A 57,671-nucleotide genomic window follows, 5' to 3' on the forward strand; every position below is an offset into this window, starting at 1 on the left:
ACTTGTTTAAACGTTGAAAATGAACAAAATCCATTAGCATTAATAGGACAATTTTCCATTTCTAATACGACTTTATGCGGTGGGTTTTGACGGTTTAATTGTACTAAGTCACGGATCTGGTCGGTGGATTGATAAAAATATTCAATTTTCATCAATGCTTCGCCATTGTGATTATTACGCCATTTTTGAAAGACAATTTTCCCACCAATAGGGGTGGTTTCAAACTGCTCTGGTAACGTGTAATGCTTAATTTTAATTGTTGAAAGTAGGGAGGCTACATTGGAATCATGTCCCACTAACAGCGTAAATTTAGGATGTGCTTCATTCTCTGAAAAAGCGTGATTAATATAATTAACTAATTTTGCTGACACCTGTTTTGCCACAACGGGCGATCCAAATAAAACGCTATTGTAGTGCTCTTTGATCGCAACTAACTGTTCAAATTGTTGCTTATCTTTTATTTGCCCCCAAGCAATATCATGTAAAGGCGAGCCTTCATAATATTGTAAGATAAAAGCATCAGCAATAGAGGTTCCAGTACGAAGAGCGCCTGTTATGCCAGGTTCTTTGCCTTTTTCAATAATAAGCTCGGTGGGTAAATGCGCAAAATCACACTGTTTATGTGTAATACAATTGGTTGAATTAGGGTAATTTAGGATAGTCGACATGTCTTGATATGCTTTACCCAGTTTTTCATTCAGCCCTTCAATGCCTTTGGTATCGGCAGTTTGGTTAATTGAATTAATTGCAGCTTGTTTAAAGGCTGAACTATTATCATCAATGACAGGAAAAAATAGCGGATCCATGCTACCAAGCTTTTCTTTATGGATAATTGGCACAAGACAACCCGGAAAAGCACCAACTGCAAAAAACTGTCCGGTGGCAATTGTGCGTTGCAAACTATTGGTATAAATATAAACATCTTGATCGTTTGGACAACGATCTTGATTTAATAATTTGTTATCGACTAACCATTCACTGAAATAGTGACCAAAATAGCTTTCTAATGCTCCACCACGAGTCGTTAAATAACTCGCTGGGGTATCCCATTGCGGCCATTGATTGGGCGTGACTTTTCCCAACGTACTATTAGGGCTAGCTAATGGTGCTCGCAAACCATGGCGACTAAAAACAACAACTTGTTCTAATGTATAATCGTTCACTGTTTCGATAGCTGGTACATTGAAAGATAAAACAGTTGTTAATGCTATGATTCCCTTTAATATTATCTTTTTCATCTGATCTCCTAATTTGCTTAAATCAAAACTCAACTGCTATTAATGATGAGTTATTATTCAGGCATTTTCCATATTTATTAAACTTGTTTGGGGTGAGTGATATATTGTTCGTTGAATTGATTAGATTGATAAACGATATTGCCTTTGACTAAAGTTGCAATCAATTGATTTTGTTCGTTAAGAACAACCAAATTAGCGATTTTATCTGGCGCAATGCTACCCAATGTGTTGTCTATGCCTAATGCTTTGGCTGGGTAATAACTACCATGTAGCCAAGCCTTATCAAAAGAAGTATTAGTAAAGTTTGCCAAATTATTAACTGCACAATCAAGAGTTAATGTGCTACCTGCCAAGTTTCCATCATCGGTGCGAACAACATTATCTTTCATATGCACTCGCAACTGACCTAAATAATAGTCACCATTAGGCATACCCGTTGCGCGCATAGCATCGGTGATTAAAAGTAAATTTTCACCACAACACTTATGGGCAATTGCAACTGCGGCAGGGTGTACATGGTGACCATCAACAATGATTTCGGTTTGGCAATGATCTATGCTGAGAGCTGCACCAACTACACCTGGGTTACGATGATGTAATCCTGACATGCCATTATAGCAATGCACTACGCCACTTGCGCCTGCTAAAAGTGCAGCTTTTGTTATTTGATAATCTGCATTAGTATGCCCAATCATGACCCGAATATTTTGATGACGTAACCATTTGATAATGGCTAAAGCATTGGGATACTCGGGCGCTAAAGCGATACACTTTAATGTTCCTTCGGCTAAGGTTAGCCATTTTTCAATTGTAGTGCGATCGGGGGCTTGCAGTAATGCTTCTGGGTGGGCACCTTTATGAACAGCATTAAAAAAAGGGCCTTCCAGATAAGAACCTAACAAGGTTGCGCCTGTTACGCCTTGCTGAATGCTGTTTTTAACTTGTCGTAGTGCGGCTTCGATTTTGTCATGGCTTTCTGTCACCGTCGTTGCCAAAAAAGCACCTACCCCATGTTGGGCTAAAAAATTGCTCATGGTATTGAGTGATTCATGGGTCGCATCCATGGTATCGGCGCCCATGACACCATGAATATGCGTATCAATCAGTGCCGGTAATAGTTTGATTTGATTAGGACACGGTTTATCACTCGGTGTGATATCCGTGATGATTCCGTTTTGAATGGTGACAATGACATTATCAAGCCAGCCAACCGGTGTTAACACTTGTTTGGCGTGGATTTGCTTAAATTCCATCAGAACACTCCTCATTTTTAGGTGATTTTTTTTGGTGCTCGTGCCATAAGCTCGTTATCGCTCTTTGCCCATTTTCAATGGTTTCTTGACGAATTGTTGCTAAGTCCAGATCCTCTCGCTGTAATAATATTTCAAGTAATAATGGCAGATTAGTCCCACTTATCACTTCAATATTATTATATTGATAACTCAACATGGCGGCTAGTCGAAAAGGCGAACCACCAACAATATCTGTCAAACATATCACACCTTGACCACGATCACACTGTTTTAATGCCGTATTTAACTGTTCTGCTAATTGTTCGCTACTCATGCCATCAGGAAAATTAACGGCATTAAATTGTGTTTGTTCACCAATGATTTGTGTTGCTGCTTCAAAAAGTCCGGTAGCAAAGCTACCATGACCTGTTAATATTACGCCTAACATAAATTTCCTCTATAAAATTCCCACTAATTTGCCGACTACACCAATAATCACCGTTAACCCAATTAATTTAACAGGTGAAAAATTACGTTTCATCAAGTAATAAATAGTTAATGTAAATCCAAGCGGTAACAAATTCGGCATGAGTTTATCGAGCACATCCGCTTGTAACGCAATATGCGCTTGACCCGCATTAATTTCTAACGGCGTTGAAAAATGCACGTAAGAGGCAACCAGTGCACCAATAACGGTCATACCGACAATGGAGGCTGCGTGTGAAATACGCTTAGTATGGGATTTTAATAAAGGTAACGCACTGGTTCCTGCATGATAACCGTAATGAGCAAGTCCAAAACGTAGACCGAAATGGACTAAATTGAACATTAACAAAAAAATGATCGGACCAAACAGACTTCCTTCTAAAGCTAATGAGGCGCCAATCCCTGCGCAGATTGGTAATAAGGTGAGCCAAAATAGTGCATCACCGATTCCGCCTAATGGCCCCATTAAGGCAACTTTTACCGCCCGAATAGTCGATATGTTTTCTTTTCCTTTTTCCATGGCTAAGACTAATCCAGATAAAAAGGTCGCATCGAAAGGATGAACATTGATAAATTCCATATGCATGTGCATAGAATTTTTTAGATCATCCTTATTTTTATGAATTTTACGCAATGCAGGTAATACGGTAAAAAGCCAACCGCCAGCTTGCATCCGTTCGTAATTAAATGATGCTTGCAACGCCAATGAGCGAAACGCCATTCGGTTTATATCACCTTTAGTTAGTGTGACATCTTGGCTTTGGTCGGTAAACGTATCTGCCGAGACTTTACTTGTGGCGAGTGCTTGTGCCATACGTTTTTCTTCTTTATCTGCCATTTTTTTGTCATGATCATCATTAAATTCCATCTTCTACCTCCACTGAAGTTGCGCTTACAGACTTGATACTGTCATTGTTATCACGGCTATAATTATAGAAATCAATCATTGCAATGGCTAAAGCACCTAACGCAATGGCTAAAATAGGTAAATTAAGATAGGTCACCCCCAGAAAACCTAAGATAAAGTAAGCAACATACGTTTTCTTCATCATAATCTTCATTAGCATTGCAAAACCAATTGCTGGCATCATTCCGCCCGCGACACTAAGTCCATCTAATAACCATTTAGGTGATTTTTCAACTAACGCGGTTGCTGCATCAGCACCAAAATAGATAGGTAAAAATGCGACAATGAAATAGAAACAAAATAGAATTATCATCCCCAGATAGTTCACCCACTCAATACCTTTAAAATTGAGCTGATCAACATAGCGATCACATTTGTGCATCATTGGCGAATAGAATGTAAATAAAAGGGTAATACAACCTTGTACCGCTATGGCAAAGGGAACAGCTATCCCAATGGCAACTTTAGGCTCGGTGTGCGTTAAAATTGCAAAACTGGTACCAATCACGCCGCCTATAACAACATTTGGAGGTTGTGCGCCGGCGAGTGGAACCATGCCCATCCAGACCAGTTCTAATGAACCACCCACATATAAACCTGTTTTTACATCACCCAAAATCAACCCAACTAACGGTCCAATTACGATTGGTCTGTGTAAATGCGTAAGTCCGTCAAATAAGTCTACGCCAGCAATACCGGCTAGTAGTCCTATCAATAAAGCATCCATTAACATAATTTGCCCCTCTTGCTATGATGATAGATTGAGTAAATCTGCTATTTTTTCGCCAGATTCGTCCGGTACACGGCGAACTTCGCAAGTGACGCCTAACTTTTCCAGCTCTTTAAAAGCAGCGATATCATTGTCATCAACGGATACCGTTTTATGGATCTGTTTTTTCCCTTCAGAAAAGTGCATATTACCAACATTGACAAATTTAATGGGTACGCCACCCTTAACTAGAGTTAGAACATCTTGTGGTGTTTTACAAACAATAAAGATTTTTTGACGTTCAGCGGCTTTGCCAATAATGTCGATAGTTTTTTGCAAGGTGAAATAACGCGTTTGAATTCCTTCTGCAATAACCATATCCATCAGATTTTGTTGTACCGGATCTTGCGCAGCGCTGTCATTGGCAACTAATAAAAGATTAGCGCCAAGCGCATTCACCCAAGTCACACCGACTTGACCATGCACTAAGCGGTTATCAATACGTGTCATAAGAATATTGGGAGTACTCATATTTTTATATCCTTTTATTTAAAGGTTTAATCGGATTGATGACTTAAATTTGATGAAACGGATAAATGGTCACACCTTTTACAACTCGATTCACTTCACCGGTAGGACAAGGATTGTCAGGGGTTAATCCAACACTCAGTGATTTTTCAAACGCTAACATTTGAGCAAAAACTAAGTAAGGAAAAATCAACCAACAATCGGAAAGATGACAATCAACCGACAATATTTGTTTATGCGTGCTCTGCTGACCGCTCAAAGCAAGTACATCTGTTGCGATACGATCGTGTTCTAACTCATTAAATAAATCGATATCGTATTGGTGGATATAAGCATCGTTAGAAAAGAAACATACCACTAGACTTTTTTCATTAATCATAAATTTAGGGCCATGGCGTAAACCTAATATTGAATCAAATCGGGTTGCAATTTTACCGGCAGTGAGTTCTAAAATTTTTAATGCGGCTTCTTGAGCGGTGCCAGTGAAACAACTACTACCAACATAAATTACTCGTTCATGATTTTTTTGGGCTAATTGTTTTGTGATGGTTTGCCAATTTAAAAGTTGTTGCTCACAAATAGTGGCAATTTTCATGACTGCATCATTTGCATCATGAGTATCGATACCGCCTAAAAGCAGCAGTGTGGCTAATATCATGCTACTAATACTCGATGTCATCGCAAACCCAAGATCATGCGTTCCTTCTGGCAGGACTAATTGAAATATACGCTGAGCATTATTTTTATGGTTAGCATAATCGGTTAATGCACAATTGGGATTACAGGTTAAAAATAGGTGATAGCAATCTGAAACGATTTGATCGGCTAATTTTACGGTTGCAACGCTTTCAGGGCTGTTGCCAGAACGAGCAAACGAGACAATTAATGTTTTTTTATGGGCAGATAAATATTGTAATGGATCAGCAACAATTTCAGTAGTGCCATAAGCATAAACATTACGTTTAGTCTGTTCTCTTAGCCATGGTGCAAGGGCGACACCGCCAAAAGCGGAAGATCCCGCACCGGTAAGGATAATAACTAAATTCGGATCAGCCAGTAAAGGGGTTAGAAAGGTTTCTATTTGAGGTTGTCTTTGGGAAAGTAATTGAAGCAAATCACGCCAAATTTTAGGTTGTTGACAAATTTCTTTAGCCGTATGAATTGCGCCGTGTTGTTCTAACCACTCTTTCGAATAATTTAAGTATTGTTGCATAATTGTGATCCTGTTCGTTAAGTCATAAAAATAAAAAAAGAGAAAAGTTTATAGATTGGCAATAACCACATTAATGCCTAATGTGTGTAATTGCGTTAAATATTCTTTTGGAATGTTTGAATCTGTAATCAGCGTTTCAATAGGATTGATTTTTTCAATCATACAAAAGCTTTTACGTCCAAATTTACTTGAATCCGTTATCGCAATGATTTGACCTGAAACTTGACACATGACTCGATTAACCGATGCTTCGCCAAAATTGGGTGTTGTGATACCTGCGCTAAGGTCAAAGCCATCAACACCTAAAAAAAGTTTATTAAAATGATACATTTTAAGTTGTTGTTCTACGGTTGGTCCCGAAATAGAAAAGGCTTTTTTTCGAATATTACCACCAGCAATGATGACTTCAATGTCAGTATTGATTGATAAATCGTAGGCAATATTAATTGCATTGGTAAAAACAATGAGATTTTGTTTTTCACGCAGATAAGGCACCATGGCTGCAGTTGTTGATCCTGAATCGAGAATAATGCGATCACCATCTTTAACCATTTCTGCCGCTTTTTGGGCTATCTTATTTTTAATGGTAGAGTTAATACGACTTTTATCTTGTAAAGGTCTATCAAAAGCGAAAGCTTTATTTAGCATAGCACCGCCATAGGAACGCAATACACAACCTTTTTGTTCTAAATGGCGAAGATCATTACGAATGGTGACAGTTGAAACTTTAAAAAGCTTACTTAATTTATTGACTGAAACGGTATTTTCTTTACCGAGTAAATAAATAATTTTTTCTCGACGTTGTAATGTATTCATTATTAAATCATTCATAACATAATTACTTGTTTTGCTTTCATTCTGTTATTCAATTTAAACATATGCAAAGGATCGAAAAATGATAGGTGAGTCACAAAACCGATTTTGGTTGTAAAAACGTGAAAACCTTTTCATTTGAAAGGAAGTGAAAGAAAGGGTAAGAGGAGTAATAATAACTTAAAAATAATATTGTATTGTTATTCAGTTAATTAGCAAACTTGAATGGATAATGAAAAATACTTAAATCATCAAAAAAATAACGTGTATTTCGTTTAATGAAGTGATGAAGATCACAAATTGGATAATTTGACCAAGATATTTAGAAATTTTATCAATAAAAAAGAGATGACGTTGAGTCCAAAGTTTAATATAGTGAAAGTCGTTATTGAAACCCAATGAGAGTTTCAATAACTTTATTAACGATTTAGCTTAGGTCGGTTTTGGGTTGTGCAATGGATTTTTGCGTTCGTTCAAAAACGATCATCACCACAAACGCAATGACAGTTAAATAAATAATGAAAATGCCATAGGTAGATAGCATATCAATCAGTGATCTTCCTCGCATGGCGATATCTCGGAAGAATCGAAATAGCCAGACTAAAGGAAATGCATGACTAACATAGTAAGTCCAAAGTGGCATAATCCCGACCGCCATGGTTGATCCACCCATAATAAATCCCGGTGGCACTAAGAAAATCATTTTGCTTGCACCTTCACCTGGATTATTGGTTTTCCAGGAAAGTAAAAAACCTAACCAACCAAACGCAAGTCCGGTCATGAAAATGCTGGGTATAAAAATAAAATAGTTACCATCAAAACGTAATTGTCCAAAGATCACTAATACGGCGGTTATTAATGTTAATCCGGTCGTATAAAATAATGCATAAGGGACTGTTCTTGCTAATAGTGCAACAAAGCCTCTTTCTAAAACTGTATTCCACATGCCAGTGACTTTTAAACGTCCGACAATCATTAAAGAAGTTAATCCATACGTCAGTGACGAAAAGAAGTAAACAAAATAGATAATTGTCGATATAGTGGAAGAGCTAGCTGGATTGAACATATATCGCGTTTTAAGTTGCATTGGCGATAAGGTGGCTTCAGTCCCTTCATGTCCTAAACCTAATGCAGACACTTTACCAACGCTAAGTTCAGCCCCTAACTCAGGAATATATTCATTTAAGCTTTGTAACACTTTGGCATTTTGTGCATCATTGGTATCATCGGCAAAATACCCTAAACGAACAGTTTGGTCACCTTTTTTAAGACTTTTCTCTAATCCTTTAGGAATATAAAGTACCCCTAAATTGCGATCGTGCGAAACTAAAGTGATAGGATTCACCGGTGATCGGATGACTTCGGATACTTCGATATAAGGCGAAGTATTGACTTTACTGATTAATTCCGTTGAATAATGTGAACCATCAAGATCAATAACCGCAATCTTACCTTCAAAAACGGCACCATGACTTAACACAATGGAAAAGATTAGCGCAACAATGGCTGCTAATCCTATTGCAACTTTATAATATGGAATGAAGTGACCTGACAACATTGCGTCAAGTTCTTCAAGCATAGATTTAATGATGTTTTGCATCATTGATCAACCTCGATTGTCATACCGGTTAAAAGTTTTGGAATAGATTCCATATATATTCTGACCTGATAAGAGGTTAAATCAGCTTGACCACGTTCACGTGTCATACGTAAGTCCGCAAAAGAAGGTGCTGCGGTTGCAAAACGAACTTTACCTTTTATCTCTTTATCAAGCGCGATGACATTGGCTTTAACCGTTGTGCCCGGTTGGTAGTCATTAACCATTTTTTCGTTTACATAAATATCAATGTATTTACGATCGGTCTCTAATAACACTGCTGGTGCGCCTGTCGGAGCTAATTCACCATCTTCGAACATGATTTTTAATACTTTGCCATCTTCAGGTGCCGTTAATGTTAATCGTTGATAATTGATATGTAGTTGTTTTAAGTCTGCTTCAGCTTGTGCAAGTTGTGCTTGGAGCTGAGCTAACTGATTTTGTCGGTTTTGAAGTTTTTGTCGGGCAATAGCAACAGATTGTATTGTCATACCTGTTGCATTTCGAGTTTGCTCAAATTGATTAATTTGTTCGGGTGTTGCACCAATCATTAAGGTGGATAATTGGCTTTGAATCTGAACAACTTGCATTTTCGCAACCGTAAAGGCATTACGGGCGGTATCAAGTTGCGATTGCGAGTTTCCCCCTGTTTTACGTAATTGGGTTTGACGATCAAACTCCATTTGAGCTAAATTTTGAGCTGATTTAGCGGCTTCTAAATTTGCTTTCACTTCTTCAATTTTACGCCAAGTGGATAATTCGGTTAAATTTGTTTCGTTTTCGGTGATCGCAATGGCAGCTTGTTCTTGAGCAACTGCCGCTTTTTGGCTGTCAACCTGCGCTTGTAGACGATCGATAGCTAACTTAGTATCGACATCTTCTAATTGCATTAACGGATCCCCTTTTTTTACAAATTGTGATTCTTCGACAAATCGTTTGATGACTTTTCCGCTCACATTTTGAAAGGCAATATTAATCTCATCTGCGGTTAATACGCCAGATTTAATGCTTTTAGCCACGGTGACGGCATCATTTCGAGAACCTAAAAAGATTAAAAAAGAGGCAACTGTTAGGATAATTAAAAATATAACAGGGATTTTGATATTTTTTTTCATATATAGCTTATTTTCCATTTAATTAGTCAGCTAAGTATTTAGATAAATAAAATAGACTTTAAGTAAGCTCAAAGTCAGTTATTTTCGTAAAAGTTTACGTAACATCAATATTAAAGACTCTTGTTCTTGCGAGTTTAAAACTTCGGCAAAAGCACGAATCGATTTTAGGTGATTGGGTAATGCTTCTTGAATTAATTTTTCGCCAACTTCAGTCAATGAGATAAGTCGAGAGCGACCATCTTCACCACTTTTAGACATGGTGATTAATGGTGGAGTTGCAGCTAGCATTCGCTTAACCATAACTGACACGGTAGCAGGGGTAACACCTATGCGTAATGCCAAATCACTGGCACAGGTTTCACCTTCCGAAAAGAGTGACATTAATAATGCAAACTTACCTTCCGAAACATCATAATCTTTAGTCAGTTGTGCGTAAATGTTTGAACGGATTAAGTCAGCCGTGGTGATCAAGCTTAAGACCAGATCAACGCCTGAAACATCAACAATATCATCATTAAATCTTTGTGCTCGTGCTAACGTTTCACGAGACGGAAGCTTTCTTGACTTGTAATTCAATTATCATTACTCAATTTATTTAGTCGGCTAATTATACTATTTAAATTTTGATTAGCAACATTATTTAACCAAGGGTGATTGGATATTAAAGGTTAAAGCCTATCAGGGTAGGGATCCTAAATTTAATTGACGTTAAATATTTTATAATGCTTTGTTTTAAAAATAGTTATCCTTATTACTACTAAAGTGGTAATCCTTGAGGATAATTATAATCTGAGCAAAGTAACATAAAATGGAGCACAGCTATAAATTAAATAATTGAATTAAAATAAAATTGGAGCTTTATTATGAGTAAAACCAATCTCGTTATCATCGGTAATGGGATGGTTGGACATCGTTTTATTGAAGAAGTTATCGATAAAATGCAGTCTGATCTGTTCAATATTACCATCTTTTGTGAAGAACCTCGCCTTGCATATGATCGTGTTCACCTTTCTTCCTATTTTTCTGACCACACTGCTGAAGCGCTTTCTTTAGTTCGTGAAGGGCTATATGAAGAAAATAACATTCAAGTATTATTGAATGAGCGAGCAATATTGATTAATCGTCAACGTAAAGAAATTCACTCACACACAGGGCGAATTGTTCACTATGATAAATTGATTATTGCTACTGGATCTTATGCGTGGGTACCACCTATTAAAGGTTCAGATGGTGCAGATTGTTTTGTTTACCGAACCATTGAAGATCTTGATGCCATTCGTGAATGCGCAAAACAGTGTAAATCAGGTGCTGTTGTCGGTGGGGGGTTGTTAGGGCTTGAAGCTGCCGGTGCGCTGAAAAACTTAGGAATACAAACGCATGTCGTCGAATTTGCGCCAGTATTGATGGCTGAACAACTTGATGCCATGGGGGGTGATCAGTTACGCCGAAAAATTGAAGAGATGGGCGTTGGTGTTCATACCAGTAAAAATACCCAAGAAATTATTCATACGCCGTTAGGTAAGAAGATGCAATTTGCTGATGGTTCGTCGCTGGAAGTTGATTTTATCGTATTTTCAACAGGTATTCGCCCGAATGATCAACTTGCTAAAGCATGTCAACTTGAGATTGGTCAACGTGGTGGCATTGTGGTGAATAACCATTGTCAGACATCTGATCCTGATATTTACGCTATTGGTGAGTGTGCGTGTTGGCAAGGTAAAGTATTTGGTTTGGTTGCTCCGGGCTATAAGATGGCACAAGTTGCCTTAGCGCACTTAATGGGTGAGCCAATGCAATTTGAAGGCGCTGATATGAGCGCTAAATTAAAGTTAATGGGCGTTGATGTCGGTAGTATAGGGGATGCCAAAGGAAAAACACCCGCTAGCCGTAGCTATGTCTATTTAGATGAAAATGTACCGGTTTATAAAAAATTGGTCGTTTCGTCAGATAATAAAAAATTATTAGGCGCTGTATTGGTGGGTGATACGGCTGATTACAGTAATTTATTACAATTGATGTTAAATGAGATGGATCTTCCTGAGCATCCGGACACCTTAATTTTACCAGCTCATGCTGGGGCTAAACCCACAATGGGCGTCGAAGCTTTACCGGATACTGCACAAATTTGCTCATGTTTCGATGTGACAAAAGCAAAAATCATTAATGCGATTCACGCAGGTTGTCATACTGTAGCGGCAATCAAGGCAGAAACCAAAGCCGGTACAGGTTGTGGTGGTTGTATTCCATTGGTGACTCAGCTCTTAAACTCAGAATTAGCTAAACAAGGTATCGAAGTCAGCCATGCTTTATGTGAACATTTTAAATATTCACGCCAAGAATTATATCATTTAATTCGTGTTGAAGGATTAACTTCCTTTAATGAAGTGATCAAAAAACATGGTACGGGTTATGGATGTGAGGTGTGTAAACCGACGATCGCCTCTTTATTGGCTTCATGTTGGAACGATTATATTCTCAAACAAGATTTAGTTCCGTTGCAAGATAGTAACGATATCTTTCTTGGTAATATCCAAAAAAATGGAACATATTCGGTTATTCCGCGTAGTGCCGGAGGTGAAATTACGCCAGAAGGCTTGATTGCGGTGGGGCAAATTGCTAAAAAATATCAACTTTATTCAAAAATTACCGGTTCACAACGTATCGGTCTTTTCGGTGCGCAAAAAGATGATCTACCCGCTATTTGGAAAGAGTTAATTGATGCTGGCTTTGAGAGTGGCTATGCGTATGCAAAAGCCTTACGAATGGCTAAAACCTGTGTGGGAAGTACGTGGTGTCGTTTTGGTGTTGGGGATAGTGTTGGCCTGGGTGTTGAACTGGAAAATCGTTATAAAGGGATTCGGGCTCCACATAAATTCAAATTAGGTGTATCGGGTTGTACACGTGAATGTGCGGAAGCACAAGGTAAAGATATTGGCGTTATTGCAACTGAAAAAGGTTGGAATCTTTACGTATGTGGTAATGGCGGGATGAAACCTCGTCATGCTGATTTGCTTGCTGCTGATCTCGATAGACAGACATTAATTCAATATCTTGATCGCTTTATTATGTTTTATATCCGTACCGCTGATAAATTACAACGCACTTCGGTATGGCTTGAAAATTTGGAAGGCGGGATTGACTATTTGCGTAGTGTAATTATCGACAATAAGTTAGGTATTAATGATGAGCTGGAAAGTGAAATGACTCGTCTGCGTAAATTGGTGGTGTGTGAGTGGAAAGAAACGGTTGAACATCCTGAAAACCAACAACGATTTACTCACTTTATTAACAGTAATTTGCGTGATGAAAATGTCAAATTTATTCCTGAACGTGATCAGCATCGACCTGCGACAGCCGAAGAACGTCAAGCAATGTTAGGAGAGCAATAATATGAGTCAATGGATAACAGTTTGTCAACTCGATGACATTTTACCGGAAACAGGCGTGTGTGCACTTGTCGGTCATGAACATGTTGCAGTATTTCGTCCTTATAATTCCGATGAAATTTATGCAATCAGTAATATCGATCCTTTTGCACAAGCCAGTGTCTTATCTCGAGGTATTATTGGACAGCATGAAAATGACTTGTATGTTGCAAGCCCATTAAAAAAACAGCGTTTTCGTTTAAAAGATGGTTATTGCATTGATGATGCCGACTATTCAATTGCGCATTATGAAGTAAGAGTCAATACAGATGGTTTTGTTGAAGTTAAATCATCGAGTTAAAACAATTTTAAAGGTTTAGATAGTTATGTATACCGATACAATTAATAAATGTGCTGCCAATGCAGCACGTATTGTACGTTTAGCCAAAACTAACCCGATAGGGTTTTGGTTAAGTTCTGCTATGGCCGGCGCTTATGTTGGTCTTGGTATTATTTTGATCTTCACTTTAGGTAATTTACTTGATCCATTCTTAAGACCTTTAGTTATGGGGGCGACATTTGGTATTGCCTTAACGTTAGTTGTGATTGCAGGATCTGAGCTTTTTACTGGTCACACAATGTTTTTAACATTTGGCGTAAAATGTAAGAAAATTACGCATACACAGATGTGGCTAGTATTACCTCAAACGTGGTTAGCCAATTTATTGGGGTCTATTTTTGTCGCTGCTTTATATTTTTATGCTGCTACCCCATTATTATCAACCGATACCAGTTTAGTGCATAGTGCAGCATTAGCCAAAACGACCGCATCGGCTAGTGCGCTGTTTTTTCGTGGTATTTTATGTAACTGGCTAGTTTGTTTAGCTATTTGGATGGCAAATCGTGTTGAAGGTTCAGCTAAATTTATTGCGATTTGGTGGTGTTTGCTAGCATTTATTGCCTGTGGTTATGAGCATTCGGTGGCGAATATGACGTTATTTTCACTTTCATGGTTTGGTCATCATAGTGATGCTTATACCCTATGTGGAATTGGTCATAATTTACTTTGGGTATCGTTAGGTAACCTTGTTTCTGGCGTTGTTTTTATGGGCTTAGGATACTGGTATTCGACACCAAAAACTGAACGACCATAATCTTGGCTGAAATAAAAAAGGATATATATTGAGGTTTTATGGATTATTTTCCACTATTTTGTAAGTTAGAAAATCGGGATTGTCTGTTAGTCGGGGGTGGTGAAATCGCTGAGCGAAAAGCTCGGCTATTACTCGAAGCAGGTGCAAAGTTAACGGTTAACGCACTTGAATTCAATGAGCAATTTTTATGTTGGCAAGCGCAAAACCAGTTGATATTACAGCAAGGGGAATTTAATGCACAACTGCTTGATAATAAATGGTTAGTCATTGCAGCGACCGATTGTCCTAAAACCAATCAAACCGTCAGTCTCGAGGCTGAAAATCGCCGTATCTTTTGCAATGTTGTCGATTCGCCGAAAGATGCTAGTTTTATTATGCCTTCGATTATTGATCGTTCACCAATTATGGTTGCTGTGTCATCAGCAGGGCATGCGCCGGTTTTAGCTCGTCTATTACGAGAAAAACTAGAATCAATATTGCCTCAGCACTTAGGTAAATTAGCGCAATATGCGGGTTATTTACGAAATAAAGCTAAGCAAACCTATAAAACGCTCACAGAACGCCGTCGATTTTGGGAAAAGCTTTTTACTCATGATAGATTGGCACAAGCCATTGCCAATAATGATTCTGAACAAGTTGAAACACTAACCAACGAGTTATTTAATTTATCACTGGATCATCGTGGTGAAGTGGTTTTAGTGGGCGCAGGTCCCGGTGATGCAGGCTTACTGACTTTGAAAGGATTACAGCAAATCCAACAAGCCGATATTATTGTGTATGATCGATTGGTTTCGGATGAAATTATGAATCTTGTCAGGCGGGATGCTCAGCGTATATTTGTTGGCAAACGGGCAGGGTATCACTGCGTGCCACAGGAACAGATTAATCAAATTTTGTTAGAACAAGCGCAAAAAGGGTTACGAGTTGTCCGTCTAAAAGGGGGCGATCCGTTTATTTTTGGGCGAGGGGGTGAAGAGCTGGAAACGTTGTATAATGCTGATATTCCATTTTCAGTTGTACCGGGAATCACTGCTGCATCGGGGTGTTCTGCATACAGTGGTATCCCTTTAACACATCGAGATTATGCGCATAGTATTCGTTTAATTACCGGGCATTTGAAAGATGGTAGTCATCTTGATTGGCAAAGTTTAGCGGCTGAAAAGCAGACCTTAGTGTTCTATATGGGGCTGTCTCAAGCTGAAAATATTAGTCAACAATTAATCAAACACGGTATGAATGCTAATACGCCCGTCGCTATTGTTGAGGAAGGTACCAGTACCAAACAAAAAGTGGTAACAGGTTTGCTTGGTGAGTTAGCTAAAATCGCTTTGCAAGCATGTAGTCCAAGTTTGATTATCATCGGGCCTGTTGTTGCATTACGAGAAAAACTCAATTGGTTTTCAAATCATTAATTTAAACAGGCAAGTCTATTACTTTACAGCATAATGGTCTTGCCTGTTATCTAAACGTATACTGCCTTATATCATCATAATTTAAGGGATGACAGCTTTTAAACTTTTCGATCGAGTTAAGTATAATCAATTATCTTTAATTAATGCATTACTCTTTGCTCTGTAAATACCATACGGTCATTTCCATGCGTGATTTAAAATTTAATTTTTTAAAGATACTTTTTACATGTACTTTTACGGTACTTTCAACAATATCCAGATCTTTGGCAATGCGTTTATTCGAAAGCCCTTGCACTAGCAGATTAAATATTTCATGTTCTCGAGGCGTTAATAAGTTTATATCGTGAATTTGTTTGGTTGTTGGTTCGCCGCTGTGTCGCATATAGTGAAGGATAATATGCGAAATTGCTTCATCCATAATGATTTTACCTTCCGCAATATCTTTTAGCGCTTTAATAAAATCTTCTGGCTCCATATCCTTTAACAGGTAACCATCCGCTCCACTTTTGAGTGCGGTAATGATATCTTCTTTGGCATCCGATACCGTGAACATAATGATGCGACTGGAGATATTTTTTTCCCGTAAATAGCGTAGTATTTCTAACCCACTAACATTTTGAATATTGATATCCAGTAAGATCATATCGGGATCGAGCTTTTCAGCGAGTTTTATCCCTTCCGTTCCAGACCCCGTTTCGCCAATCACTTCAAAATGGCTAACGGTATTGATTAATTGTTTTACACCATTTCTAAGCATAGGGTGATCGTCAATAAGTAGTATCGAACTTTTTATCTGGTCCATGGGTTACTCTTCTATTATCGTAAATGGAATGGTCTTATTGGCTTTAAATATTACCATAACTTGCGTGCCTTTTTGTGGCTCAGTATTAATTGTTAGATTACCATTTAGGATTTCTGCTCTGTCTCGCATAATCACCATACCATAATGATTATCCTGCTTAACATCAGTTTGAAAGCCAATACCATTATCGCTAACACTGACTGTGATAATCTGGTTATCATCAATGGTTAACGCAATGATAACGTGTGATGCTTGTGCGTGTTTGTACACATTGTTTAGCGCTTCTCGAATAAATTGTAATAAATGAAAAGCATGTTTGCTTTTGATGATATTGAGCGGTAATTGATATTCAAGTTGAATGTTAAATTTTAGTTTTTGATTAAACTCTTCAATCATCTCCATTAAGCTAGCATAAAAACCTGTTTGATTGAGCCGCAAACGAAAAGAGGTAATTAATTCACGTAACTGGGAATAGGTGATATTGACCTCTTTTCGCATTGTTGCTAATAGTTCAATACTACTTTGTGATGTCAAATCAGATTGCATTTGTAGACAGCTAAGATGTATTTTTAAACAGGATAATGATTGCGCAATTGAATCATGCAACTCTCTTGCCATTGCTGATCGCTCTTTCATTAATAAATACTGCTTTTGTTGCTCTATTTGTCGATCTAGCATCATTGCCGTGGACATCTGCTCGATAAGTCCTGTTATTAAGTTTTCCTGCTCGTCGCTAAGGGTAACATCTGTCGGTTGAATGGCAAATAATATGCCATATTTTTCGCCATTGTCTTGAAGATACCAATAACGTTGAAATCCATGTTGTTGAGAATGTTTTGATTCGGTTAAACAAGCACAGCAATGCGGATTTTGGCAGAAAGGTAATTTCTGCTGATTGTCATAACTAATTTGTTGGTAATGTTCAGGGTTTTCAGATTCATAAAATCGGATTTGAAATTGAGTGAGTGGTACAAGTTCTTCTAATTGACGTAAAATCATTAAAAAACGTTCACATAATGGCTTTGATGTATGGAGCTGTTTGGTGGCGTGATATTGAAATGAGATGATGTTATTAGTTTGTTGCAATTCAGCCGTTTTTTCAGCCACCCGTTCTTCAAGGATTAAATATTGAGATTCGATTTGATCAGACATGTTATTTAATGCTAACCCTAACAAATCGAATTCATTTTTTCTGGAACGTAGCGGAAAACGTTCACTAAAATTATGTTTTGAAATAGCCTGAGCCATATTAATCAGTTTGCGCCAAGGAGCGAGGAGATAACGACGCAAATAGTAAATCTGAGCAATGAGAAAGACCACAATAATGATAATAAATAATTGTTGCAAGCGAGATATATAATGAATCTGGTTTTCGGTCTTCTGATCGATCTTATGTACTAAATAATTGGTTTTGATAACAAATTGATCGATATCCGTTTTTATCTCATCGATGTTTTTGGCTTGTGCAATTTTTATCGCAATTTCAGTACGCCATTTATTATGTAATTCATTGAATTCATCTATTAAATCATAACGTTCAAAAAGAGCTAATTGTTGCTTTGACGACGTTATTTCACTAAAAATATTTAAACGGCCATTATCGTGTTTATTAAGGGGAACCATTGATAAAAGTTGATAACTTTTCATACGAATTAGCCCTAATTGATTAATCATATAAGCGCTACCTTTGGTATCATTAGCGACTTGAATAGATAGCGATAACGCAATTAACGCAATGGTGCCTAAAAAACACATTAATAGCGACAAACGATTAATAATTGAAGCATGATAGCGAGTTTTATTATTGGTTGTTTTAGTACTCAGCATAGAATTACAATAAATTAACTAAGAAATAATGATTTATCCGTATTGTAACGCTAAAACGATATCTTGCTGATCTTTTTTGTAACTTTTTGCGATCTTTTAGTAAAGACTGCTTGCAACAAGGATAAATTTTGCGTAAAATTCACGCCCTATAAGATTAATCAATGCAGACATATATGCTAAATCAGGAATAGTCTGCTTTTTATTGCGGAGTTAAGTATGTACGCAGTTTTCCAAAGTGGTGGTAAACAACACCGAGTCAGCGAAGGACAAGTCGTTCGCTTGGAAAAAATTGAAGTCGAAACAGGTGCAGAAGTTGTTTTCGATAAAGTTTTAATGGTAGCAAATGGTGAAGACATCAAAGTTGGTGCTCCGTTTGTTGAAGGTGCAACAATTAAAGCAGAAATTGTTGAGCACGGTCGTGGCGATAAAGTGAAAATTGTTAAATTCCGTCGTCGTAAACACTATCGTAAACAACAAGGTCACCGTCAGTGGTTCACTGATGTGAAGATCACTGCAATCGCTTAATAGGAGTATCGAACAATGGCACATAAGAAGGCTGGTGGTTCATCACGTAATGGTCGTGATTCCCAGAGTAAACGTTTAGGTGTTAAACGTTATGGTTCTCAAGAAGTTCTTGCTGGTAATATTTTAGTACGTCAACGTGGAACTCAATTCCACCCAGGCACTAATGTAGGTTGTGGTCGTGACCATACCTTATTTGCTTTAATTGACGGACAAGTAAAATTTGAAGTTAAAGGACCTAAAAACCGTCGTTATGTTAGTGTAATTGCTAACAGCTAATAAAAAGCGGTTTAACGTTTATGGAAGCCTCACAGCTATTGTGGGGCTTTTTTCATTTCTTGAATTCATATAATATTAGTTAATATGATAAAACAGCAAAATGTTAAATTAGGTTTTGCCTTAGCCATGTTAACAGCGGTTATGTGGGGACTAGTGCCGATTGCAATGAAATATGCATTGGTGGTTATTGACCCATTAACGTTAGCGTGGTCTCGATTGGCAATTTCTGCCGTCGGTATTACGATATGGTTAGCTTATAAAAAACAATTTCCTAATTTAGCGATGTTTAAAAAACGTCGACGTTTTATCTTATTAATGATTGCCGGATTTGGATTACTTGGTAATTTTGCGTTATTTGCAAGTTCTGTTCAGTATCTTTCTGCGACAACGGCTCAAGTTGTAGGTCAAATGGGTATTGTAATTTTTATGATTTCAAGTGCGTTTGTTTTTAAAGAGCGATTAAGACCAACGCAAATAATGGGTATTTCGGTATTGCTAATTGGATTAGGACTATTTTTTAATAAAAATATTACCGTTCTATTTGCTAATATATCGACTTATGGCATTGGTGTTTGGCTTGCTTTACTTGCTTCAATTTCATGGGCAGCTTATGCGTTGGCACAAAAAGTGTTATTACGTAAATTACGTGCAGAACAGTTACTTTGGCTAATTTATCTTATTTGTACGGTATTTTTATGGCCATTGGCATCGCCAACAAAAATCGCTCATGCCGATGCAACGCAGTTATTTGCCATTATCTTTTGTGGTTTAAATACCATTATTGCTTATGGCGCATTAGTTATGGCAATGGAACGTTGGCAAGCTGCACAAGTTAGTGCAATTACCACATTATCACCGTTGTTTGCATTAATTTTTTCAGATTTATTTGCCGTAATTTGGCCAGAAAAATTTGCTATGCAGTATTTAAATATTTTAGGTTATATTGGCGCAGTATCAGTCGTTGCTGGTGCGATGTTTGCCACAATTGGGCACTATTTATGGCATCCAAGAAAAGGCTGGCTAATTAACCAGAAGAAAGAGGAAGAATAATGAAATTTGTAGATGAAGCTTCAATCCGAGTCGAAGCCGGTGATGGTGGCAATGGTTGCGTAGGTTTTCGTCGAGAAAAATACATTCCCAAAGGTGGCCCTGACGGTGGTGACGGTGGTGACGGTGGTGATGTCTATTTTATTGCCGATGAAAATCTCAATACTTTGGTTGATTTCCAATTTGAAAAAAATTATCGGGCAGAGCGTGGGCAAAATGGGCAAGGTTCAGATTGTACCGGTAAAAGAGGCAAAGATATTACCGTAAAAGTGCCCGTTGGAACCCGAATCACAGACAAATATACGGGTGAAATTATCGGCGATTTAACGCATCATCAACAAAAAGTGTTAGTCGCAAAAGGTGGGTTTCATGGCTTGGGTAATGCACGATTTAAATCATCAGTGAATCGGGCTCCAAGGCAAAAAACCGATGGTACGCCCGGTGAAAAACGTGATGTATTGTTAGAATTATTGCTACTTGCTGACGTCGGTATGCTTGGTTTACCTAATGCCGGTAAATCCACATTTATTCGATCAGTTTCAGCAGCTAAACCGAAAGTCGCTGATTATCCGTTTACGACTTTAGTGCCAAGTTTAGGCGTGGTAAGAATGGATAATGAGCAAAGTTTTGTTGTTGCGGATATTCCGGGATTAATTGAAGGTGCTGCGGACGGTGCTGGTCTGGGTATTCGTTTTTTAAAACATCTTGAACGTTGTCGAGTTTTAGTGCATTTAATTGATATTGCACCAATTGATGAATCTGATCCTATTGAAAATGCGAAAGTCATTATTCAAGAACTTCATCAATATAGTGAAAAACTTGCCAATAAACCTCGTTGGTTGGTATTCAACAAAATGGATGTTTTAGGTGAAGAAGAAAGTGCTAAACGTGCAGCCGAAATCGCTAAAGCATTGGATTGGGATGACAAATATTATGTTATTTCAGCGGTCAATCATGAAGGGGTAAAAGCTTTATGTTGGGATCTGATGGATTATATGAATGCTCATCCACGTGAAGAAGAGCAAGAAGAAACATCACCAGAAAAAGTTGAATTTATGTGGGATGATTATCACCAACAAGCTATGGATGAGGCTTTTGATGACGACGACGATGATTTTGATGATTGGGATGAGAGTGACGAAGAAGGGGTTGAATTTATCTATCAAAAATAGTAATAACCTAAAAAAGTTAAACTTATCACTTCAAATTATCAACTAAAAAATCAGCATTGCGAAAATACAGGGTGACATAGCCCTGTATTCCTCTCTATTATTCTCACGCTAACACAATGATTTCATATTAAAAAAAATGGTGGTTTACATTTTTCTTTTGTTTTTTGAAAAAAGTCAAAAAAAACGCTTGCTTTTAATAATGAGAATTATTATCATTAAGATGTACTTGATTAGAGCGTCGCAAGACTTCTGAAAAAGTATGACATTGCTCACATTGCTTCCAATGTTTGCCAGCCTAGCGCAACTATGCTGGCTTTTTTATTTTAAAGTGATTTAAAAAACGATGTTTTGATAACTAATTGATCATCAATGACCATTTTCCATTGACCGTCCTCAAAATAAGGAGGCGTACTTACTTTGAATAAAGAATTTAAACCTAAAACCCCTACTTTAAAATCATCGCCAATAAATTCTTGTATCGACCCTTCAACGCTTTTAGTTACCCCATCTTTTTTATAATTGTAAATAACTCTGGCGTCTTTAGTTATACTTATCACCATATATTCACCTTGCCATGTGCCAATATAGTTACTTTTTTCGGGTGGAATTGTATCAAGTTCGTTACATGCAGTAATAAAGATGGCAAGTATTAGAAATAGATAAACATGTTTTATTTTCTTTAATAATTTCAAGTTGTTATTCCTTATGTGTTTAACATTTATTTTTAGTTATTAATTGTATCAAATAAAATAAGTAATGCTGCACTGCCGCCAAATTCTTTCGGTGCTTGATGAAAACAAATGATATTAGGATGCTGGGCTAACCACATTGGCGTCTGTTTTTTTAAGATGTTTTTACCATGTCCATACATGATACAAGCACAATGTGCGTTTTCGCTTAAGCAAGCAGTAATAAGCGATGCTATTTCTTTTTTCGCTTCTTGCTGTGTTAATCCATGTAGATCTAAAAAAAATTCAGGTTCATAAAATCCACGACGTAATTTTTTAATCTCATAAGGATCAGCGTTGTCACGACTATAACGAATGGGATCGTCTTGTAAGAGCGGTTGATAATCATCCGAAAAATAAAACTCAGCATGATTTTTTTCATGTTGTCGTTTTTCAATCGCAATGGCTTTTTGAGACCGTTTTAAGGGTTTATGAACAACGGTATCTTGTGCAAGTTTTTGGGTGTTGCCAATGCTACTTTTGAATAAGTTTATCTCTTCTTGAGTTAATTTAAATTTTTCAGTCATTGATAATTACTCTGGGTAAACTTTTTGTTTGAATTCACATAAATCTTCAATCACACAAGCCCCGCATCGCGGTTTTCTGGCGATACAAGTATAACGTCCATGCAAAATTAACCAGTGGTGACAATTTATTTTGTACTCTTTGGGTACCACTTTCAATAATTTTTCTTCCACTGCCTCAACGGTTTTTCCGGGTGCAAAGCCAGTGCGATTGCTGACACGAAAAATATGAGTATCAACCGCAATCGTTGGCCAACCAAAAGCCGTATTTAGCACTACATTCGCTGTTTTTCTGCCTACACCGGGTAATGCGATTAATGCATCAAAATTTTCTGGCACTTGACCTTGATATTTCTCAACTAAAATCTGGCAGGTTTTAATAATATTATCTGCTTTACTATTGTATAAGCCAATGGTACGGATATAACTTTTGAGCTTATCAACCCCAAGCGCTAAGATTTGTTCTGCTGTATTGGCAATTGCAAATAAAGGTTTGGTCGCTTTGTTTACACTCACATCGGTTGCTTGTGCAGAAAGAACAACAGCAATGAGCAATTCGAAAGGGGTTTGATAAACAAGTTCAGTTGTTGGATCTTTAATGTGATCTTTTAATCTTTCTAAAATTTGAATACGAGTTGATTGTTTCACAGAGTATGATAAATATAAATAACATGTCTGATATTATATACTTTATTTGTATAAATATTGTAGGTTAAATTTAATTTTTAGCTAAAAGTCACTTTATACGACGATAATTAAAATTACGGCAAAATAACAATCTCAATGACCTATCTGAAAAATTTTAGCGTGACGGATTGTCAGCTTAGTTATATTCATTCATCGCCTGCTTTTTAGCATGTGGTTTTTATGATAAGCTACTCCACTATTTTTTAATTTCATCAACAAGGTTTTTTAGAAATATGTCCTTACCAATGATTGTCACCTTTGCTATATACATTTTAGGAATGATTGCGATCGGTTTTTTTGCCTTTCGATCAACGCAAAACTTTGGTGATTATATTTTGGGGGGGCGCCGTATTGGTAGTGTTGTCACTGCGCTTTCGGCTGGCGCTTCGGACATGAGTGGTTGGCTATTAATGGGGCTGCCAGGGGCTGTTTTTTTATTCGGTATTTCGCAAAGTTGGATTGCAATTGGTTTGATAATTGGGGCTTACTTAAACTGGTTACTGATTGCCGGTCGGTTACGTGTTTTTACTGAAATTAATCATAATTCCCTGACCTTACCCGACTATTTTGCTCGCCGATTTGATGATAAAAGTGCTTTGCTGCGTATTATTTCAGCGGTAATCATTCTTATCTTTTTTACGATTTATTGTGCATCAGGCGTTGTTGCGGGCGCAAAACTTTTTGAAAGTACCTTTGGAATGAGTTATGGTTGGGCAATGTTAGCTGGTGCCGGCGCAACAATCGCTTATACTTTTATAGGTGGTTTTTTAGCGGTCAGTTGGACGGATACTATTCAAGCGAGTTTGATGATGTTTGCACTTATCTTAACTCCCGTTATGGTTATGGTGAACGCAGGTGGTTTTACCGATGCCTTAGCAAATATTGAATCGCTCAATCCTGATTATACCAACATCTTTGCTCACATGGATTTTATCGCTATTATTTCATTGCTTGGCTGGGGTCTTGGCTATTTTGGGCAACCGCATATTTTAGCTCGCTTTATGGCGGCTGACTCACATGATGTGATGAAAAATGCGCGTCGAATTAGTATGACTTGGATGATTTTATGTTTAGGTGGAGCAATTACGGTAGGATTTTTTGGTATTGCTTTCTTTGCCAATCATCCAGAGTTTTCAGATCTCATTAATAACGGTAAACATGAACGTATTTTTATCGAGTTATCCAAATTACTGTTTAATCCATGGGTTGCTGGTGTTTTATTAGCGGCGATTTTGGCTGCGGTGATGAGCACGTTAAGCTGTCAGTTACTTGTCTGTTCAAGCGCATTAACGGAAGATTTTTATCGTGCCTTTTTTAGACCGAAAGCAAAACAACGTGAACTTGTTTGGGTTGGACGAATTATGGTTTTACTGGTATCGGTCATCGCCATTTTATTAGCAATTAACCCTAATAATAGTGTCTTAGATTTAGTTAGTCATGCATGGGCAGGGTTTGGTGCTGCCTTTGGCCCCATTATTGTGTTTTCAGTATTTTGGTCTCGCATGACACGCAATGGCGCTCTAGCTGGTATGATTACAGGAGCGGCAACAGTATTGCTTTGGATTAATTTTAATTGGTTTAATCTTTATTCACTTATTCCGGGTTTCTTATTTGCGTCTTTAGCGATAGTAATCTTTAGTTTATGTGATAAAAAACCGAATGAAATAGTGGAAGATCATTTTAAACAAGCGTATAAACGTTATCATAATAAAGTAGAATAGATTTCAATAAAAATAGAGTTATCCAAAGTCAAATTTCAACGTAATAAAATTTTTATAGGTAAAATAACATGACAAAAAATGTGATCAAACAACTGCAAGAGCGAGGATTGATTGCTCAACTGACAGATGAAAAAGCACTCATGGAACTAATTGAACAAAATCCCATAGCGCTTTATTGTGGTTTTGATCCCACGGCTGATAGTTTGCATCTAGGTCATTTGGTACCATTACTTTGTTTAAAACGCTTTCAGTTAGCCGGTCATAAACCGATTGCGCTTGTTGGCGGCGCAACAGGTTTAATTGGTGACCCGAGTTTTAAAGCCGTTGAACGTAAATTAAATACTCAAGAGACTGTTGTTGAGTGGAGCGAAAAAATTAAACAACAAGTTTCTCCATTCTTAGATTTTAATTGTGGTGCAAATGCAGCGATTGTCGCTAATAACTATGATTGGTTTGGTGGCATGAATGTATTAACTTTTTTACGTGACATTGGTAAATATTTTTCAGTTAACGCCATGATTAACAAAGAATCAGTCAAACAACGTATTGATCGTGATGAAGCTGGGATTTCATTTACTGAGTTTTCTTACAGTTTATTACAATCTTATGATTTTGCATGTTTAAATAAAGATCATAATGTGGTGTTACAAATTGGGGGATCAGATCAATGGGGTAATATTACTGCCGGTATTGATTTAACTCGTCGATTACATCAAAAACAAGTTTATGGTTTAACGGTTCCTTTAATTACCAAATCTGACGGTACAAAATTTGGTAAAACGGAAAGCGGTGCGGTTTGGCTTGACCCTAAAAAGACCAGTCCATATAAATTCTATCAATTCTGGATTAATACCGCTGATGCTGATGTTTATCGTTTCTTAAAATTCTTTACTTTCATGTCATTAAATGAAATTGATGCACTTGAAGAAGAAGATAAAAATAGCGGTGTGGCACCAAGAGCACAATATGTTCTTGCTGAAGAGGTCACACGTTTAGTCCATGGTGAAGAAGGCTTAATGGCAGCCAAACGGATCACTGAAAGTTTATTCTCAGGAAAATTAGCCGATCTATCTCAAGCCGATTTTGAACAATTGGCGCAAGACGGTATGCCAACGATTACGGTTGAGGGCGATATTGATTTGCAACAAGCGATCGTTAATGCACAGTTTGCACCGTCAAGAGGCCAAGCCAGAACAATGATTGAATCTAATGCGATTTCAGTTAATGGTGAACGTAACGCGACAACAGATTATCATTTTTCACAAGAAGATAAGCTTTTTGGACGTTATACATTACTTCGTCGAGGTAAGAAATATTACTGCTTACTAATTTGGAGTTAATTTATGAAAAATATACTATCTATTCAGTCACATGTTGTATTTGGTCATGCAGGTAATAGTGCTGCTGTATTCCCTATGCGTCGTGTGGGAGTAAATGTATGGCCTTTAAATACTGTGCAATTTTCAAATCATACGCAATATCGTCAATGGACAGGCACGGTAATGCCAGCATCACATTTAACTGATATCGCCGATGGCATTAATGCCATAGGTGAACTTAAACGATGTGACGCAGTATTAAGTGGTTATATGGGATCCCCTGAACAAGGTAGTGCCATAACCGAAATAGTAAAAAAAGTAAAAGCTGTAAATCCCAATGCAATTTATCTTTGTGATCCTGTTATGGGGCATCCTGAAAAAGGTTGTTTTGTTGCGCCTGGCGTATCTGAATTTTTGTGTAATACTGCATTACCGATAGCAGATATGATGGCGCCTAATATTTTGGAGCTAGAAGAGTTAAATGGAAAACAGCCAATTAATAACGTTGAAGAAGCGGTATTTGCATGTAAAGCACTTTGTAAAAAAGGGCCTAAAGCGATTTTAGTTAAACATTTAAGTCGTGCGGGGTATCGTAAAGATCGTTTTGAAATGTTACTCGTTACAGAACAAGAAGCATGGCACATTGAGCGCCCTTTAGTTGACTTTGGCGTGAGACAGCCTGTTGGTGTAGGCGATATGACGAGTGGATTGTTTTTAGCGAATATTTTGCTTGGTAAATCGCTGGTTGAGGCGTTAGAACATACCACTTCTGCGGTTTATGCTGTTATGCTTGAAACCTTGAAACTCAATGAATATGAGCTTCAATTAGTTGCCGCTCAAGATGAAATTGCAAAGCCTTCACAATGGTTTCATGCGAAAAAAATTGATTAATTTTATAAATGTGTAAAAATGGGAATAATTTAATTTAAAACTTTTACAAAATAAAAATGAGGGGACAATGGAAGACAATATTTCATTGGGTGGAATGCTTTCCAGCTTACGCAGTAATATGGGACTTACTCAAGATGATATTGCTAGTAGAATTCATGTGCGTACAGCGGTAGTCGATGAAATTGAAAACGACTTACCAGTTCATGCTCCTCTTGTTTTTATTAAAGGTTATATTAGAGCCTATGCAGAAATTGTTGGCTTGCCTGTTGAAGAATATAAAGCCCATCTTGACAAACTTTCTAAGCATTATGAGTCAGCACAAAAAGCAAACCGTATACCGAGATATAAACGAAAAAAAAGTGGCAAGAAGCTTTTATTAATTTTTTTATTAATTCTTAGTTGTGTGATAGGGGCAACCGTATACTATATCAACAAGCAAAATAAAAATAATTATGTTGAAGTAAGTCATTATATTTCTCCATCATTAGCAGATTCTGACCGTGTTAAGAGTTAGCAAATTTTATCACTCTAATACAGACATTTGATGCAAATCTTGTTAAGATCACTAGCTAGTTATTTTGTTATATCATTAGGCGTGTTATGAGTCATCAGGATTCACCGATTATCAGACGAGAATCTACCCGAATTTATGTCGGCAGTGTACCTATTGGTGGTGGTGCGCCTATTGCTGTTCAATCCATGACGAATACTCGTACGACGGATGTTGACAAAACTGTTGCTCAGATTCAAGCGCTTGAGCGTATTGGTGTCGATATTGTACGTGTGTCGATTCCAACAATGGATGCGGCAGAAGCGTTTAAATTGATTAAACAACAAGCGAAAGTTCCACTTATTGCTGATATTCACTTTGATTATCGTATTGCTTTAAAAGTGGCGGAATATGGTGTGGATTGTTTAAGAATTAATCCCGGTAATATCGGTAATGAATCAAGAATTCGAGCGGTTGTTGATTGTGCTAAAGATAAAAATATTCCAATAAGAATTGGGGTTAATTCAGGTTCTCTTGAAAAAGATATTCAAGAAAAATATGGCGAACCGACTCCACGGGCAATTGTTGAATCGGCGTTGCGTCATGTTGACATTTTGGATAGGTTTAATTTCGACCAATTCAAAGTGAGTGTGAAAGCGTCAGATGTATTTACAGCGGTGGATGCCTATCGACTCTTAGCTAAACAGATAAAACAACCCCTACATTTGGGGATCACTGAAGCTGGTGGCGTTCGCAGTGGTGCAATTAAGTCGGCAATAGGTTTAGGTTTGTTATTATCGGAAGGTATTGGCGATACATTGCGTGTCTCTTTAGCCGCTGATCCTACAGAAGAAGTTAAAGTTGGTTTTGATATATTAAAATCGCTGAGAATTCGATCTCGTGGTATTAACTTTATTGCTTGTCCGACCTGTTCAAGACAAGAGTTTGATGTCATTAATACAGTCAATACGTTAGAACAACGTTTAGAAGATATCATTACACCAATGGATGTATCGATTATTGGTTGTGTTGTTAATGGGCCAGGTGAAGCTTTAGCTTCAACAATGGGTGTTGCTGGCGGTCATAATAAAAGTGGCTTTTATGAAGATGGTGTGCGTATTGGTCGTATAGATAACGAACAGATGATCGATGAGCTGGAAGCGAAAATTCGAGCTAAAGCATCAATACTAAAAAACAGAATTGCAGCAACTGAACTATAATTTTATTAGATAGCGAATACATAAATGACAGAGAAAAAAATCCAATCTATTCGGGGAATGAATGACTTACTCCCAACAGATAGTGCGAGTTGGCAACAAATTGAAAAAATCGTTAAAGGTGTATTAAATAGCTATGGCTATAATGAGATAAGAACACCCATTGTTGAAGACACTGCGCTATTTAAAAGAGCCGTCGGTGAAGTGACGGATATTGTCGAAAAAGAGATGTATACTTTTAATGATCGTAATGATGAAAGTATCACTTTACGTCCCGAAATTACTGCGGGTTGTGTGCGTGCGGGCATTGAACATGGGCTTTTTTATAATCAAGAACAACGTCTTTGGTATTTAGGGCCTGCATTTCGTTACGAAAAACCGCAAAAAGGTCGCTATCGTCAATTTCATCAATTTGGTGTTGAAGTCTTTGGGCTTGAAGGACCTAATATTGATGCAGAATTGATTTTATTAACATCAAGATTCTGGAAAGCACTGGGTATACAGGATCACACTTCGTTAGAATTAAATTCAATTGGCTCACTTGAAGCCAGAGCGAACTATCGTCAAGCACTCGTTGATTTTCTTGAACAAAATAAAGATAAATTAGATGAAGACTGCTTACGTAGAATGTATACTAATCCATTACGTGTGCTTGATTCGAAAAATCCGGTGGTACAAGAATTACTTAATCAAGCACCAAAACTATTTGATTATTTAGATACAGAATCAAAAGAACATTTTGAAGGCCTGTGTCGTTTACTGGATAAAGCAGGAATAAAATACAATATTAATCAAAGATTAGTAAGAGGATTAGACTATTACAATCGTACAGTATTTGAATGGGTAACAAGTAGCTTAGGTGCTCAAGGTACTGTTTGCGGTGGGGGGCGCTATGATGGATTAGTGAGCCAGTTAGGTGGTCAATCAACGCCAGCTGTTGGTTTTGCTATGGGACTTGAACGATTAGTATTACTTGTTCAAGCTGTTAATCCTTCATTAAATCGAGATAGTTCGATTGATATTTATATGATTTCTTCAGGAGATGAAAACACGATTTCAGCTGCGCAATGTGTTGCTGAATTATTACGTGATGGTTTACCTGATAAACGAATTGTGACTAATTATGGAACGACTAATTTTAAGAAACAATTTGCCAAAGCAGATAAATTAGGTGCTAAAATAGCAGTTATTATTGGTGAAAATGAGTTAGCAAACCAAACGGTAACTATCAAAAACTTACAAACAGGTGAACAAACTGAAATTGCGCAAAGCGATATTGTTCAAACTTGTTTGGCAATGATATAAATCTAAAGGAAATAGGAGATAAGCGTGAGTTATCAATCGTCAAGTGAAGAACAAATGTGGGCTTTAAAAGAGTTTCTTGCGAAAACGTGGAAAATTGTTGTTGCCATAATTGTCATTGGATTATTAGCTTATTATGGTTGGAGTTACTATCAATCAAATCAAGTTAAAAAATCGGATGAAACATCAACTCGTTATAGTCAACTATTAACTCAATTGGATGAAAGTAAATCAGATTCAGTCAAAGAATTAGTCGATTTTGCTAAACAAAATAATAATATTTATGGTGTTTTTGCTGATTTACAATCCGCTAAGTTTTATGTAGAAGTGTTAAAGGATTATGCAGGCGCACAATCTCTATTAACTGATGCATTGACTAAAACAAAATCTGAGCCTTTACAATCTATTATTCATATTCGGATTGCACGTTTACAGTATCAGCAAGGTCAATATAAAGAAAGTTTTGAATCCTTAGATAAAGTCACAGGAAATGCTTGGATTCCGTATGTTAATGATGTTCGAGGAGATGTATATGTCAAACTTGAACGTTATGCTGAAGCTGTTGATGCTTATAATGTTGCTTTAAGTTCACCTTCAATGGTAGGATCGAAAGAAAATATTAAAATGAAGTTAAATCAAGCTGAATATTTAAAAGCTAAGCAAAGTACTGAAACAGAAAAAAAATCTGCTGATCATGAGGCAGAACAAGGAACCCAGCTAAAAAAAGCTGAGGCGGAAGAAAATAAAAATTAATTAATCCTGCAGAAGGGTCTACACAATGAAGTTATCTAAATGTCTTTTTACTAGTGTTTTCATGTTTTCTCTTGCTGGGTGTTCTTTATTTGGTGGTGAAGAAGATGTCATACAGGTTTCACCATCACCTACTGTAAAGAATAAATTTCCGGTTAAACAAATATGGCGCAATAGTACTTCAGGCAATACTCGTATTTATTCGTTATTAGGTCCTATCAATTATGATAATGCTATTTATGCAGCGGGTCGTAGTGGAGAAGTAAAAGCCATTGATTTATCAACTGGTACCACGCTATGGGATGTGGATTTATCTGAAAGTTCGCTCTTTAATAACAAAAGTGCTATTTTTTCAGGCAGTATAAACGCAGATGATAGATATGTTTATGTTGGAAGTGAGCGGGCTATTGTTTACGCTTTAGAACGTGATAATGGAGAGTTAAAATGGGAAAAAGTAGTAAAAGGAGAAGTACTCGCTCGTCCTGTATCAACTGAAGACAAGTTAGTTGTTCATACTGGCAATGGCATTTTGCAAGGGTTTAATCGAGATACTGGTGATGAAATTTGGGAAGTGGCACTTGAAGTTCCCGCTTTATCGTTAAGGGGGAATTCAACACCTGTTATTGCGCATGGTGCTGCTATCTTTGGTGATGATACTGGATTAGTAAATGCTTATTTTGTCAACGATGGTCAATTAATTTGGCAACAACGTATCTCACAACCTACAGGATCTACAGAAATAGACAAATTAAATGATGTTGATTCAACGCCTATTGTTGAAGGAAACGTAGTTTATTCTGTAGGTTACAATGGTTATGTTGTCGCACTGGATTTGAGTGATGGTCAAATAATTTGGCGCAGAAAATTAGGTTCAAGTCATAGTTTAGCGGTTGATGAAAGCCGAATATTTGTTGTTGATCAAGACGATAATGTCCAAGCTTTATCTAAAAATGAGGGTGGAGTGCTTTGGACGCAATCGAGCTTATCTCATCGTCAATTGACCGACCCTGTTATTTATGAAAATTATGTTGTATTTGGTGATTTTGAAGGTTACTTGTATTGGCTAAATGCTGAAACGGGTGAGCTTGTAAGTAAAATAAATGTTAGTAGTAGTGGAATGATATCAAGACCATTAGTTGTGGACGAAAAATTAATCGTTCAGGCTAAAAATGGGGATATTTACGCTTTCACAATAAACGAGAGTAATTAGAGAATAAACATGGTACCTGTTGTAGCACTAGTTGGTCGTCCAAATGTTGGAAAATCAACTTTATTTAATCGGTTAACAAGAACACGTGATGCGTTAGTCGCAGATTTTCCTGGATTAACCCGTGATCGTAAGTATGGACGAGCTGAAATCAAGGGCCATGAATATATTGTAATTGATACGGGTGGAATTGATGGCACTGAAGAAGGGGTTGAAAGCTTTATGGCTGACCAATCCTTACAAGCTATCGAAGAAGCCGATATTGTTCTGTTTTTAGTCGATGCAAGAGCGGGTGCTATGCCGGCAGATCATGCGATAGCTAAACACTTGCGTTCTCGTCAAAAGGCTACTTTTTTAGTTGCCAATAAGATTGATGGTATTGATGCTGATAGTGCTATCTCAGATTTTTACTCATTAGGTTTAGGCGATATCCACCCCATAGCGGCAAGTCATGGACGTGGTGTAAGTTCTTTGATTGAAACGGCGTTGGAACCTATTTTCCAATTTAAAGATCACGATGAAGATGACTTTAATGAAGACCAATTGCCACCAGATTTATCAGAATCTTATGACGATGTTGACGAGGATGATGTTGAATCACTGATTAATCAACCGATTAAAGTGGCTATTGTCGGGCGTCCGAATGTAGGTAAGTCAACACTAACCAACCGAATTTTAGGTGAAGAACGGGTTGTGGTCTATGATATGCCAGGTACAACTCGAGATAGTATCTATATCCCAATGACTCGTGACGAACGAGAATATGTTTTAATTGATACAGCAGGGGTGCGTAAACGTGGTAAGGTAACGCAAACCGTCGAAAAGTTTTCAGTGATTAAAACATTACAAGCGATTGAAGATGCAAATGTTGTCATATTGGTGATTGATGCCAGAGAAGGTATCTCAGATCAGGATTTATCATTACTCGGCTTTATCATCAATAGTGGGCGTTCACTTGTTATTGCCGTCAATAAGTGGGATGGGTTATCACAAGACATCAAAGAGCAAGTTAAAGCAACACTAGATGACCGTCTTGATTTTATTGATTTTGCTCGTTTGCATTTTATTTCGGCTTTACATGGTAGTGGTGTGGGTAATTTATTTGATTCAATCCAAGAAGCTTATGAATGTGCAACCCGTCGGGTAAATACTGCATTATTAACCAAAATTATGCAAATGGCACAAGACGATCACCAACCACCTCTCGTTCGTGGACGTCGAGTAAAACTCAAATATGCCCATGCCGGAGGCTACAATCCACCTATTGTGGTTGTTCACGGAAATCAAGTTGAAGATCTTCCCGATTCTTATAAACGATATTTAATGAACTATTTTAGACGCTCATTAAAAATTATGGGAACGCCGATTCGAATCCAATTTAAAGAAGGGGCGAATCCTTTTGAAGGTCGAAAAAATAGTTTAACGGCATCACAACAACGTAAACGACGTCGATTGATGAAACACGTTAGAGGTCGTAAATAGTTTATGTCAAAAAAAAATATAGCAGGGCAAAGTCAAGAAGGCTTGTGCCCTAAATGTCATCATAAAATGGATGTTATGTCTGCCCAGCATTACGTTTGTGCTCACTGTAAACAACATTTTATCGAACACTATATTTGCCCTACTTGTCATCAACCTGCTCAAATGATCAAAGGCTGTGGTGCCATAAATTATATTTGTCCAACTGATGGATTAATCTCCAGCAGTAAAGTGATATTTCAATATTTACCAGAATAGAAAATCTATCTATATAAAAACCATAAGAGGTTATTTCATGCGTATTATTTTATTAGGTGCACCAGGTGCGGGAAAAGGAACTCAAGCACAATTCATTATGAAAAAATATGGTATTCCTCAAATTTCAACCGGCGATATGTTACGTGCAGCAGTGAAAGCAGGTACGCCACTTGGTCAACAGGCTAAAGAATTAATGGATGCCGGTAAACTTGTTACTGATGAACTCGTGATTGCATTAGTGAAAGAACGTATTGCACAAGATGATTGTGCAAATGGGTTTTTATTAGATGGATTCCCTCGAACTGTACCCCAAGCTGATGCTATGAAATCAGCAGGTATTAATGTTGACTATATACTTGAATTTGATGTGCCTGATTCTGTTATTATTGATCGAATGAGTGGACGCCGAATTCATGCGCCATCAGGTCGAGTTTATCATGTCCGTCATAATCCACCTAAAGTAGAAAATGTTGACGATATTACGGGTGAACCTTTAACAACTCGCAAAGATGATCATGAAGAGATTGTCCGTAAACGCCTTGTTGAATATCATCAATTAACTAAACCTTTAATTGATTACTATCAACATGAAGCGAAAGAAGGTCGTGCAAAATACTACCGCATTGATGGTACCCAATCTGTATCTGATGTGACAAACGAACTTGTTAAAATCTTAGATTAATTAATCGATTGCTAAAAAGCCAGTTATACATTTGTTATCTGGCTTTTTGAATTTGATTATAGTGTCGCTTTTAATGCCTGTGCTAAATCAGAAATAATATCATCAATATGTTCTATCCCAATAGACAAACGAATCATTTCTTGACTTACTCCTGCCTTTTTCAGTTCTTCATTATTAAGTTGTCTATGCGTAGTTGATGCAGGGTGACAAGCTAATGAGCGTGTATCGCCTATATTGACCAGACGAATAATTAATTTTAGTGCATCAATAAATTTAGCGCCTGCAGGTTTTCCACCTTTAATACCAAACGATAAAATGCCAGCAGGTAAATGATTATCCATCTGTTTTACCGCTAAATCATGTTCAGGATGATTGCTAAGACCAGCATAGTTAACCCATTCAACTTGTGGGTGTGAGACTAGATATTTTGCAACGTTGAGTGCATTTTCACAGTGGCGTTCCATGCGCAAAGAAAGGGTTTCAAGCCCTTGTAGTATCAAAAAAGTATTAAATGGCGATAGTGCAGCGCCCATATTGCGTAAAGGGATTACTCGACAACGTGCAATGTAAGCCGCATTACCAAAGGAATCCGTATAAGAGACACCATGATAAGATGGATCTGGTTGAATAAGCATTGGATATCTATCCGCATATTTTTTCCATGGAAACCTTCCTGAATCAACGATGATTCCTCCAAGACTATTACCATGCCCACCAATATATTTAGTTAATGAATGCACGACAATATCGGCACCAAATTCAAATGGTCGGCAAAGTGCAGGACTGGCAACGGTATTGTCGACAATTAACGGAATACCATGTCGATGTGCGATGTCGGCAAGTTGGCTTAAATCAACAATATTACCTGCAGGATTGCCAATACTTTCGCAATATATGGCCTTGGTTTTGTCATCAATTTGCTGTTCTATAGCCACTAAATCGTTATGAGGAGCAAACTTGGTTGTAATACCAAAATTAGGTAAGGTATGGGCAAATAAATTATAAGTTCCGCCATATAATTGCGAAACAGAAACAATATTTTCGCCAGAAAAGGTAATTGCTTGAATAGCATAAGTGATAGCCGCCATGCCCGATGCAACAGCTAAAGCACCAATACCACCTTCAAGCGCAGCGACTCGAGCTTCGAGTACGGCGTTAGTTGGGTTGGTAATACGGGTATAAATATTGCCAGCGACTTTTAAATCAAATAAATCTGCGCCATGCTGTGTATCATCAAAAGCATAAGAGGTTGTTTGATAAATGGGAACAGCAACAGCATGAGTAGTGGGTTCAGGGGTATAACCTGTGTGAAGTGCAATGGTTTCTGGTTTCATGATTGAGCCTCGTCGGAATAACAAGGCTCTATTTTGTACAAAAATTGATGAAAAAGTAAAGTGTTATAAAACCATTCTTACAATATCTATTTCACCTAATTCTTTATATAAATTTTCAATCTGATCAATGTGTGTTGCATTGATAGTAATCGACACAGAATGATAATTCCCTTTACTGCTAGGTTTGATTGACGGACTGTAATCACCCGGTGCGTGACGTTGGATAACGGACACGACTTTATCAACCAGTTCTGGTTTAGCTTCTCCCATGACTTTATAAGTAAAAGAACAAGGAAAATCTAATAATTCTTTTAAATTTGTTTTCTGTTGCATAATTTTATGTTTCTCACGTAATCGGTATGTTTGGGGTATTACTACCAGGAATAACAGTCATATATAGGCGCTTTGATGTTCTTCAAGTGATCAAGCATAAACTTCGCTTCTTAAAGTATTCAAATTGATCTATGATAGATTAATTTTATCACAGCTTAGTTAGCATTATCCTATAAATTATAAAAAAGGTTGAAAAATATGTTAGCACACTCCGATGATAGAGAACCTTTTGGTACATTGTTAGGTTATGCCCCAGGTGGCGTTGCCATTTACTCTTCTGATTATGAAACATTAGACCCAACTCAATACCCTGATGATGCTTCTTTTCGAAGTTATTCCGGGCATGAATATATGGGATATAAATGGCAATGCGTTGAATTTGCAAGGCGTTTTTTATTTCTTAATTATGGTATTGTGTTTACTGATGTCGGCATGGCTCATGAAATTTTTTCACTTCGTGTCTTAAGACAAGTTATCAATGAAGCGATATTGCCTTTACAAGCTTTTGCTAATGGTGGTAAGAAAAAACCCGAAGCTGGCGCATTACTTATTTGGGATGATGGTGGTGTTTTCGATAGAACGGGCCATGTTGCTATTATTACCGAAGTCTTTGCAGATAAAGTTCGGATAGCTGAACAAAATGTTATTCATACCCGATTACCAATTGGTCAACATTGGACTCGTGAATTAAGGATGACGGTTACCGACAATGGTTATTTGTTACATGATACGTTTGACGATACCACCATATTAGGTTGGATGATTCAAACCGAAAATACACAATATAGTCTACCACAACCAACCGTACCGGCACCTTTACTGGCTATTCATAGTCAACATATTGAAAATCAAGGTCAATTTGATATTAACTGGCTTAATGAGCAAGATAGTTTAGAAAATGCTTATATCCAAGCGGTAGGGCATGCAATTAGTCATGATGATCACTACCGATATTTCACTATTTCTGAAAGTGCCGAGCAAGAACTTATTCGAGCGACCAATGAGTTACATCTTATGTATTTACATGCAACCGATAGAGTACTAAAAGATGATAACTTGCTGATGAATTTTAATATCCCCGAAATTTTATGGCCTCGCTTACGTCTGTCTTGGCAACAGCGACGTTATCAAATGATAACTGGTCGGCTAGATTTTTGTATGGATGAACGAGGCTTTAAAGTTTATGAATATAATGCTGATTCGGCATCGTGTCATACTGAAGCTGGACAGATACTACAAAATTGGGCGATACAAGCTGGGCTGAATGTTGGTGTAAACCCTAGTGCTGGGTTGCTTAACGCATTAGCGAGTTGTTGGAAGCATAGCGATGCACAAGCTTTTATCCATATTATGCAAGATAATGATAATGAGGAAAATTATCATGCTTTATTTATGCAAAAAGCCCTAACACAAGCAGGATTTAAGAGCAAAATTTTACGAGGTTTGAGCAGCTTAAAATGGGATAAACGCGGTCGATTAGTTGATGATGAAGATCGTCAAGTAACCTGTGTGTGGAAAACATGGGCATGGGAAACCGTATTAGAACAACTTCGTCAAGAAAGTGAAGCGCAAATAGCCGGATTACCCATACGGACTTGGCATCCAGAAAATGCGGTAAGGTTAATAGACGTTCTTTTACGTCCCGAGGTCACTGTATTTGAACCTTTATGGACAGTTATTCCAAGCAATAAAGCGATTTTACCGGTGCTGTGGTCTCTATTTCCTAATCATCGTTATTTATTAGAGTCTACATTCGAACTTAATACAAGTTTAGAGAAAAAGGGGTATGCCGTTAAGCCGATTGCAGGGCGTCGGGGGAGTGATATTCAATTAGTCAGCAGCAAAGAAACCATTTTGGGTAAAACTGTCGGTAAATTTGCTAAACAAGAAAACATCTATCAAGAATTGTGGTGTTTACCGAAAGTCGACGATCGTTATTTGCAAATCTGTACTTTCACTGTCGGCGGACATTATGGGGGAACGTGTTTACGTTCTGATCCATCCTTAGTCATTCGGGGAGATAGTGATATGCAACCATTACGAGTATTGACTGATGATATGTTTTTAAAATGACGATTAGGTTAGGATTATCTTGCAGTATGTTAAAAATCGATTAAAAAAAATCTTAACTTATCCTATAGATACCAATTACAACAGATGTATTTTTCTGTTAGAATTAGTTACATTACTAATTTGTAATGTTTAGATGCTGAAGGTCAGGCGTTGGGATAAGCTATGAAAAGGATCTGATTTGATCCGTATGTTAATCAAGAGTTATTGTAATTATTTAAAACTGGTGAGTATCTATAAATATACAATCGTAATTGAAATACTATAATAGTTATAAATCTAGATTTTATAATTTAATGGTAATATCTAGATAATAGCAAAAGGTATTTTTCAAAAAAATATATATTAAAAATTAATAAAAGTATTTTAATTGATATAAAGAATAAAAAATTTAAAATCAACAAGATAGTGTTAACTTGTAATGAAATAAGAGGAATGAAATTATGAATAAAATGATAGTGATACTTACACTAAGTATGTCCCTTGTTTTAGCCGGATGCCAATCAACTAACGGAAACACCAAAGATGTTGATCCTGCATTAACTAAAGGAAATGCGGGTAATTTCTTCAGCAAATCAGCATGGCAATCTTGTGCTGTTGGTGCAGGTATAACTGGTGTGGGTTGTTTATTATTAAAAGGTAATGCTGCTACTTGTATAGCATCTGCTGCTGTAGGTTGTGGCGTTATGATGGGGGCTAATCATTATCTTGAAGCTAAGCGTTCAGAGTACATAGATAAAGAACAACGCCTTGATGCTTATATTTATGATATTCAACAAAATACCTTAGAAATTCAGGCGGTGACTGAAGCAGCTAAAGGTGTATTAAATAAAAATCTTGCAACACTTAATGCGCTTAATCGACAAATACAAAATGAATCTATTAGTCGAAATCAAGCTAAAAACGAATTAAATAAAATTGATGCGAATATTGCTTATTTAAATGAAAAATTAGGAAGAATGAAAAAAGTTGAAAGCGACTGGGTTTCTCTTTCTTCAAAAGAAAAAATAGCAGGACTTAATGTAGCAAAACTTAATAAGCAAATAAATCAATTGCATAAACAAATTTCATCACTTGAAAAACAAATAAATATCGTAAGTAAGCAACGTTCAGTAGTACAGGTAAGTTAATAATGAAAAAACGATGTCTAGTTTTACTCAGCCCAATTCTTTTTGTGTTGGGTTGTTCAACAACACCAGATAAGTGTGATCCGAAGAAAAAGGATGCCACTATATTTGAAAAAATTGGTTGCAATTATTCAGGAAGTTATAACGCTCGCATCGAAGAAAAACAAAAAATTTTAGATAATGAAAAAAAAGTTAATCAGAAATTTAGAGATATTTATGCGAACATTGAAAAGCAGAAAAATAATTCATCCTATACTATTATGCAAAAGCAAGAGCAATTGGAACAACTTAAAATTGATCTAATTAGTTTAACTAATGAAATCAAAATAAAAGCAAAACAGACAGGTCGAACAGATTTACAGGAAAAAGTTCTGGATATAGAACAGCAACAAGAGAAAGTCAGTAATTCCACTTCATCTGAAACTGAGAAAACGGAAGAATTAGATAAATTAAATAAAAAACTTCAACAACTACAAAAATCTTTGAATATTTAGTTTTCTTAGAATGAAGTGTTGTTGGGATAGAATCAGGCTTTGAATATTGAGAATCTAACTTTATTGGAGCAATTTCTTTCTTAATTTTATATAAAAAACCAGACGGGAAGTCTGGTTTTTTTTAATTATTGAATTCTATTTTAGATACTTCATGAATTATTTCATTCAATACCTAATCCAATAAAATTAGTTAGAAATCCAAGTTAGCAGCTTTAAGAGCATTTTCTTCGATAAATAATCGACGTGGTTCAACTTCATCCCCCATTAGTGTGGTAAATAGTTGATCCGCTTCTATAGCATCTTTAATTGTCACTTGTAACATACGACGACTGGTTGGATCCATTGTGGTTTCCCATAATTGTTCTGGATTCATTTCACCCAACCCTTTATAACGTTGGATAGTCAGACCACGGCGTGATTCTTTAATTAACCAATCAACGGCTTCTTCAAAAGAACTAACCGGTTGTTTTCGTTCTCCTCTTTGGATATAAGCACTCTCTTCTAAGAGTTCTCTTAACTGTTTACCCAAATGACAAATGTTACGATACTCATTACTGTGAATAAATACCTGATCTAATGCATAGTTATTATCTACTCCATGCGTTCTCACTTTGATGACAGGTACATAAAGTTGTGTTTTTTCATTATATTCAGCTGAATAACGGTAACTACTACCATGTTGTTCTTTATTCGATAAATTGTCGACAATGGTTTTTGCCCAATTTTCGACTAATTGCTTATCTTTAAGTATATTTTCATCTAATACATCATGGTAAACCAGCTCAGACAGTAATGCTTTAGGATAACGGCGTTCCATTTTTGCGATGAGCTTTTCAACTTTTTGATACTCAGCAATCAATCTTTCTAAGGCTTCGCCAGCCAGTGCCGGCGCATGATCGTTAACATGCAATGAAGCATCTTCAAGCGCCAATGCTATTTGGAATTGCGTCATCGCTTCATCATCTTTGATGTATTGTTCTTGTTTCCCTTTTTTCACTTTATAGAGTGGTGGTTGCGCAATATAAACATAACCACGTTCGATAATTTCGGGCATTTGACGATAGAAAAAGGTTAATAGTAATGTTCGAATATGTGAACCGTCGACGTCGGCATCGGTCATGATAATAATGCTGTGATATCGCATTTTATCTGGGTTATATTCATCACGACCAATTCCACAACCCAATGCTGTAATCAGTGTAGCAACTTCTTGTGAAGAAAGCATTTTATCAAAGCGAGCTTTCTCTACATTCAAGATTTTACCTTTGAGCGGTAAAATGGCTTGGTTTTTGCGGTTTCGTCCCTGTTTTGCAGAACCGCCCGCAGAGTCCCCTTCCACTAAGTAAAGTTCAGATAGGGCAGGGTCTTTTTCTTGGCAATCAGCCAGTTTACCCGGCAAGCCTCCTAAATCTAATGCACCTTTACGCCGTGTCATCTCTCGAGCTTTACGAGCGGCTTCACGTGCTCTTGCTGCATCAATAATTTTACCTACCACGATTTTTGCATCAGATGGGTTTTCAAGCAGATATTCCGCTAATTTTTCACCCATTACCGATTCAACAGCCGATTTAACTTCTGACGAAACTAGCTTATCTTTAGTTTGAGATGAGAATTTTGGATCCGGTACTTTGACCGATACAACCGCGATGAGTCCTTCACGAGCATCATCACCGGTCGCACTAATTTTCGCTTTTTTGCTGTATCCTTCCGCTTCCATATAATTGTTTAGGGTGCGGGTCATTGCTCCACGAAAACCGGCTAAATGGGTACCGCCGTCTCGTTGAGGAATATTATTGGTGAAACAATAAATATTTTCTTGGTAACCGTCATTCCACTGTAAAGCGATTTCAACACCTATACCGTCTTTTTCCGTACTGAAGTAAAAGATTTTTGGATGAATCGGGTTTTTATTTTTATTCAAGTATTCAACAAAAGCTTGTATCCCACCTTCGTAGTGGTAATGTTCGCTTTTACCGGTACGTTCATCAAGCAATCTGATTGAAACACCTGAATTTAAGAATGATAGCTCACGTAAGCGTTTAGCTAAAACTTCATAAACAAATTCAATATTAGTAAAAGTTTCTGGGCTTGGCCAAAAACGCACATAAGTACCCGATTCACTAGTCTCGCCAATGATTTTTAACGGCTCTTGAGGGACACCTAAATGGTAAACTTGTTGGTGAATTTTTCCTTCACGATAAATGACCAATTCTAATTTATCAGATAGGGCATTAACGACGGAAACCCCCACACCATGTAAACCACCAGATACTTTATATGAATTATCATCAAATTTTCCGCCAGCATGTAATACCGTCATAATGACTTCAGCTGCTGAAACTCCTTCTTCTTCATGGATACCGGTTGGAATACCACGACCATCATCTCGTACTGAGACTGAATTATCAGGATGAATGGTCACTTCAATGTGATGACAATAGCCAGCTAATGCTTCGTCAATGGCATTATCAACAACTTCAAAAACCATATGGTGAAGTCCTGTCCCATCATCAGTGTCACCAATATACATACCTGGACGTTTTCGGACAGCATCAAGTCCTTTAAGTACTTTAATGCTAGAAGAATCATAAGAATTTGACATGGATCTCTCGACTTGTTTGATTTATTTATATCATTCTGTATATTTAGGAAATTATACCAGATTTTATGTGAAAAATCTTATCATTTTCGTCAATCATATGGGTTACTTGGTCTTGGCTAACCGCTGTGATAAACACTTGTGAATTCGCCATTTTTAACCGTTTAGCTAATAACGCTCGTTTATGATGATCTAATTCTGACGCAAAATCATCAATTAAATAGACACAAGGTTGTGCACTTTGTTTTGAATAATATTCACCTTGCGCAAGACGTAGTGCACACATCAATAATTTTAATTGTCCCCGTGATAAGAAATCTTCAACAGGTATATTGTCGATACGCAAACGGATATCTGCTTTATGTGGGCCTAATGAAGTATAGTTGAGTAATCTATCTCGTTCATACTGTTTGTGTAATATGTCGCTATAATTAATGTTTTGTTCCCACCCTTGATAATATTGACAATTAAGCAGATATTCAGGCAAAAAGTCATGGCAGGTTTGTATGATTTCGGGAAAAATATGCTGTGAATACTCCGAGCGAATTTGACTTATTTTTTCAGCAATGGGAGCCAGCTCTTTATCCCAAGGTAACAGTTGATTATAACTCGTGGATTGTTTTAATAAGGCATTACGTTGCTTAAATAATCGCTTTAAATTGTTCCATAAATGGATAAATTCAGGATAATGATGAAAACACCCCCAATCAATAAAAGCTCGTCGATATTTAGGCCCACCAATAAGTAAATCAAATCCTTCTGGTGTAATTAATTGAATGGGTAAGAGTTTAGCAAGATCGGTTAATCGAAATCCCTCATCACCATCAATTTTAATTCTATTATCATTATTACGTGCTTTGACTAATCCAATGGTTCGGGTTTGTTGATTAGATGATTCAATTTGGCTAAATAACGTTAATTCAGATTGTTCATGCTGAATAATACGATTGGACTGTATATGTCTAAATGCTCTTCCATGACCTAGCATGTAGATAGCTTCAAGTAAGCTAGTTTTACCACTACCATTATCGCCAACAATAAAGTTGAAATGGGGGGATAAACACAGCTCGGTATAAGATATATTACGAAAATGATGGATTTTGATCTGTGAAAGAATCATATAAGCTAAGTTATTCCGGCCTAAGCCGGAAAGGTTAAATTTGATTATAAGCGCATTGGCATCACAACATAAATGGCTGACTGATCATTAATGTCTTCAATTTGTACACTTGATGTGGCATCAGTTAAAAGTAGTTGTACGCTATCGCACTTCAACGTATTTAATATATCTAATAAATAGGTCACATTAAAGCCAATTTCAAGTTCTGCTGAAGAATATTTTACATCAACCACTTCTTCTGCTTCTTCTTGTTCTGGGTTATTTGCTGTAATTTTTAATTGGTTATTGTGAACATGAAGCCGGATACCGCGAAATTTTTCATTGGATAAAATGGCGACACGTGATAACGAATTTCTAAACTCTTCGCACGAAACTTCTAATGGTTTATCAGGATTACGTGGTAATACTCGTTTGTAATCTGGGAATCTGCCGTCAATCAGTTTAGAGGTGAAGGTAAAATCGCCAAGATTAACTCGTAAGTTATTATTACCAATTTGGATATTGATAATGTCGTCATTATCACTCACCAATTTTGCCAGTTCAATAACGCCTTTTCTTGGTAAAATCACAGAACAGGAAGTTGCAATATTTTGACCAATAGGTTGCGAACAAAGAGCAAGTCGATGTCCATCGGTTGCAACAGATTTTAAAAGTCCATCTTCGATTTCGAATAACATACCATTAAGGTAGTATCTTACATCTTGGTTAGCCATCGAAAACTGGACGGCATCAATAAGACGTTTGATTGTTTTTTGTGGTACAGAAAGTTCGACATCGCTTTGCCAATTTTCTAAGTTAGGAAAATCACTGGCAGGTAGTGTTGATAAGGAAAATTTACTTCGACCAGATTGAATCATCAATCGATTATCATCAACAGTTATCGAAATCTGAGCACTATTAGGTAAATTTCGACAAATATCAAGAAACTTTCGGGCAGGTACTGTGGTTGCACCCGATTCATTTGCTTCCGTTAGCGGGATATGAGCAATCATCTCTATTTCAAGGTCGGTGCCAGTCATGGATAATGTATTATCACTTACTTGTAATAACAAATTACCTAAAATCGGTAGCGTTGGGCGACTACTTAAAGGTGCACTAACAAGTTGCAATGGTTTAATTAGTTTTTCTCGATCAATAATAAATTTCATAATGTTGATTCTTTTATTAAGTTGATAATGTTCGAATTAAATTGGAATAATCCTCTTTAATATCATTGCTTTCTTCTTTTAATTCGGCGATCTTTCTGCATGCATGCAATACGGTCGTATGATCTCTTCCACCAAAGCCATCACCAATTTCGGGAAGGCTTTTATTTGTTAATTCTTTTGCTAATGCCATAGCGACTTGCCGTGGTCTTGCAACAGAACGGGAGCGACGTTTGGAAAGTAGATCCGATACTTTAATTTTATAATACTCTGCAACCGTTTTTTGGATATTATCAATAGTAATTAATTTTTCTTGTAAGGCAAGCAAATCTTTTAGCGCATCTTTGACAAAATCAATGGTGATTGCTTTACCTGTGAAATTTGCATTGGCAATTACCCGATTTAATGCGCCTTCTAGTTCTCGCACATTAGAACGTAATCGTTTAGCAATAAAAAAAGCGACCTCTTCAGGTAATTTTATATTATTTTCTTCGGCTTTTTTCATCAAAATTGCGACTCGTGTTTCAAGTTCTGGTGGTTCAATCGCAATCGTTAAGCCCCAGCCAAAACGTGATTTTAAGCGATCTTCAACGCCATCAATTTCTTTTGGATAGCGGTCTGAAGTTAAAATAATTTGTTGGTTACCTTCTAATAATGAATTAAAGGTATGAAAGAATTCTTCTTGTGAACGCTCTTTATTGGCAAAGAATTGGATATCATCGATAAGTAATGCATCAACAGAACGATAGTAAATTTTGAACTCTTCTATCGCATTATTTTGCAGTGCCTTTACCATATCTTGAACAAATCGTTCAGAATGCATGTAGACCACTTTGGCGTCACTTTTGACTTCCATAATTTGATTGCCAACAGCATGTAATAAATGGGTCTTACCTAAACCCGTTGAGCCATATAAAAATAGTGGGTTATAAGCCTTTCCAGGATTTTGAGCAACTTGCTTGGCAGCAGCAACGGCGAGTTGGTTAGATTTACCTTCAACAAAACTATTGAAAGTATGTTTATGGTTAATTCCCGAGTGATAGGTATGATTATTATTACTTTCTTTGGTTGTTTTCCATGCTGGCATTACATTTGTTTTAGGTTGATTACTCTTAGCTTTTTTTTCCATTGACAATGTTGACCCCACTTCAAGGTATAGCTTTAGGGAATCATCATTAAACAGGGTATTGAGTAACTGAGATATAGTGCTGAGGTATTTATTTTTAACCCAATCTAATACAAATCTGTTTGGCGCATAAATATAGAGTTTATTATCAACCAGTTCCGCTTGCAACGGACGAATCCATAAGTTGAATTCCGTTGTAGGAAGTTCTTCTTGTAATTGAGAAAGACATTCTTGCCAAATAGCGGTAGGCACAAGTAACTCCTTTAACTTTTATTACTAACAGCGAGTCAATAATTATAATCTTTTTTGTGGATAATTTGTAGATCAAGGTTAATATATAATTTATTTACTAACAAGTTAATGTAGACAAAAAAACCCGGTCATGCCGGGTTTTTTTATTACTACACAAAACGATTAAATTAGTGTGTAGTATCTCTCGTTACTTGAACTTCTTGAAGGTTACGAGCTTTAACTTCGATTTGTACACGACGATCCGGCGCTAAACATGCTTTTAAGTCAGCACCACGTCTACTGTTACATTCACTGCCAGTAACTGGTTGAGATTTACCTACACCACGTGCGCTGATGATATCAGACGGAACACCTTTAGAAACTAAGTATCTCATTACAGAATGAGCACGTTGTTCTGAAAGTTTTTGGTTATAGTTTTCTGAACCGATACGGTCAGTATGACCGATTACTACGATTGCAGTTTGTGTTGGGCTAAGTTTAACTAGATCTTGTAGTAATCTGTCTAACTCTTGACGACCTTTTTCTTTTAAGTCAGCTTTTGCGTAAGCAAATAATACGTCAGCGTTTAAATCGTAAACTCTTTCTTGAGTTTTGATTTCAACTGGTGCTGGTACAGCTGGAGAACCTAAACGATAAGTGATACCTAAAGTTAACAAACCAGCATCTGGAGATGCATTAGTTTTAGTATGAATGTGGTTAACATATTGGTATTCTAAACGAGTAGATAAATCGTCCGCAAAACGGTAATCAAGACCTAGAGCGTAAACTGGTGAAAGATCGGTTTTTGTGCCGCCTTTACCGACAATCTCTTTAGCTTTTCCACCATTTTTCCATTTAGCGATAGTAACCATACCACCTGCACGAGCATAGACATCTAAGTCATCGGTGATAAATGATAATGGATAGCTTAATTTACCAGTTAAAGAAACACCTTGTGCAGAAACTTTGCTGTGACCTTCGTCATAAGTTTTACCAGCAGTGTTGCTAGATCTTTTATATTTAGCTGAACCTAACCAGTCATAACCTAACTCAAAAGCTAAATAAGGGTTTGCTTGGAAACCTAAGAAAGCACCACCACCGACGTTGCTTCTATCAGTAGTGCTAATGCCGAAATCTTCGCTAATACGTACTTTTTTGGCATCTAATTTATACATCTCAGTCCAACCCACTCTACCACCAATGTAGAAAGAGTTGTCTTCATATCCTGCATTTGCTGCTGTAGCTGTTAAGCTTGCTACTGCGATTGCTAAAGCTAATGTTGTTTTTTTCATTTTATTGCCTCAACTTGAATGTTGTTATAGACGTTGTTTACATTCCTTTTATTCAAATTTTACTTTGAGTAAAGGATTGATTACTTATTGTTTTTAATTATGGTACACATAACTTATTGTCGATTATAGCACATATTATATGCAAAGCTATAAATAATGACACTTTATGTAAAAAAAATTTACACAATATTTTAAGCTATTTTCTTAAGGACTGTGTAAAAATCATTGATAGTTGTTGATAATAAGTTAGCCATAATAATAAAATCGGCTTCCAATCGTTTATCAAATTCATCAGAACCAATATCTTCGTTTTCGTCCAAGATAGTTGAATCAAATTTTATTCGTTTAAGTGTTAAGTCACTATTTACAATAAAATTTACTCCACGTTCATCGATAATTTTAATTTTTGTTATCCATTTGCCTGAATCAAAATGTATTAGCATTTCATCGCTGGTGATATCTTGGTTTTTGCAGCTAATAATCCCGTTTCCTTCAAGTGGATCTTTTAATTCGGCTTGATCACCTAATATAAAAGGTGCGAAGTTAAGTTTTTCTTTAACCCAGGTTGTCATGATTTGCTCAAGCGGTTTTTCAATGGATAGTGGCGTTAATGCAAGAGCTCCCATTTCTTTACGTAAGATAGCTAAAATATCTTCTGCTTGTTTAAAGCTACTAGTATCAATAATGATACGTTTATTGACAGTATCTATCCATAACCAAAAATGATTGTATTTACTAAAAGCTCTGGGCATAAGATCAATCATGACCTCGTCTTTTAATGTCGCCTTTTCATTTTTAGTCAACCTTCTGCTTAAGGCTTGTTCCTGTTTGTCAATTTTTTCTAACAAAGCTTGTTTAATAACAGGGGACGGTAATATTTTTGTTTCTTTTTTTAAACGTAATAAAAAATGCCCTTGCATATCAATGATAAAATCGTTTTGATTATTGTCATTATAGGGTGATACCCAACCCATTTTTATGGTATCTAAATTACCGCAAGGCGTAAAAGGGATTGATTTAATCGCTTTTTCAATTGTATCTTTATTAAGTAAGGTGTCATTATTAAGTTGATAAATAATGGCATTTTTGAACCAAAGCATATATTAGATTTCCTGAATTACTTTATGATATTTAAACGTAATAGGTTTTTATTACATACAAACTATCAAAAAAGTTATTATATTGAGTAGATATAAATTATGTTAATTCTCATTAAAATTTATATGAAACACCCATATAAATTGAGGTTATTGTACTATTACTAACCATTGTGCTATCAGCTGCATCACCTGTTAATTTATCAATGTGAACTCCACCAAATGTAGCAATATGATCGGTAAATGCATATTGTGCACCTATTTCTAAATATGGAGTAAATGAATCATCAGCATTGAAATATCTTAATCCAGAGCGAGAAGATTCTTTATGTGAGATACCATAATAGTAATCGTTATGTTTATTGTTAGCCCAATTAATACCAATAGTTGGAACAATAATTAAATTACCCTGCACAATAGGTAAACTGTAATCAGCGTTCACTAATAAACTATTACTTTCATTTAGCACATCTGTACCAATACTACTCGAAAAACTTCCCCAATTAGTATCAATAGAGTATTCAATTTCAGCTAATAATGTTGAATGACGGCTATCGAGTCGTTTTAATTGGTGATTATTTGAGTCGTGTGGTTTAAATTCGTTAGATAGGTAACGAGCACCAATAGACAAACTTTGATTATCATGGTTATACGCATAAAAACCTGCCGATAAATCATCGATAAAAAATGAACCATTATCAAAATCAATATGAGGTATTGGGTAATAATTAGCGCTATAACTTTTATAAGGAGAGTTTGACCAACCAGCTCCGATACCCAGTGACGTAGGATCAGATAAGGCACTATTGCTATATCCTAAAGCAGAAATTATAAGTATCGAAATTAAACCATACATCTTTTTCATTTCTTGATGTCCATTTAGTAATTATGTCATCAGTTGACTAAATATTATTATTTCATTAAACAGAGCTATTGTCACACAATCTATACATTAATTGTACATTGTAACAAACAATTTTCTAGAATAATAATGCCATATTTTATCGTGTTTGAATATGGATTAGTGAGATAATTATGAGTAAACCAACTTTAGAAATGATTAATAGTCGTCCTGACGATGCAACATTATTAGCTGATGAAGCTAAATATTGCTCATTTGGTGATACTGTTCATTATGTTGAACCACCGAAGATTTTTGATGGTTGCGAAGGTAGCTACATGTATGATAAAGAAGGTAAAGCTTTCCTTGATTTACAAATGTGGTATTCAGCATGTAATTTTGGCTATGCCAATGAGCGATTAAACAACGTACTCAAAAAGCAAATTGATACTTTACCACAATGTGCTAGCCAATATTTGCATCCAACCAAAATTGAATTAGCTAAAACCATTGCACAAGGTATGGAACAGCGTTTTGGTTACCAAGGACGAGTTCATTTTAACGTTGGTGGATCACAATGTATTGAAGATTCTTTAAAAGTAGTACGTAATGCTACTGGTGGTAAGTCATTAATGTTTGCGTTCCAAGGTGGTTATCATGGTCGTACACTTGGCGCATCTTCAATTACTTCTAGTTATCGTTATCGTCGTCGTTATGGTCATTTCGGTGATCGTGCTATGTTTGTTCCTTTTCCATATCCGTTCCGTCGTCCAAAAGGCATGACCGCAGAGGAGTATGGTGAACACTTAGTTGCTGAGTTTGCACGTCTATTTGAAACTGAATACCACGGTGTATGGGATCCAAAAGTAGGACAAGCAGAATATGCTGCATTTTATGCAGAACCATTACAAGCAACGGGTGGTTATATTGTTCCACCTCGTAACTACTTTAAAGGTTTGAAAAAAGTATTAGATCAATATGGAATTTTATTGGTTGTTGATGAAATCCAAATGGGCTTTTATCGTACTGGTAAACTTTGGTCAATTGAGCATTTTGATGTTAAACCTGATGTGGTTGTTTTTGCCAAAGCGTTAACCAATGGTCTTAATCCACTAGGTGGTTTATGGGCACGTGAAGAGTTGATTAATCCTGAGGTGTTCCCTGTCGGCTCAACGCATTCAACGTTTGCTTCTAATCCATTAGGTACAGCAGTTGGTCTTGAAGTGTTAAAAATGACGTCAGAAACTGATTACGAAACCATGGTTATGGAAAGCGGTGCTTACTTCCTTGAAGGTTTAAAAACACTTGAGAAGAAACATAAAGAGATTGGTGAAGTTGATGGTTTAGGTCTTGCGCTTCGTGCCGAAATCTGTACCGAAGATGGTTTTACCGCTAACAAAGCGTTAGTAGATAAAATGGTGGATATCGGTATGTCAGGTGATCTTGATTGGAAAGGTAATAAAATGGGCTTGGTGCTTGATATCGGTGGTTATTATAAAAACGTGATCACTTTTGCTCCATCGCTACATATTACTCGTCAAGAGATTGATCAAGGTATCGAACTACTTGATCAGTTAATTACCCGAGCGAAAAAAGAACTTTAATTGTTAATTTCTAACCTTCCCGTCAACTCATGTTGGCGGGACTGCACATGATAGCCAATCGTTTAAATATATTTATGAAATACATCAATCAGCTAGAACCAAATGAATTAGTCGACAATTTTTTGACTTATCCACCGCAAGATTTTATGGCGTGGCTGAGTGAAAATGGTGTGCCTGCTTTTGCTGCAAAGTTTGATTTATTAACTACTGCTGATGATGATTTTAAGCATAAGATCCAAAAACTCCCTTTTTTTAAAAAATGGCGACATTGGTTACAGCCGAAAACTTGTTTTATAGGAACAACCGTTTCTGAATATGCTCTATTGACCGATCAGGTAGAAGCAGAACAGTTAGCGGATAACATTAAAACCGCATATACAAAAAAGTATCCTTTTGTTATTGTCAAAGATTTGCCTTTATCCTCGCCTTTACTTAGCGAACAAGACAATCATTATTCGAACCAGCTTATTTCGGCATTAAAAACAAGAGGATTTATTGAAGTTGAAGGACAAGCATTAGCTTGGTTACCGATTGATTTTAGTGATTTAAATGATGTGTTTTCACGATTTTCGTCCAGCCGTCGTAAGAATTTTAGACGTAAATTAAAAGCTCGCGAAAAATTAGAGATTAAGGTTTTGCATAGTGGTGATGAGTGCTTTTTTGATGATGAGGTGTTAGATCATTATTACCAACTTTACCTCAATGTGTATCAACAGAGTGAGGTTCATTTTGATTTACTGACCAAACCGTTTTTTATTCAATTGCTGCAAAGTAAATCTATCCAAGCACGCATTTTTACCTATTATCACGATAATGAACTAATTGGCTACAATATCTGCTTTGTCGTAAATAATATGTTGGTCGATAAATATATTGGCTTGGTTTATCCTCAAGCTCGTGACTTTAATCTTTATTTTGTTAGTTGGTTTTTCAATCTGGAGTATGCCATTGAGCAAGGATTTAGTCACTATATTGCGGGTTGGACAGATCCTGAGGTTAAACGATCGTTAGGTGCGCAATTTACTTTAACCAAACATTTGGTTTACATCCGTAACCCATTATTAAGATTTATTTTAAGCAAATTGATTGGTCATTTTGAAAGTGACAAGGAGAAAGTAGCATGACATATCCTATTATACTCAATTTCGATCAGAGTGTAGGCGAGATTAATAATGCTAAAATAATTGATGTAACTCAGTGGCAAGATACGATTCGCTTTGGTTGCTCTGAAAAAAAATTCTGCCAATTTAAAGCTGAATTACAGCAATCCTTACCTGAACATTTTGGTACAGTCTTTATGGGAAGTGGTGATTATCACCATATTTCATTGCTGCTTATTGAACGGTTGGCTAAACACTATTCCGCCGATAATCCAATCCAAGTAATTGTGTTTGATAATCATCCTGATAATATGCGCTATTTATTTGGTATTCATTGTGGTTCATGGGTTAGCTATGTGGCAAGTTTACCTTTTGTCAGTCATGTTCATGTGTTAGGTATCACATCTCATGATATTGGACTTTCCCATTTTTGGGAAAATAGATGGAAACCCCTTTTTCAGAAAAAACTGACGTATTGGAGTTTGGATGTCAATGTATCGTGGGCAAAAAAAATAGGTTTGGGGCAAGCTTTTCGCCATTTTTCTACGCCAGATGATCTGATTGCTAGTTTCTTATCCGAACAATACCATAGCGCCGAACCTGTGTATTTATCGATAGATAAAGATGTATTAAGTGAAAAGGTCATTCACACTAATTGGGATCAAGGTCAATTACAAACTTATCATCTGCTTGATACCATTACTTCGTTAAAGCAACGTATTGTGGCAAGTGATATCACTGGTGAATTGTCAATATGGCAACCCTCTAATTGGTTCAAACGGTTGCTGAGTTCATTAGATAAACAACCCACTATTGAGGCAGATAACTTACACAATTGGCAACAAGCACAACATCAGCTTAATTTAACATTATTAAAAGCTTTATCAGTATAATGACAAGGTTAGAAGCTGTAGCTGATTATTTAAGAAATCAACTACAGTTTGAATTAACTTTTATTGATGATTATCAGCGTTTTGCTTAGCCAATTGGCTTTCCGCTAAAGCTAAAAACAAGATACCTGATACAATAAGAATGGTGCCAATTAACTTATATAATGTAATTGGTTCATGAAACAGCCATATCGAAGCTATCATGACCGTGACAACTTCAAAGTGAGAGGCAGCAAAAGCTGGCCCAACAGGGGCTTTTTTTAATAAAGTCATCCAAGTAAAAAAAGTTAAAATATAACCAGCGATAGAGATGTATATCCATGGATTAGTAAATACCCTGACTAACCAATCAACACTCATTGCTAGTGGTTCGGCATGGATGGCAGTTAATTTAAAGCTACATTGTGCAATAGTATCGAAAAAAAGTAATACCGTAAAACCGATTAAATAGAATCTAGCCATATTAAGACATCCCTACAAAGATTACGCCAGCAGTAATGAGTAACATACCAATGAGTCGGTAAACAGTTAATAGTTCTTTGAAAAGCACTCGACCAACTAACATAATGGTGATGATATTAAATGATGCCAGCAACACTCCTTGAGAAAGCGGAACCAATGTTAAAAATGCTAACCATAATAAAAATTCTGCAACGTAAGAAATTATACCAATCCAGATCCAATGATTTTTAGCCAAATCAACCCAGTAATACCAGCCATCTCGATTATTAGGGGCGGTTGCTGCGTATTTAAAAGCAACTTGCCCTAATGTATCAAAACAGATATTACTAACCCAAAGTATAATCACTAATAGCGACATTATGAATTGGTTCCTTCTGCTATTTCATTGAAGAATGATGCGCACTCTTTAATGACTTCACGACGTTGGCTATCAATTGTAATTAAATGATAACTATCATTAAGTACCACTAATTTTTTTGATCCTGAAACGTGTTTCTCAACTAATTTAGCGTTGGTTTCAATATCAGCTATGTCATCATGACCGGAATGCATAATCAAACACGGTGAAGTCACTTTAGGTAGTGCTTGGCGAACGTTTTTAGCTAACAATTGCATTTCGGCCAGTGCAGGAAAAGGATTTCCAGCAAGTCCGGCAGATGCCGCATCACCACTCAGCATACTTTCCGATACAACGGCTCGGATCCGCTCATCTTTAAGCCCATATGGTGGCTTTTCGATGAAAGAAACCTTTTGGAAAAGCCCCAGTTTTTTCAAATACACCAGCAAGAAAAAGAATTTTTTAGCCCAAAATGGCATGCTCCAACCATCATAATAAAAAGTAGGCGCTAAAACACCCACACCTTTAATTTGCTCTGGTCTATCTGATGCTAGTTTAAGCGCAAGGAGTGCGCCCATGGATAAACCGGCAACAAAAACATTATCAACATGTTTTGCTAAAAAATCAGCACCATCTTTTACACTTTGATACCAATCTTGCCAAGTGGTTTTACAAAGATCCTCTTCAGTACCACAGTGTCCCGCTAATTGTATAGCATACACGGTAAATCCGGCTTTATGTAAACCATTAGCTAAAATACGCATTTCGTTGGGTGTACCTGTTAAGCCATGTATCAAAAGTACACCATTTTTGTTACCCGGTAAAAAATAAGATAAATCTTCAATTGTACTCATTATTATTCCTAATTATTTTACCATCATGACAGGGATAAGAGCATCTTGAGTCTTTTTCAGTGCTGTCGTGACATCGGCAAAACTTTGAATAGCACAGTGTTCAATCTTGTTGGTTTCACAATATTGAATCAATTTGTCTTTTGCAAATACAAAATCCACATTATGAGATACACAATAATCGGATGTGCCATCACCTACATACAGTATTTGTGGAAAGAATTGTTGTTTTTTAACATGATTACATTTGCAATTTCCACTTTGTTTAATACAGTTTTTATTCGCATAAGGAAATTCAAGACGCCAACTACGTCCATTATCATGCATTAATTTATTGGCATATATCGGGATATGTGTTATACCGTGTCGTTTTAAAACAAATTGAATTGCGTAATCTAACCCATCACTCACAATATGAACTGGGATATTATTCTGTTCAGTATAATCAATGAATGATTTAAACGTTGAATCAATTTCGATTTGTGATAAAACGTGATTGAGTTCATCTAAACTGGCATCCATTAAGGCAATTTGTTTACTCATGCACTCTTGGGAGCCAATTTTACCGTTAACCCATAACTCTTCAAGCTCATCACAACCATCTTGACCAAAATGACTCAGCAATGTATCTGTCACATCTTTGACACTTATGGTGCCATCGAAGTCACACAAAACAATAGGAGTTTGATGTTGCGTATAAGATGGTGTATATAGATGACTAGTAATTGATGAAAAAGTATTCATATTTGAAATAAAAATAGTCTATTTATATATATTGGCGCAAATTTTCTCACAGAGTCGCTTTGAACATTGTAGGCTCTTTGTATATATTTTGTAACGAAGTTAAAATTGTCTGTATAATAAGGATTCTTTTAGCACAATTTACGGTAATGAGAACCTAAGATGAGTGAACGTATTTTAATCATTGAAGATGATCAAAGGTTAGCTAATTTAATAAAAGTTTATCTGGTTCGCCAGGGATATCTTGTTGATTGGCATAATAGTGGTGAAGGTGCAGAAGAAAAAATTCAAGAAATAAATCCCGATTTGGTTATTTTAGATGTGATGCTTCCCGAAAAATCTGGTTTTGATATCTGTCGAGATATACGGACATGGTTTACAAACTATATTCTTATCATGACGGCGAGTGAAGATAATATTGACGAAATTGTCGGTTTGGAATTGGGAGCAGATGACTATCTGGCAAAACCAGTCGAGCCAAGGTTATTATTGGCACGCATTCGAGCTTTATTAAGACGAAAGCAAATTGAATCCGATAAAGAAGTAAATAAAGATCCCGTCACGGCAACGAATAATAAAACGTTGATTTTTGATAATCTGATTATCGATGATGAAAATCGAAAAGTATTACTCGAAGGTCAAGAAATCGATCTCACCACAGCAGAGTTCGATCTACTTTGGTTGTTGGCAAATAATGCAGGTAAAATTTTATCTCGTGATGATATTTTTTCTCAAGTTCGTGGTATAGATTTTGATGGAACGGATCGTTCTATCGATGCTCGTATTTCTCGATTACGACGCAAGTTACTTGATGATCCTGATAACCCTTCCCGTATTAAAACGGTTCGAGGGAAAGGTTATCTATTTATGAGAGAAGGGGATAATCATTGAGACAATTATTAGCAAAACCGCTGTTTTTTAATCGTCGGATTATTTTTTATCTGGTTATCTTACTTTCACTACAATGTATTATTGCCTATGGTGCATTACTCGTTTTTGATTCTTTGCCTTCTTCATTAACGGATATTCCTGATGACCACATTGTCTTTCGTGAATCACAACGAGGTACGGTTAATCTGATTCGAATGCAAATTAATGAGAATAAAGATCGTCCTCTGCAAGAAGTGGTTGATGAACTGCAACCCTATTTTGGGTATCCGATTGAAGTTTTACCGAGTCATACTTCGTTACCCCATTCCATCAATAAAGAGTTAGCAGAACTTGGATTTGCCTATGATGGTGACAAAGAAGTGGTCTATATTGATTTAAAAGAGGGGCATCTTCTTCAGTTAGGCCCTATTATGATGCGGGATATTCTAGAATCAAACACGATGTCGTTAAGTGTTTTTCTCGTTATTTGGGCGCTTTTTAGTGCAATTGTCTTTTTTATTTTAATCTATTTTGCGTTTAGTGCTGTTTGGAAGGATTTGGTTAGCATTAGACAGACAGCCGAACAGCTTGGTCAAGGAAACCTTAAAGCGCGCACTGAAAATGTTAAAGGCTGGTTATTTAAACCGTTAGCAAATGTGTTAAATAATATGGGAACACACATTGAGCATTTAGTTAGCACTAATCAAACCATTTCGCATGCAATGGCGCATGAACTTCGTACGCCACTGGCTCGTATGCGATTTGAGCTCAGTATGCTTGAAGAATGTGATGATGTACAAGAAAAGTTATTGCTGCAAAAAGGAATGAGCGATGATATTAATGAACTTGAAACACTCATTAATGCAAGTTTAAGTTACTTTAAAATGCAGCAAAGTAATATTGAGTTAAATTTAACGTCGGTATCACTCAAGCAGTGGGCGGAAAAAGTTTGTCAATCACTCGAATTATTCAAACCTAAAGGATTTGAATTAGTTTGTCACAGTCAAGACGTAAAAGCGCTTATTGATACTAATCTGGTTGAAACCATTGTTAAGAATTTATTACTTAATGCATTTAAATATGCAACGCATAAAGCGGTTTTAAATATTACAAAACAAAACAATCGAGTTATTATAGAGATTGATGACGATGGTCCCGGTATCCCGTTTGATGCACGTGAAAAAATTTTTATGCCCTTTGCAAGGCTTGATACCAGTCGAACTCGTTCAACAGGTGGATATGGTCTTGGATTAGCTTATGTCAAATTAATGGCAGAGTTTCATAATGGGAAAGCATTTGTTGTCACTAGCCCTTTAGGCGGTGCAAGATTTGTC

At 36.7% G+C, this 57,671-nt stretch carries 56 protein-coding genes (2 of these 56 running past the window's edge); 27 read left to right on the forward strand and 29 right to left on the reverse strand.

The features are described 5' to 3' along the window. From agp to GYM75_RS01170, 11 genes are all read right to left on the reverse strand, one after another. Window positions 1-1,238, reverse strand: the 5' portion of a protein-coding gene (gene agp / locus GYM75_RS01120) for a bifunctional glucose-1-phosphatase/inositol phosphatase (protein ID WP_220216360.1). Its footprint begins 22 nt before the window's first position; 1,238 of the gene's 1,260 nt are visible here — the first part of the coding sequence; it begins with the start codon at window positions 1,236-1,238; its stop codon lies off the left edge, out of view. 77 nt (window positions 1,239-1,315) lie between these two features. After that, entirely contained in the window at window positions 1,316-2,491 is a 1,176-nt protein-coding gene (gene nagA, locus GYM75_RS01125; protein WP_220216361.1) for an N-acetylglucosamine-6-phosphate deacetylase, read from the reverse strand. Then, window positions 2,481-2,918, reverse strand: a complete 438-nt coding sequence (gene agaF, locus GYM75_RS01130; protein WP_220216362.1) for a PTS galactosamine/N-acetylgalactosamine transporter subunit IIA — start codon at window positions 2,916-2,918, stop codon at window positions 2,481-2,483. Before agaF ends, nagA begins: the two co-directional genes overlap by 11 nt. 9 nt (window positions 2,919-2,927) lie before the next feature. After that, window positions 2,928-3,824: a PTS system mannose/fructose/sorbose family transporter subunit IID gene (locus tag GYM75_RS01135; protein WP_220216363.1), complete on the reverse strand. Its 897-nt coding sequence runs from the start codon at window positions 3,822-3,824 to the stop codon at window positions 2,928-2,930. Continuing rightward, on the reverse strand, window positions 3,814-4,596 hold the full coding sequence (gene agaW, locus GYM75_RS01140; RefSeq protein WP_220216364.1) for a PTS N-acetylgalactosamine transporter subunit IIC: 783 nt from the start codon (window positions 4,594-4,596) through the stop codon (window positions 3,814-3,816). The genes GYM75_RS01135 and agaW overlap by 11 nt, the downstream gene beginning before the upstream one ends. Before the next feature lie 15 nt (window positions 4,597-4,611). Continuing rightward, window positions 4,612-5,103, reverse strand: a complete 492-nt coding sequence (agaV, locus tag GYM75_RS01145; protein ID WP_220216365.1) for a PTS N-acetylgalactosamine transporter subunit IIB — start codon at window positions 5,101-5,103, stop codon at window positions 4,612-4,614. Window positions 5,104-5,146: 43 nt separating this feature from the next. After that, on the reverse strand, window positions 5,147-6,313 hold the full coding sequence (locus GYM75_RS01150) for an SIS domain-containing protein (protein ID WP_220216366.1): 1,167 nt from the start codon (window positions 6,311-6,313) through the stop codon (window positions 5,147-5,149). A 48-nt stretch (window positions 6,314-6,361) separates the two neighbouring features. Then, window positions 6,362-7,132, reverse strand: a complete 771-nt coding sequence (gene agaR / locus GYM75_RS01155) for a transcriptional repressor AgaR (protein ID WP_363317347.1) — start codon at window positions 7,130-7,132, stop codon at window positions 6,362-6,364. A gap of 421 nt (window positions 7,133-7,553) precedes the next feature. Then, the gene (locus tag GYM75_RS01160; protein ID WP_220216368.1) at window positions 7,554-8,729 is read right to left on the reverse strand and encodes an ABC transporter permease; all 1,176 of its coding nucleotides are present in this window, start codon (window positions 8,727-8,729) and stop codon (window positions 7,554-7,556) included. Further along, window positions 8,726-9,838 (reverse strand): HlyD family secretion protein, encoded by a 1,113-nt coding sequence (locus GYM75_RS01165; RefSeq protein ID WP_220216369.1) that lies wholly within the window; start codon window positions 9,836-9,838, stop codon window positions 8,726-8,728. The genes GYM75_RS01160 and GYM75_RS01165 overlap by 4 nt, the downstream gene beginning before the upstream one ends. A gap of 78 nt (window positions 9,839-9,916) precedes the next feature. Continuing rightward, a complete protein-coding gene (locus GYM75_RS01170) occupies window positions 9,917-10,414 on the reverse strand; it encodes a MarR family winged helix-turn-helix transcriptional regulator (RefSeq protein WP_220216370.1) in 498 nt (165 codons plus the stop codon). A gap of 287 nt (window positions 10,415-10,701) precedes the next feature. On the opposite strand from GYM75_RS01170, the gene nirB reads away from it, so the two are divergent. From nirB to cysG, 4 genes are read left to right on the forward strand one after another with little or no spacing between them, the layout of a single operon-like run. After that, window positions 10,702-13,227 (forward strand): nitrite reductase large subunit NirB, encoded by a 2,526-nt coding sequence (gene nirB, locus GYM75_RS01175; protein ID WP_220216371.1) that lies wholly within the window; start codon window positions 10,702-10,704, stop codon window positions 13,225-13,227. 1 nt (window position 13,228) lies between these two features. Beyond that, window positions 13,229-13,564, forward strand: coding sequence for a nitrite reductase small subunit NirD (nirD, locus tag GYM75_RS01180; RefSeq protein WP_220216372.1), 336 nt, complete (start codon window positions 13,229-13,231; stop codon window positions 13,562-13,564). A gap of 25 nt (window positions 13,565-13,589) precedes the next feature. Further along, the gene (nirC, locus tag GYM75_RS01185) at window positions 13,590-14,357 is read left to right on the forward strand and encodes a nitrite transporter NirC (protein WP_220216373.1); all 768 of its coding nucleotides are present in this window, start codon (window positions 13,590-13,592) and stop codon (window positions 14,355-14,357) included. A 38-nt stretch (window positions 14,358-14,395) separates the two neighbouring features. Further along, on the forward strand, window positions 14,396-15,769 hold the full coding sequence (gene cysG / locus GYM75_RS01190) for a siroheme synthase CysG (RefSeq protein ID WP_220216374.1): 1,374 nt from the start codon (window positions 14,396-14,398) through the stop codon (window positions 15,767-15,769). A 148-nt stretch (window positions 15,770-15,917) separates the two neighbouring features. On the opposite strand, the gene narL is transcribed toward cysG, so the two are convergent. Both narL and narX read right to left on the reverse strand, forming a co-directional pair. Further along, entirely contained in the window at window positions 15,918-16,571 is a 654-nt protein-coding gene (gene narL / locus GYM75_RS01195) for a two-component system response regulator NarL (RefSeq protein WP_220216375.1), read from the reverse strand. A gap of 3 nt (window positions 16,572-16,574) precedes the next feature. Beyond that, a complete protein-coding gene (narX, locus tag GYM75_RS01200) occupies window positions 16,575-18,398 on the reverse strand; it encodes a nitrate/nitrite two-component system sensor histidine kinase NarX (protein ID WP_220216376.1) in 1,824 nt (607 codons plus the stop codon). A 216-nt stretch (window positions 18,399-18,614) separates the two neighbouring features. Here narX and rplU point away from each other — a divergent pair, with 216 nt between their 5' ends. The 4 genes from rplU (at window position 18,615) to cgtA (ending at window position 21,418) form a co-directional block, all read left to right on the forward strand. Beyond that, complete coding sequence (gene rplU / locus GYM75_RS01205; RefSeq protein ID WP_025314436.1) at window positions 18,615-18,923, forward strand: 50S ribosomal protein L21; 309 nt, start codon at window positions 18,615-18,617, stop codon at window positions 18,921-18,923. A 15-nt stretch (window positions 18,924-18,938) separates the two neighbouring features. Continuing rightward, entirely contained in the window at window positions 18,939-19,199 is a 261-nt protein-coding gene (gene rpmA / locus GYM75_RS01210) for a 50S ribosomal protein L27 (protein WP_025314437.1), read from the forward strand. 84 nt (window positions 19,200-19,283) lie between these two features. Continuing rightward, complete coding sequence (locus GYM75_RS01215) at window positions 19,284-20,249, forward strand: DMT family transporter (protein ID WP_220216377.1); 966 nt, start codon at window positions 19,284-19,286, stop codon at window positions 20,247-20,249. Continuing rightward, window positions 20,249-21,418: an Obg family GTPase CgtA gene (gene cgtA, locus GYM75_RS01220; protein WP_220216378.1), complete on the forward strand. Its 1,170-nt coding sequence runs from the start codon at window positions 20,249-20,251 to the stop codon at window positions 21,416-21,418. Before GYM75_RS01215 ends, cgtA begins: the two co-directional genes overlap by 1 nt. Before the next feature lie 323 nt (window positions 21,419-21,741). On the opposite strand, the gene GYM75_RS01225 is transcribed toward cgtA, so the two are convergent. From GYM75_RS01225 to nth, 3 genes are read right to left on the reverse strand one after another with little or no spacing between them, the layout of a single operon-like run. After that, window positions 21,742-22,110 (reverse strand): hypothetical protein, encoded by a 369-nt coding sequence (locus GYM75_RS01225; RefSeq protein ID WP_220216379.1) that lies wholly within the window; start codon window positions 22,108-22,110, stop codon window positions 21,742-21,744. A gap of 32 nt (window positions 22,111-22,142) precedes the next feature. Beyond that, window positions 22,143-22,673 (reverse strand): endonuclease SmrB, encoded by a 531-nt coding sequence (gene smrB / locus GYM75_RS01230; RefSeq protein WP_220216380.1) that lies wholly within the window; start codon window positions 22,671-22,673, stop codon window positions 22,143-22,145. Between the two features lie 6 nt (window positions 22,674-22,679). Next, window positions 22,680-23,318, reverse strand: a complete 639-nt coding sequence (gene nth / locus GYM75_RS01235; protein WP_220216381.1) for an endonuclease III — start codon at window positions 23,316-23,318, stop codon at window positions 22,680-22,682. Window positions 23,319-23,590: 272 nt separating this feature from the next. Here nth and putP point away from each other — a divergent pair, with 272 nt between their 5' ends. From putP to adk, 11 genes are all read left to right on the forward strand, one after another. After that, window positions 23,591-25,078: a sodium/proline symporter PutP gene (gene putP / locus GYM75_RS01240; protein ID WP_065558621.1), complete on the forward strand. Its 1,488-nt coding sequence runs from the start codon at window positions 23,591-23,593 to the stop codon at window positions 25,076-25,078. A 68-nt stretch (window positions 25,079-25,146) separates the two neighbouring features. Continuing rightward, window positions 25,147-26,418, forward strand: a complete 1,272-nt coding sequence (tyrS, locus tag GYM75_RS01245) for a tyrosine--tRNA ligase (protein ID WP_220216382.1) — start codon at window positions 25,147-25,149, stop codon at window positions 26,416-26,418. Between the two features lie 3 nt (window positions 26,419-26,421). Continuing rightward, window positions 26,422-27,288, forward strand: coding sequence for a pyridoxal kinase PdxY (pdxY, locus tag GYM75_RS01250; protein ID WP_220216383.1), 867 nt, complete (start codon window positions 26,422-26,424; stop codon window positions 27,286-27,288). A 67-nt stretch (window positions 27,289-27,355) separates the two neighbouring features. Continuing rightward, window positions 27,356-27,802, forward strand: a complete 447-nt coding sequence (locus tag GYM75_RS01255; protein ID WP_220216384.1) for a RodZ family helix-turn-helix domain-containing protein — start codon at window positions 27,356-27,358, stop codon at window positions 27,800-27,802. 86 nt (window positions 27,803-27,888) lie between these two features. Then, complete coding sequence (gene ispG / locus GYM75_RS01260) at window positions 27,889-28,998, forward strand: flavodoxin-dependent (E)-4-hydroxy-3-methylbut-2-enyl-diphosphate synthase (RefSeq protein WP_220216385.1); 1,110 nt, start codon at window positions 27,889-27,891, stop codon at window positions 28,996-28,998. A 24-nt stretch (window positions 28,999-29,022) separates the two neighbouring features. After that, a complete protein-coding gene (hisS, locus tag GYM75_RS01265; protein ID WP_220216386.1) occupies window positions 29,023-30,300 on the forward strand; it encodes a histidine--tRNA ligase in 1,278 nt (425 codons plus the stop codon). A 24-nt stretch (window positions 30,301-30,324) separates the two neighbouring features. Next, window positions 30,325-31,050 (forward strand): tetratricopeptide repeat protein, encoded by a 726-nt coding sequence (locus GYM75_RS01270; protein ID WP_220216387.1) that lies wholly within the window; start codon window positions 30,325-30,327, stop codon window positions 31,048-31,050. 25 nt (window positions 31,051-31,075) lie between these two features. Beyond that, window positions 31,076-32,257, forward strand: coding sequence for an outer membrane protein assembly factor BamB (gene bamB / locus GYM75_RS01275; protein ID WP_220216388.1), 1,182 nt, complete (start codon window positions 31,076-31,078; stop codon window positions 32,255-32,257). 9 nt (window positions 32,258-32,266) lie between these two features. Further along, window positions 32,267-33,736: a ribosome biogenesis GTPase Der gene (der, locus tag GYM75_RS01280; protein WP_220216389.1), complete on the forward strand. Its 1,470-nt coding sequence runs from the start codon at window positions 32,267-32,269 to the stop codon at window positions 33,734-33,736. A 3-nt stretch (window positions 33,737-33,739) separates the two neighbouring features. Further along, the gene (locus tag GYM75_RS01285; protein ID WP_220216390.1) at window positions 33,740-33,991 is read left to right on the forward strand and encodes a zinc-ribbon domain-containing protein; all 252 of its coding nucleotides are present in this window, start codon (window positions 33,740-33,742) and stop codon (window positions 33,989-33,991) included. A 37-nt stretch (window positions 33,992-34,028) separates the two neighbouring features. Then, window positions 34,029-34,673, forward strand: a complete 645-nt coding sequence (adk, locus tag GYM75_RS01290) for an adenylate kinase (RefSeq protein ID WP_220216391.1) — start codon at window positions 34,029-34,031, stop codon at window positions 34,671-34,673. A 56-nt stretch (window positions 34,674-34,729) separates the two neighbouring features. Here the strand turns inward: adk and GYM75_RS01295 are convergent, their stop codons facing one another. Further along, window positions 34,730-36,007, reverse strand: a complete 1,278-nt coding sequence (locus GYM75_RS01295) for a bifunctional O-acetylhomoserine aminocarboxypropyltransferase/cysteine synthase (RefSeq protein WP_220216392.1) — start codon at window positions 36,005-36,007, stop codon at window positions 34,730-34,732. A 63-nt stretch (window positions 36,008-36,070) separates the two neighbouring features. Next, window positions 36,071-36,340, reverse strand: coding sequence for a DUF493 family protein YbeD (gene ybeD / locus GYM75_RS01300; RefSeq protein WP_065558632.1), 270 nt, complete (start codon window positions 36,338-36,340; stop codon window positions 36,071-36,073). Window positions 36,341-36,538: 198 nt separating this feature from the next. Between ybeD and gss the strand changes: the two genes are divergently transcribed. From gss to GYM75_RS01315, 3 genes are all read left to right on the forward strand, one after another. Further along, a complete protein-coding gene (gene gss / locus GYM75_RS01305; RefSeq protein WP_220216393.1) occupies window positions 36,539-38,413 on the forward strand; it encodes a bifunctional glutathionylspermidine amidase/synthase in 1,875 nt (624 codons plus the stop codon). A gap of 440 nt (window positions 38,414-38,853) precedes the next feature. After that, on the forward strand, window positions 38,854-39,540 hold the full coding sequence (locus tag GYM75_RS01310; protein ID WP_220216394.1) for a hypothetical protein: 687 nt from the start codon (window positions 38,854-38,856) through the stop codon (window positions 39,538-39,540). A gap of 2 nt (window positions 39,541-39,542) precedes the next feature. Further along, a complete protein-coding gene (locus GYM75_RS01315) occupies window positions 39,543-40,031 on the forward strand; it encodes a hypothetical protein (RefSeq protein ID WP_220216395.1) in 489 nt (162 codons plus the stop codon). 190 nt (window positions 40,032-40,221) lie between these two features. Here GYM75_RS01315 and gyrB read toward each other — a convergent pair whose 3' ends face one another. The 7 genes from gyrB to GYM75_RS01350 all read right to left on the reverse strand — a co-directional run bounded on the left by gyrB (window position 40,222) and on the right by GYM75_RS01350 (window position 49,506). Then, window positions 40,222-42,633 carry a DNA topoisomerase (ATP-hydrolyzing) subunit B gene (gyrB, locus tag GYM75_RS01320; RefSeq protein ID WP_220216396.1) on the reverse strand — a complete coding sequence of 804 codons (2,412 nt, stop codon included), beginning with the start codon at window positions 42,631-42,633 and terminating at the stop codon, window positions 40,222-40,224. 43 nt (window positions 42,634-42,676) lie between these two features. Beyond that, the gene (recF, locus tag GYM75_RS01325; protein WP_220216397.1) at window positions 42,677-43,750 is read right to left on the reverse strand and encodes a DNA replication/repair protein RecF; all 1,074 of its coding nucleotides are present in this window, start codon (window positions 43,748-43,750) and stop codon (window positions 42,677-42,679) included. Between the two features lie 44 nt (window positions 43,751-43,794). Further along, window positions 43,795-44,898, reverse strand: a complete 1,104-nt coding sequence (gene dnaN / locus GYM75_RS01330) for a DNA polymerase III subunit beta (protein WP_220216398.1) — start codon at window positions 44,896-44,898, stop codon at window positions 43,795-43,797. A gap of 16 nt (window positions 44,899-44,914) precedes the next feature. Next, complete coding sequence (gene dnaA, locus GYM75_RS01335; RefSeq protein ID WP_220216399.1) at window positions 44,915-46,273, reverse strand: chromosomal replication initiator protein DnaA; 1,359 nt, start codon at window positions 46,271-46,273, stop codon at window positions 44,915-44,917. Between the two features lie 167 nt (window positions 46,274-46,440). After that, window positions 46,441-47,544 carry a porin OmpA gene (gene ompA, locus GYM75_RS01340; RefSeq protein ID WP_220216400.1) on the reverse strand — a complete coding sequence of 368 codons (1,104 nt, stop codon included), beginning with the start codon at window positions 47,542-47,544 and terminating at the stop codon, window positions 46,441-46,443. A 191-nt stretch (window positions 47,545-47,735) separates the two neighbouring features. Further along, the gene (locus GYM75_RS01345) at window positions 47,736-48,644 is read right to left on the reverse strand and encodes a recombination-associated protein RdgC (protein WP_220216401.1); all 909 of its coding nucleotides are present in this window, start codon (window positions 48,642-48,644) and stop codon (window positions 47,736-47,738) included. A 112-nt stretch (window positions 48,645-48,756) separates the two neighbouring features. Next, the gene (locus GYM75_RS01350; RefSeq protein ID WP_220216402.1) at window positions 48,757-49,506 is read right to left on the reverse strand and encodes a MipA/OmpV family protein; all 750 of its coding nucleotides are present in this window, start codon (window positions 49,504-49,506) and stop codon (window positions 48,757-48,759) included. A 170-nt stretch (window positions 49,507-49,676) separates the two neighbouring features. Here GYM75_RS01350 and GYM75_RS01355 point away from each other — a divergent pair, with 170 nt between their 5' ends. From GYM75_RS01355 to GYM75_RS01365, 3 genes are read left to right on the forward strand one after another with little or no spacing between them, the layout of a single operon-like run. Next, on the forward strand, window positions 49,677-51,086 hold the full coding sequence (locus GYM75_RS01355; RefSeq protein WP_143425959.1) for an aspartate aminotransferase family protein: 1,410 nt from the start codon (window positions 49,677-49,679) through the stop codon (window positions 51,084-51,086). 47 nt (window positions 51,087-51,133) lie between these two features. Beyond that, a complete protein-coding gene (locus tag GYM75_RS01360; RefSeq protein ID WP_220216403.1) occupies window positions 51,134-52,210 on the forward strand; it encodes a GNAT family N-acetyltransferase in 1,077 nt (358 codons plus the stop codon). Continuing rightward, window positions 52,207-53,079 carry an arginase family protein gene (locus tag GYM75_RS01365; protein WP_220216404.1) on the forward strand — a complete coding sequence of 291 codons (873 nt, stop codon included), beginning with the start codon at window positions 52,207-52,209 and terminating at the stop codon, window positions 53,077-53,079. Before GYM75_RS01360 ends, GYM75_RS01365 begins: the two co-directional genes overlap by 4 nt. 60 nt (window positions 53,080-53,139) lie before the next feature. Here GYM75_RS01365 and GYM75_RS01370 read toward each other — a convergent pair whose 3' ends face one another. The 4 genes from GYM75_RS01370 to GYM75_RS01385 are packed head-to-tail and all read right to left on the reverse strand — an operon-like array spanning window position 53,140 to window position 55,470. Continuing rightward, on the reverse strand, window positions 53,140-53,538 hold the full coding sequence (locus tag GYM75_RS01370; RefSeq protein ID WP_065558651.1) for a multidrug efflux SMR transporter: 399 nt from the start codon (window positions 53,536-53,538) through the stop codon (window positions 53,140-53,142). Window position 53,539: 1 nt separating this feature from the next. Beyond that, window positions 53,540-53,896: an EamA family transporter gene (locus GYM75_RS01375; protein ID WP_065558652.1), complete on the reverse strand. Its 357-nt coding sequence runs from the start codon at window positions 53,894-53,896 to the stop codon at window positions 53,540-53,542. After that, a complete protein-coding gene (locus tag GYM75_RS01380; protein WP_220216405.1) occupies window positions 53,896-54,729 on the reverse strand; it encodes a carboxylesterase in 834 nt (277 codons plus the stop codon). Before GYM75_RS01380 ends, GYM75_RS01375 begins: the two co-directional genes overlap by 1 nt. A 12-nt stretch (window positions 54,730-54,741) precedes the next feature. Next, window positions 54,742-55,470: an MtnX-like HAD-IB family phosphatase gene (locus GYM75_RS01385; protein WP_220216406.1), complete on the reverse strand. Its 729-nt coding sequence runs from the start codon at window positions 55,468-55,470 to the stop codon at window positions 54,742-54,744. A 159-nt stretch (window positions 55,471-55,629) separates the two neighbouring features. On the opposite strand from GYM75_RS01385, the gene GYM75_RS01390 reads away from it, so the two are divergent. Further along, window positions 55,630-56,358 carry a winged helix-turn-helix domain-containing protein gene (locus GYM75_RS01390; RefSeq protein ID WP_065558654.1) on the forward strand — a complete coding sequence of 243 codons (729 nt, stop codon included), beginning with the start codon at window positions 55,630-55,632 and terminating at the stop codon, window positions 56,356-56,358. Continuing rightward, a protein-coding gene (locus GYM75_RS01395) for an ATP-binding protein (protein WP_220216407.1) crosses the window boundary here: on the forward strand, window positions 56,355-57,671 show its 5' portion. It continues 27 nt past the right edge of the window; 1,317 of the gene's 1,344 nt are visible here — the first part of the coding sequence; its start codon is at window positions 56,355-56,357; the stop codon falls past the right edge of the window. The genes GYM75_RS01390 and GYM75_RS01395 overlap by 4 nt, the downstream gene beginning before the upstream one ends.

Origin of the sequence: Gilliamella sp. ESL0441, from assembly GCF_019469185.1 — a bacterium.
Classification (GTDB): Bacteria; Pseudomonadota; Gammaproteobacteria; order Enterobacterales; family Orbaceae; genus Gilliamella.

Coding starts and splice junctions, on each gene's coding strand:
- gyrB (WP_220216396.1), bottom strand. CDS start 42,633: ATGTCAAATTCTTATGATTCTTCTAGCATTAAAGTACTTAAAGGACTT.
- GYM75_RS01315 (WP_220216395.1), top strand. CDS start 39,543: ATGAAAAAACGATGTCTAGTTTTACTCAGCCCAATTCTTTTTGTGTTG.
- gss (WP_220216393.1), top strand. CDS start 36,539: ATGTTAGCACACTCCGATGATAGAGAACCTTTTGGTACATTGTTAGGT.
- rplU (WP_025314436.1), top strand. CDS start 18,615: ATGTACGCAGTTTTCCAAAGTGGTGGTAAACAACACCGAGTCAGCGAA.
- smrB (WP_220216380.1), bottom strand. CDS start 22,673: ATGACTGAAAAATTTAAATTAACTCAAGAAGAGATAAACTTATTCAAA.
- GYM75_RS01285 (WP_220216390.1), top strand. CDS start 33,740: ATGTCAAAAAAAAATATAGCAGGGCAAAGTCAAGAAGGCTTGTGCCCT.
- GYM75_RS01345 (WP_220216401.1), bottom strand. CDS start 48,644: ATGCTTTGGTTCAAAAATGCCATTATTTATCAACTTAATAATGACACC.
- GYM75_RS01385 (WP_220216406.1), bottom strand. CDS start 55,470: ATGAATACTTTTTCATCAATTACTAGTCATCTATATACACCATCTTAT.
- agaF (WP_220216362.1), bottom strand. CDS start 2,918: ATGTTAGGCGTAATATTAACAGGTCATGGTAGCTTTGCTACCGGACTT.
- cysG (WP_220216374.1), top strand. CDS start 14,396: ATGGATTATTTTCCACTATTTTGTAAGTTAGAAAATCGGGATTGTCTG.
- recF (WP_220216397.1), bottom strand. CDS start 43,750: ATGATTCTTTCACAGATCAAAATCCATCATTTTCGTAATATATCTTAT.
- GYM75_RS01160 (WP_220216368.1), bottom strand. CDS start 8,729: ATGATGCAAAACATCATTAAATCTATGCTTGAAGAACTTGACGCAATG.
- GYM75_RS01380 (WP_220216405.1), bottom strand. CDS start 54,729: ATGAGTACAATTGAAGATTTATCTTATTTTTTACCGGGTAACAAAAAT.
- GYM75_RS01355 (WP_143425959.1), top strand. CDS start 49,677: ATGAGTAAACCAACTTTAGAAATGATTAATAGTCGTCCTGACGATGCA.
- ybeD (WP_065558632.1), bottom strand. CDS start 36,340: ATGCAACAGAAAACAAATTTAAAAGAATTATTAGATTTTCCTTGTTCT.
- GYM75_RS01390 (WP_065558654.1), top strand. CDS start 55,630: ATGAGTGAACGTATTTTAATCATTGAAGATGATCAAAGGTTAGCTAAT.
- der (WP_220216389.1), top strand. CDS start 32,267: ATGGTACCTGTTGTAGCACTAGTTGGTCGTCCAAATGTTGGAAAATCA.
- dnaN (WP_220216398.1), bottom strand. CDS start 44,898: ATGAAATTTATTATTGATCGAGAAAAACTAATTAAACCATTGCAACTT.
- GYM75_RS01255 (WP_220216384.1), top strand. CDS start 27,356: ATGGAAGACAATATTTCATTGGGTGGAATGCTTTCCAGCTTACGCAGT.
- bamB (WP_220216388.1), top strand. CDS start 31,076: ATGAAGTTATCTAAATGTCTTTTTACTAGTGTTTTCATGTTTTCTCTT.
- hisS (WP_220216386.1), top strand. CDS start 29,023: ATGACAGAGAAAAAAATCCAATCTATTCGGGGAATGAATGACTTACTC.
- pdxY (WP_220216383.1), top strand. CDS start 26,422: ATGAAAAATATACTATCTATTCAGTCACATGTTGTATTTGGTCATGCA.
- narX (WP_220216376.1), bottom strand. CDS start 18,398: ATGCTGAGTACTAAAACAACCAATAATAAAACTCGCTATCATGCTTCA.
- GYM75_RS01360 (WP_220216403.1), top strand. CDS start 51,134: ATGATAGCCAATCGTTTAAATATATTTATGAAATACATCAATCAGCTA.
- GYM75_RS01310 (WP_220216394.1), top strand. CDS start 38,854: ATGAATAAAATGATAGTGATACTTACACTAAGTATGTCCCTTGTTTTA.
- GYM75_RS01165 (WP_220216369.1), bottom strand. CDS start 9,838: ATGAAAAAAAATATCAAAATCCCTGTTATATTTTTAATTATCCTAACA.
- rpmA (WP_025314437.1), top strand. CDS start 18,939: ATGGCACATAAGAAGGCTGGTGGTTCATCACGTAATGGTCGTGATTCC.
- GYM75_RS01350 (WP_220216402.1), bottom strand. CDS start 49,506: ATGAAAAAGATGTATGGTTTAATTTCGATACTTATAATTTCTGCTTTA.
- GYM75_RS01215 (WP_220216377.1), top strand. CDS start 19,284: ATGATAAAACAGCAAAATGTTAAATTAGGTTTTGCCTTAGCCATGTTA.
- nirB (WP_220216371.1), top strand. CDS start 10,702: ATGAGTAAAACCAATCTCGTTATCATCGGTAATGGGATGGTTGGACAT.
- tyrS (WP_220216382.1), top strand. CDS start 25,147: ATGACAAAAAATGTGATCAAACAACTGCAAGAGCGAGGATTGATTGCT.
- GYM75_RS01375 (WP_065558652.1), bottom strand. CDS start 53,896: ATGTCGCTATTAGTGATTATACTTTGGGTTAGTAATATCTGTTTTGAT.
- ompA (WP_220216400.1), bottom strand. CDS start 47,544: ATGAAAAAAACAACATTAGCTTTAGCAATCGCAGTAGCAAGCTTAACA.
- GYM75_RS01370 (WP_065558651.1), bottom strand. CDS start 53,538: ATGGCTAGATTCTATTTAATCGGTTTTACGGTATTACTTTTTTTCGAT.
- GYM75_RS01135 (WP_220216363.1), bottom strand. CDS start 3,824: ATGGAATTTAATGATGATCATGACAAAAAAATGGCAGATAAAGAAGAA.
- GYM75_RS01365 (WP_220216404.1), top strand. CDS start 52,207: ATGACATATCCTATTATACTCAATTTCGATCAGAGTGTAGGCGAGATT.
- narL (WP_220216375.1), bottom strand. CDS start 16,571: ATGGACCAGATAAAAAGTTCGATACTACTTATTGACGATCACCCTATG.
- nirD (WP_220216372.1), top strand. CDS start 13,229: ATGAGTCAATGGATAACAGTTTGTCAACTCGATGACATTTTACCGGAA.
- agaW (WP_220216364.1), bottom strand. CDS start 4,596: ATGTTAATGGATGCTTTATTGATAGGACTACTAGCCGGTATTGCTGGC.
- agaV (WP_220216365.1), bottom strand. CDS start 5,103: ATGAGTACTCCCAATATTCTTATGACACGTATTGATAACCGCTTAGTG.
- GYM75_RS01150 (WP_220216366.1), bottom strand. CDS start 6,313: ATGCAACAATACTTAAATTATTCGAAAGAGTGGTTAGAACAACACGGC.
- putP (WP_065558621.1), top strand. CDS start 23,591: ATGTCCTTACCAATGATTGTCACCTTTGCTATATACATTTTAGGAATG.
- nirC (WP_220216373.1), top strand. CDS start 13,590: ATGTATACCGATACAATTAATAAATGTGCTGCCAATGCAGCACGTATT.
- adk (WP_220216391.1), top strand. CDS start 34,029: ATGCGTATTATTTTATTAGGTGCACCAGGTGCGGGAAAAGGAACTCAA.
- cgtA (WP_220216378.1), top strand. CDS start 20,249: ATGAAATTTGTAGATGAAGCTTCAATCCGAGTCGAAGCCGGTGATGGT.
- nagA (WP_220216361.1), bottom strand. CDS start 2,491: ATGGAATTTAAGCAAATCCACGCCAAACAAGTGTTAACACCGGTTGGC.
- GYM75_RS01295 (WP_220216392.1), bottom strand. CDS start 36,007: ATGAAACCAGAAACCATTGCACTTCACACAGGTTATACCCCTGAACCC.
- ispG (WP_220216385.1), top strand. CDS start 27,889: ATGAGTCATCAGGATTCACCGATTATCAGACGAGAATCTACCCGAATT.